General features: G+C 72.6%; 45 protein-coding genes, 4 tRNA genes and 9 pseudogenes (2 of these 58 only partly in view). 42 read left to right on the forward strand and 16 right to left on the reverse strand.

All coding sequences use genetic code 11. The features are described from left to right. Window positions 1-564, reverse strand: partial view of a potassium channel family protein gene (locus KIF24_RS02990; protein WP_230414828.1) — the 5' portion only. Its footprint begins 108 nt before the window's first position; only the first 564 of its 672 coding nucleotides appear in the window; the start codon lies at window positions 562-564; its stop codon lies beyond the left edge, outside the window. Beyond that, the gene (locus KIF24_RS02995; RefSeq protein WP_331460993.1) at window positions 554-1,888 is read right to left on the reverse strand and encodes a TrkH family potassium uptake protein; all 1,335 of its coding nucleotides are present in this window, start codon (window positions 1,886-1,888) and stop codon (window positions 554-556) included. The genes KIF24_RS02990 and KIF24_RS02995 overlap by 11 nt, the downstream gene beginning before the upstream one ends. 141 nt (window positions 1,889-2,029) lie before the next feature. On the opposite strand from KIF24_RS02995, the gene KIF24_RS03000 reads away from it, so the two are divergent. From KIF24_RS03000 to KIF24_RS03025, 6 genes and pseudogenes are all read left to right on the forward strand, one after another. Beyond that, entirely contained in the window at window positions 2,030-3,154 is a 1,125-nt protein-coding gene (locus tag KIF24_RS03000; protein WP_221082666.1) for a glycerophosphodiester phosphodiesterase, read from the forward strand. Window positions 3,155-3,570: 416 nt separating this feature from the next. Further along, a complete protein-coding gene (locus KIF24_RS03005; protein ID WP_221082667.1) occupies window positions 3,571-4,776 on the forward strand; it encodes a substrate-binding domain-containing protein in 1,206 nt (401 codons plus the stop codon). A 6-nt stretch (window positions 4,777-4,782) separates the two neighbouring features. Next, window positions 4,783-5,526, forward strand: coding sequence for an ABC transporter ATP-binding protein (locus KIF24_RS03010; protein WP_221082668.1), 744 nt, complete (start codon window positions 4,783-4,785; stop codon window positions 5,524-5,526). Beyond that, window positions 5,526-6,245, forward strand: a pseudogene (locus KIF24_RS03015) (ABC transporter ATP-binding protein); the annotation flags it as partial. The gene KIF24_RS03010 and the pseudogene KIF24_RS03015, both read left to right, overlap by 1 nt. Before the next feature lie 52 nt (window positions 6,246-6,297). Next, window positions 6,298-7,188 carry a branched-chain amino acid ABC transporter permease gene (locus KIF24_RS03020; RefSeq protein ID WP_221083148.1) on the forward strand — a complete coding sequence of 297 codons (891 nt, stop codon included), beginning with the start codon at window positions 6,298-6,300 and terminating at the stop codon, window positions 7,186-7,188. After that, window positions 7,185-8,315 carry a branched-chain amino acid ABC transporter permease gene (locus tag KIF24_RS03025; protein ID WP_221083149.1) on the forward strand — a complete coding sequence of 377 codons (1,131 nt, stop codon included), beginning with the start codon at window positions 7,185-7,187 and terminating at the stop codon, window positions 8,313-8,315. Before KIF24_RS03020 ends, KIF24_RS03025 begins: the two co-directional genes overlap by 4 nt. Before the next feature lie 54 nt (window positions 8,316-8,369). Here the strand turns inward: KIF24_RS03025 and KIF24_RS03030 are convergent, their stop codons facing one another. Next, window positions 8,370-9,164, reverse strand: a complete 795-nt coding sequence (locus KIF24_RS03030; protein WP_221082669.1) for a hypothetical protein — start codon at window positions 9,162-9,164, stop codon at window positions 8,370-8,372. Between the two features lie 153 nt (window positions 9,165-9,317). On the opposite strand from KIF24_RS03030, the pseudogene KIF24_RS03035 reads away from it, so the two are divergent. Further along, window positions 9,318-11,503 (forward strand): annotated as a pseudogene (locus KIF24_RS03035) (DEAD/DEAH box helicase). Between the two features lie 363 nt (window positions 11,504-11,866). Further along, entirely contained in the window at window positions 11,867-12,607 is a 741-nt protein-coding gene (locus KIF24_RS03040; RefSeq protein WP_230414829.1) for a hypothetical protein, read from the forward strand. Window positions 12,608-12,632: 25 nt separating this feature from the next. Here the strand turns inward: KIF24_RS03040 and KIF24_RS03045 are convergent, their stop codons facing one another. The 6 genes and pseudogenes from KIF24_RS03045 to KIF24_RS03070 all read right to left on the reverse strand — a co-directional run bounded on the left by KIF24_RS03045 (window position 12,633) and on the right by KIF24_RS03070 (window position 18,703). Beyond that, window positions 12,633-13,082: a helix-turn-helix domain-containing protein gene (locus tag KIF24_RS03045; protein WP_221082670.1), complete on the reverse strand. Its 450-nt coding sequence runs from the start codon at window positions 13,080-13,082 to the stop codon at window positions 12,633-12,635. A 119-nt stretch (window positions 13,083-13,201) separates the two neighbouring features. After that, window positions 13,202-14,370 (reverse strand): annotated as a pseudogene (locus KIF24_RS03050) (class I SAM-dependent methyltransferase). Window positions 14,371-14,683: 313 nt separating this feature from the next. Beyond that, a complete protein-coding gene (locus tag KIF24_RS03055) occupies window positions 14,684-16,516 on the reverse strand; it encodes a DEAD/DEAH box helicase (RefSeq protein ID WP_221082671.1) in 1,833 nt (610 codons plus the stop codon). 499 nt (window positions 16,517-17,015) lie between these two features. Then, window positions 17,016-17,243 carry a DUF3107 domain-containing protein gene (locus KIF24_RS03060; protein WP_221082672.1) on the reverse strand — a complete coding sequence of 76 codons (228 nt, stop codon included), beginning with the start codon at window positions 17,241-17,243 and terminating at the stop codon, window positions 17,016-17,018. Window positions 17,244-17,306: 63 nt separating this feature from the next. After that, entirely contained in the window at window positions 17,307-17,945 is a 639-nt protein-coding gene (locus tag KIF24_RS03065) for a TetR/AcrR family transcriptional regulator (protein WP_221082673.1), read from the reverse strand. 317 nt (window positions 17,946-18,262) lie between these two features. Then, on the reverse strand, window positions 18,263-18,703 hold the full coding sequence (locus tag KIF24_RS03070) for a hypothetical protein (protein ID WP_221083202.1): 441 nt from the start codon (window positions 18,701-18,703) through the stop codon (window positions 18,263-18,265). A 1,167-nt stretch (window positions 18,704-19,870) separates the two neighbouring features. Between KIF24_RS03070 and KIF24_RS34885 the strand changes: the two genes are divergently transcribed. From KIF24_RS34885 to KIF24_RS03100, 6 genes and pseudogenes are all read left to right on the forward strand, one after another. Next, window positions 19,871-21,049 (forward strand): hypothetical protein, encoded by a 1,179-nt coding sequence (locus KIF24_RS34885; protein ID WP_407939856.1) that lies wholly within the window; start codon window positions 19,871-19,873, stop codon window positions 21,047-21,049. 23 nt (window positions 21,050-21,072) lie between these two features. Beyond that, window positions 21,073-22,046: pseudogene (locus KIF24_RS03080) on the forward strand (alpha/beta fold hydrolase). A gap of 92 nt (window positions 22,047-22,138) precedes the next feature. Beyond that, on the forward strand, window positions 22,139-22,996 hold the full coding sequence (locus KIF24_RS03085) for a DUF3152 domain-containing protein (RefSeq protein WP_331460994.1): 858 nt from the start codon (window positions 22,139-22,141) through the stop codon (window positions 22,994-22,996). A gap of 170 nt (window positions 22,997-23,166) precedes the next feature. Beyond that, window positions 23,167-23,880 (forward strand): DUF3152 domain-containing protein, encoded by a 714-nt coding sequence (locus KIF24_RS03090; protein ID WP_331460995.1) that lies wholly within the window; start codon window positions 23,167-23,169, stop codon window positions 23,878-23,880. A 134-nt stretch (window positions 23,881-24,014) separates the two neighbouring features. Further along, a complete protein-coding gene (gene moeZ, locus KIF24_RS03095; protein ID WP_331460996.1) occupies window positions 24,015-25,196 on the forward strand; it encodes an adenylyltransferase/sulfurtransferase MoeZ in 1,182 nt (393 codons plus the stop codon). A 127-nt stretch (window positions 25,197-25,323) separates the two neighbouring features. Next, window positions 25,324-26,145, forward strand: coding sequence for a prenyltransferase/squalene oxidase repeat-containing protein (locus KIF24_RS03100; protein ID WP_221082676.1), 822 nt, complete (start codon window positions 25,324-25,326; stop codon window positions 26,143-26,145). A 15-nt stretch (window positions 26,146-26,160) separates the two neighbouring features. Here KIF24_RS03100 and KIF24_RS03105 read toward each other — a convergent pair whose 3' ends face one another. Together KIF24_RS03105 and proB are read right to left on the reverse strand one after the other, a co-directional pair. Beyond that, window positions 26,161-27,402, reverse strand: coding sequence for a glutamate-5-semialdehyde dehydrogenase (locus KIF24_RS03105; RefSeq protein ID WP_221082677.1), 1,242 nt, complete (start codon window positions 27,400-27,402; stop codon window positions 26,161-26,163). A gap of 61 nt (window positions 27,403-27,463) precedes the next feature. Then, window positions 27,464-28,620 (reverse strand): annotated as a pseudogene (proB, locus tag KIF24_RS03110) (glutamate 5-kinase). A 13-nt stretch (window positions 28,621-28,633) separates the two neighbouring features. On the opposite strand from proB, the gene KIF24_RS03115 reads away from it, so the two are divergent. From KIF24_RS03115 to KIF24_RS03135, 5 genes and pseudogenes are all read left to right on the forward strand, one after another. Beyond that, window positions 28,634-28,948, forward strand: a complete 315-nt coding sequence (locus KIF24_RS03115) for an MGMT family protein (protein ID WP_221082678.1) — start codon at window positions 28,634-28,636, stop codon at window positions 28,946-28,948. A 32-nt stretch (window positions 28,949-28,980) separates the two neighbouring features. Then, window positions 28,981-30,407: pseudogene (locus KIF24_RS03120) on the forward strand (MFS transporter). A 4-nt stretch (window positions 30,408-30,411) separates the two neighbouring features. Further along, on the forward strand, window positions 30,412-31,890 hold the full coding sequence (locus tag KIF24_RS03125) for a pyridoxal phosphate-dependent decarboxylase family protein (RefSeq protein ID WP_221082679.1): 1,479 nt from the start codon (window positions 30,412-30,414) through the stop codon (window positions 31,888-31,890). Window positions 31,891-31,987: 97 nt separating this feature from the next. Continuing rightward, entirely contained in the window at window positions 31,988-32,566 is a 579-nt protein-coding gene (locus tag KIF24_RS03130) for an NADH-quinone oxidoreductase subunit B (RefSeq protein WP_221082680.1), read from the forward strand. A gap of 100 nt (window positions 32,567-32,666) precedes the next feature. Next, complete coding sequence (locus tag KIF24_RS03135) at window positions 32,667-33,980, forward strand: DUF2252 domain-containing protein (protein WP_221082681.1); 1,314 nt, start codon at window positions 32,667-32,669, stop codon at window positions 33,978-33,980. Window positions 33,981-34,038: 58 nt separating this feature from the next. Here the strand turns inward: KIF24_RS03135 and KIF24_RS03140 are convergent, their stop codons facing one another. Then, the gene (locus KIF24_RS03140; protein ID WP_221082682.1) at window positions 34,039-35,085 is read right to left on the reverse strand and encodes a glucose 1-dehydrogenase; all 1,047 of its coding nucleotides are present in this window, start codon (window positions 35,083-35,085) and stop codon (window positions 34,039-34,041) included. Between the two features lie 157 nt (window positions 35,086-35,242). Here KIF24_RS03140 and KIF24_RS34890 point away from each other — a divergent pair. Continuing rightward, window positions 35,243-35,641: pseudogene (locus tag KIF24_RS34890) on the forward strand (NADH-quinone oxidoreductase subunit C); the annotation flags it as partial. Window positions 35,642-35,953: 312 nt separating this feature from the next. Then, a complete protein-coding gene (locus KIF24_RS03150) occupies window positions 35,954-36,916 on the forward strand; it encodes a complex I subunit 1/NuoH family protein (RefSeq protein ID WP_221082683.1) in 963 nt (320 codons plus the stop codon). 60 nt (window positions 36,917-36,976) lie between these two features. Here the strand turns inward: KIF24_RS03150 and KIF24_RS03155 are convergent, their stop codons facing one another. Both KIF24_RS03155 and KIF24_RS03160 read right to left on the reverse strand, forming a co-directional pair. Continuing rightward, entirely contained in the window at window positions 36,977-38,011 is a 1,035-nt protein-coding gene (locus KIF24_RS03155) for a glutathione S-transferase family protein (protein WP_221082684.1), read from the reverse strand. A gap of 90 nt (window positions 38,012-38,101) precedes the next feature. Beyond that, entirely contained in the window at window positions 38,102-38,422 is a 321-nt protein-coding gene (locus KIF24_RS03160) for a Uma2 family endonuclease (protein WP_407939858.1), read from the reverse strand. Between the two features lie 166 nt (window positions 38,423-38,588). Between KIF24_RS03160 and KIF24_RS03165 the strand changes: the two genes are divergently transcribed. The 9 genes and pseudogenes from KIF24_RS03165 to KIF24_RS34285 all read left to right on the forward strand — a co-directional run bounded on the left by KIF24_RS03165 (window position 38,589) and on the right by KIF24_RS34285 (window position 47,586). Beyond that, window positions 38,589-39,191, forward strand: coding sequence for a NuoI/complex I 23 kDa subunit family protein (locus KIF24_RS03165; protein WP_407939859.1), 603 nt, complete (start codon window positions 38,589-38,591; stop codon window positions 39,189-39,191). Beyond that, window positions 39,188-39,742, forward strand: a complete 555-nt coding sequence (locus KIF24_RS03170; RefSeq protein WP_221082686.1) for an NADH-quinone oxidoreductase subunit J family protein — start codon at window positions 39,188-39,190, stop codon at window positions 39,740-39,742. The genes KIF24_RS03165 and KIF24_RS03170 overlap by 4 nt, the downstream gene beginning before the upstream one ends. Continuing rightward, window positions 39,739-40,041 (forward strand): annotated as a pseudogene (gene nuoK / locus KIF24_RS03175) (NADH-quinone oxidoreductase subunit NuoK); the annotation flags it as partial. The gene KIF24_RS03170 and the pseudogene nuoK, both read left to right, overlap by 4 nt. A gap of 79 nt (window positions 40,042-40,120) precedes the next feature. Further along, the gene (locus tag KIF24_RS03180; RefSeq protein ID WP_221082687.1) at window positions 40,121-42,073 is read left to right on the forward strand and encodes an NADH-quinone oxidoreductase subunit 5 family protein; all 1,953 of its coding nucleotides are present in this window, start codon (window positions 40,121-40,123) and stop codon (window positions 42,071-42,073) included. 22 nt (window positions 42,074-42,095) lie between these two features. Further along, a pseudogene (locus tag KIF24_RS03185) lies at window positions 42,096-43,633 on the forward strand (complex I subunit 4 family protein). A 40-nt stretch (window positions 43,634-43,673) separates the two neighbouring features. After that, window positions 43,674-45,140 (forward strand): NADH-quinone oxidoreductase subunit N, encoded by a 1,467-nt coding sequence (locus KIF24_RS03190; protein ID WP_221082688.1) that lies wholly within the window; start codon window positions 43,674-43,676, stop codon window positions 45,138-45,140. A 159-nt stretch (window positions 45,141-45,299) separates the two neighbouring features. Then, window positions 45,300-46,175, forward strand: a complete 876-nt coding sequence (gene htpX, locus KIF24_RS03195; RefSeq protein WP_221082689.1) for a zinc metalloprotease HtpX — start codon at window positions 45,300-45,302, stop codon at window positions 46,173-46,175. Window positions 46,176-46,327: 152 nt separating this feature from the next. Then, window positions 46,328-46,888, forward strand: a complete 561-nt coding sequence (locus KIF24_RS34280) for an MFS transporter (protein WP_331460997.1) — start codon at window positions 46,328-46,330, stop codon at window positions 46,886-46,888. Further along, the gene (locus tag KIF24_RS34285) at window positions 46,885-47,586 is read left to right on the forward strand and encodes an MFS transporter (protein ID WP_331460998.1); all 702 of its coding nucleotides are present in this window, start codon (window positions 46,885-46,887) and stop codon (window positions 47,584-47,586) included. The genes KIF24_RS34280 and KIF24_RS34285 overlap by 4 nt, the downstream gene beginning before the upstream one ends. A 151-nt stretch (window positions 47,587-47,737) precedes the next feature. Here KIF24_RS34285 and KIF24_RS03205 read toward each other — a convergent pair whose 3' ends face one another. Further along, the gene (locus tag KIF24_RS03205; RefSeq protein ID WP_221082690.1) at window positions 47,738-48,400 is read right to left on the reverse strand and encodes a TetR/AcrR family transcriptional regulator; all 663 of its coding nucleotides are present in this window, start codon (window positions 48,398-48,400) and stop codon (window positions 47,738-47,740) included. A gap of 118 nt (window positions 48,401-48,518) precedes the next feature. Between KIF24_RS03205 and KIF24_RS03210 the strand changes: the two genes are divergently transcribed. Continuing rightward, the gene (locus KIF24_RS03210) at window positions 48,519-49,340 is read left to right on the forward strand and encodes an SDR family NAD(P)-dependent oxidoreductase (RefSeq protein ID WP_221082691.1); all 822 of its coding nucleotides are present in this window, start codon (window positions 48,519-48,521) and stop codon (window positions 49,338-49,340) included. A 100-nt stretch (window positions 49,341-49,440) separates the two neighbouring features. Here the strand turns inward: KIF24_RS03210 and KIF24_RS03215 are convergent, their stop codons facing one another. Continuing rightward, on the reverse strand, window positions 49,441-49,935 hold the full coding sequence (locus tag KIF24_RS03215) for a YajQ family cyclic di-GMP-binding protein (RefSeq protein WP_221082692.1): 495 nt from the start codon (window positions 49,933-49,935) through the stop codon (window positions 49,441-49,443). Window positions 49,936-50,084: 149 nt separating this feature from the next. Between KIF24_RS03215 and KIF24_RS03220 the strand changes: the two genes are divergently transcribed. From KIF24_RS03220 to secE, 11 genes are all read left to right on the forward strand, one after another. Continuing rightward, window positions 50,085-50,168, forward strand: a tRNA-Tyr gene (locus KIF24_RS03220). Between the two features lie 698 nt (window positions 50,169-50,866). Continuing rightward, on the forward strand, window positions 50,867-52,228 hold the full coding sequence (locus KIF24_RS03225) for a pentapeptide repeat-containing protein (protein ID WP_221082693.1): 1,362 nt from the start codon (window positions 50,867-50,869) through the stop codon (window positions 52,226-52,228). A 545-nt stretch (window positions 52,229-52,773) separates the two neighbouring features. Next, a complete protein-coding gene (locus tag KIF24_RS03230) occupies window positions 52,774-52,947 on the forward strand; it encodes a hypothetical protein (RefSeq protein ID WP_221082694.1) in 174 nt (57 codons plus the stop codon). Window positions 52,948-52,985: 38 nt separating this feature from the next. After that, window positions 52,986-55,511, forward strand: coding sequence for a putative bifunctional diguanylate cyclase/phosphodiesterase (locus KIF24_RS03235; protein WP_221082695.1), 2,526 nt, complete (start codon window positions 52,986-52,988; stop codon window positions 55,509-55,511). A gap of 92 nt (window positions 55,512-55,603) precedes the next feature. Then, window positions 55,604-55,676, forward strand: a tRNA-Thr gene (locus KIF24_RS03240). Window positions 55,677-55,701: 25 nt separating this feature from the next. After that, window positions 55,702-55,774 (forward strand) — tRNA-Met (locus KIF24_RS03245). Between the two features lie 134 nt (window positions 55,775-55,908). Then, the gene (gene rpmG / locus KIF24_RS03250) at window positions 55,909-56,076 is read left to right on the forward strand and encodes a 50S ribosomal protein L33 (protein WP_007073056.1); all 168 of its coding nucleotides are present in this window, start codon (window positions 55,909-55,911) and stop codon (window positions 56,074-56,076) included. Window positions 56,077-56,202: 126 nt separating this feature from the next. After that, window positions 56,203-56,649 (forward strand): MaoC family dehydratase N-terminal domain-containing protein, encoded by a 447-nt coding sequence (locus KIF24_RS03255; RefSeq protein ID WP_221082696.1) that lies wholly within the window; start codon window positions 56,203-56,205, stop codon window positions 56,647-56,649. 1 nt (window position 56,650) lies between these two features. Continuing rightward, window positions 56,651-57,043 (forward strand): MaoC family dehydratase, encoded by a 393-nt coding sequence (locus KIF24_RS03260; protein ID WP_221082697.1) that lies wholly within the window; start codon window positions 56,651-56,653, stop codon window positions 57,041-57,043. Window positions 57,044-57,171: 128 nt separating this feature from the next. After that, window positions 57,172-57,244 (forward strand) — tRNA-Trp (locus tag KIF24_RS03265). 212 nt (window positions 57,245-57,456) lie between these two features. Then, on the forward strand, window positions 57,457-57,671 hold the 5' portion of the coding sequence (gene secE, locus KIF24_RS03270) for a preprotein translocase subunit SecE (protein ID WP_221082698.1). 178 nt of this gene lie beyond the right edge of the window; 215 of the gene's 393 nt are visible here — the first part of the coding sequence; its start codon is at window positions 57,457-57,459; the stop codon falls past the right edge of the window.

Consider the following 57,671-nt stretch of genomic DNA (forward strand, 5'->3'; position numbering starts at 1 on the left):
GCCGGGTGGCCTGATCCCGATCACCCGGACGCCGTAGCGGTCCAGCAGTTCCACCTCGCTGGTGGCGTGGTCGACCAGCGCCTCGGGCACCCGGATCTTCGCCACGGCGAAGGCGTCGCCGAACTCCGCGAAGTCGAGCATCCGGCTGACGATCAGGTGCGCCAGCCGCTCGCCGGTCTCCGCCTCGGGGAAGATCACCCGGTGGGCGCCGACCGAGGACAGGATCTTCGCGTGCTGCGCCGACGTGGCCCGTGCCCAGATCTGCGGCACGCCGAGTTCCGCCAGCGCGAGCACGGTCAGCACGCTGGCCTCCACCGAGGCGCCGATGGCCACCACCACTCGCCGCAGGTCGGCCAGGCCGAGCTGGCGCAGGGCCTCCTGGTCGGTGGAGTCGGCCTGCGCCACCTGGTCGAGCGTGGCCGACCACCGCTGCACCTGCTGCGCGTTGTGGTCGACGGCCAGCACCTCGCGGCCGAGCGCGGCGAGCGAGCCGGCCAGGTGGCAGCCGAACCGGCCGAGACCGATCACGGCGATGCCGCCGCCGTCCGGATTTCTATCCGACAATGGGTTGCTCCTCTGGATAGCGGTAGAGCCGGCGCCGGGTGTTCAGGGCGATCGCCGAGCCGAAGGTGAGCGGCCCGACCCGGCCGATGTACATCAGGACCGTCAGCAGGACCTGGCCCCCGTCGGACAGCGACGAGACGACGCCGACCGAGAGCCCGGTGGTGCTGAACGCCGAGGTGACCTCGAAGAGTGCCCGGTCGAACGGGAGGTCCTTGGTCATCGCGATCAGTGCGGTGGTGCCCCCGGCCACGATGGCGACGCTGAGCAGCGCCACGGTGAGTGCCTGCCGCTGGCTGGACGTGGCGACCCGGCGTCGCCCGACGGTGACGTCCGGCTCGCCGCGGATCTCCGCCCAGATGACGAAGGCGAGCAGGAAGAAGGTGGAGACCTTGATGCCGCCGGCCGTGCTCGCGCTGCCACCGCCGATGAACATCAACCCGATCAGCAGCGGATAGCTCTCCTCGCGGAGCGCATCGGTGGGCACCACCTCGAAGCCGCCCGTGCGGGCCAGCGCGATCTGGGTGAACGAGGCGACCACCTTGCCCGGCGCGTCGTACTGGCCGACGGTCCACGGGTTGGCCCACTCGGTGCCCAGGAACACGACGGTTCCGACGCCGACCAGGGCGAGGCTGCCCCAGATGGTCAACTTGGTGGCGACCGTCCACCGGGCCGGCCGCCGCCACTCCCGGGCCGCCTCGAACAGGGCCGGGAAGCCCAGACCGCCGACGATCGCACCGAGACCCAGCGGCAGGCTGACCCACGGGTCACGGGCGAAGGCCAGCAGCCCGTCGGAGTAGAGCGAGAAGCCGGAGTTGTTGAACGCCTGCACGGAGTGGAACGCCGCCGCCCACAGCGCCTGCCAGAACGGGTAGTCGTAGGCCAGCCAGAGCCGGCCGGTCAGCACGGCGGTCATCGCCGCCTCGCAGGCGAACACCGTCGCGGCGATGTGCAGCAGCAGGCGGCGTACGTCGCCGAGCCCGTACTCCGCGGTCTCCGCCTGCACCAGCAGCCGGTTGTGCAGGCCGAGCCGCCGGGACACGGTCAGGATCACCAGCGCGGCACCGGTCAGGATGCCGAGCCCGCCGAGCTGGGTGAGGACGGTGATCAGCGTCAGGCCGGAGCCGGACCAGTAGTTGGGTGTGTCGGTGACGGTCAGGCCGGTGACCGAGACCGCCGAGGTCGCGGTGAACAACGCCGTCAGGAACGGGGTGTGCTGGTAGTCGACGGTCATCGGGCGCAGCATCAGCAGGCCGGTGCTGAGCAGAATAGTCACCAGGAAGATCAGCGGCACCAGCCGCACCGGGTGACGAAGGAACCGACGCACCAGCCAATCTTCCGGTTTCACCCGATTCGTGGGGTGTGGAATTGGAATCCCGAGGATTCACCGGGTGGTCAGATGTGGACCAACTGGCGGTCAGGGCGGCGGGGTCTGCTGGTTCGACCCCACCACCCGAAGGAGACCCCGTTGCGACGTACCCTTTCCGCCCTCGGTGTGTCGGTGGCCCTGCTCGCCACCGCCGCCGTGGTCACGCCCATGGTCGCCGCGGCGAAGCCCGCGGGCGACGCGGACCCGGCCCGGGTGGGCGACCAGCCCATCGTGATCGGCCACCGGGGCGCCAGCGGCTACCGGCCGGAGCACACCCTGGAGGCGTACCGGCTGGCGATCCGGATGGGCGCCGACTATATCGAACCGGACCTGGTCGCCACCGCCGACGGCGTGCTGGTCGCCCGGCACGAGAACGAGATCAGCGGTACGACCGACGTGGCGGCCCGGCCCGAGTTCGCCGGCCGGCGGGCGACGAAGACCATCGACGGCGGGTCGGTGACCGGCTGGTTCACCGAGGATTTCACCCTCGCCGAGCTGCGGACGCTGCGGGCCAAGGAGCGGCTGCCGCAGGTACGCGTGACCAACACCGCCTTCGACGGACAGTTCCAGGTGCCCACCTTCCAGGAGGTGATCGACCTGGCCCGGGTCGAGGGGAAGGCGCGCGGCCGGGTGATCGGTGTCTACCCGGAGACCAAGCACCCGACCTACTTCGCCTCGATCGGCCTGCCGCTGGAGGAGCCGCTGGTCGAGGTGCTGCGCCGCAACAAGATGACCAGGCGGAACGCTCCGGTGATCATCCAGTCCTTCGAGACGGCCAATCTGCGGCGGCTGGACCGGATGGTCGACGTACGGCTGGCGCAACTGCTCAACGCCGCCGGCCGTCCGTACGACTTCACCGTGGCGGGTGACACCCGCACCTACCGCGACCTGGCCACCCCCGCCGGCCTGCGATGGATTTCCCGCTATGCCGACGGCATCGGGGTGCACAAGGACCTGATCGTGCCCCGGAACTCCGCCGGTGGCCTGCTCGCCCCGACCACCCTGGTCAGGGACGCGCACCGGGAGAAGCTGGTCGTGCACGCCTGGACCTTCCGGGCCGAGAACCAGTTCCTCCCGGTCGACTTCCGCATCGGCACCGACCCGAACGCCCGCGGCGACATCCAGTCCGAGTACGAGCTGTTCTACCGCCTCGGCCTCGACGGCGTCTTCACCGACCACCCGGACACCGCCGTCGCCGCCCGCGCCGCCCTGCCCCGCCGCTGACCCACCGCCATTACCTGCACTGATCGGCCCGCCGCCCACCCCGGTCGGCGGGCCCCCCACCCCGTTACCGCTCTGCCCTGCCCCCGCAACTTCGGGGGATGTTGCTGCCTCCGCTACCGGTCGACCCAGCAATATCCGGGAAGTTGCCGACGGCCCGACATGCCGCAACCCGGCCCCGCCTGACCCGCCGCAGCGGGCCGGCCCGTGGCGGGGAGCGACACATGGTGGCCTGGCATCGTGGCAGCGGTGCCCATCGCCGCGCCGGGCCGTCACTGCGTGGTTATCGATGTTGTAACCGAGGGCCATCCCACCCCGGTTACTTGTGTGTTTCCGCCACATAGCCCGTGGGTGACGTCACTTCTAGCGTGAGCCGACACATAAGGTTTCCTCCCTCTGAGTCCTCACGTGGAGTCGCAATGACGGTCCGGACGACGCGGCGGGTGTTCCTCTCCGCCGCCACGATGATGGCCGCGGCGATCGCCGCCACGGCCTGTGGCAGCCCCCAGGACACCGCCAGCGGCGGCGGCGACAGCGCCGCGCCGGTGAAGGTTGGTCTGGTCTACTCCCAGTCGGGAGCGCTGGCCAGCTATGGAAAGCAGTACATCGAAGGGTTCAGGGCCGGCCTGGACTTCGCCACCGGCGGCACCAACAAGGTGGGCGACCGGGCGATCGAGGTCACCGAGGTCGACGACGCCGGTGACCCGGCGAAGGCGGTCTCGGCGGCCAAGGACCTGATCGGCAAGGGCAACAAGATCATCGCTGGCTCGACGGCGTCGGGCGTGGCGCTTCAGGTAGCCCCGATCGCCGCCCAGAACAAGGTCCTGTTCATCTCCGGGCCGGCCGCCACGGACGCGGTGACCGGCGCGAACAAGTACACGTTCCGCTCTGGTCGACAGTCGTACCAGGACGTGGTGACCGCGAAGTCGTTCATCGGCGACCCGGCCGGCAAGAAGGTCGTGGTCTTCGCGCAGGACGGCGCCTTCGGCGACGCCAACGAGGCGGCCGTCAAGGCCGTCATCGGCGGGGCCGGAGCGAGCGTCAGCGCCGTCCGGGCGCCGGCCAGCGCGACCGAGTTCACCCCGTTCGCCAGCCAGATCAAGTCCGCCAAGCCGGACCTGCTCTTCGTGGCCTGGGCCGGCACCACCGCCCCGGCCATGTGGCAGACCCTGGACCAGCAGGGCGTGCTCACCTCCACCACGGTCGTCACCGGCCTCGACATCCGCGCCTCCTGGCCCACCTTCGGCGCGGCCGGCAGCAAGATCTCCTTCCTATCGCACTACTTCGACGGGGCCAGCGACACCGAGGCGGCCAAGGCCGCGAAGGCGAAGATCCCCGGTGGCATGCTCGACCTGTTCCACCCGGACGGCTTCGCCGCCGCGCAGATGGTGGTCCGCGCCGTGCAGGAGGGCGGCGACGACGTCGAGAAGATGATCACCGCGCTGGAGGGCTGGAGCTTCGAGGGTGTGAAGGGCACCATGACCATCCGCGCCGAGGACCACGCCCTGCTCCAGCCGATGTATCAGGCGAACCTGACCGGCAGCGGCGACACCTTCACCGCGACCGCCCAGAAGGCGCTCACCGGTGACGAGACCGCCCCGCCGGTCCAGGCGATGAAGGGCTGACCCACGATGCTCGCCACCCGCGGTCTGACCTGGCGGATCGGTGAGGTCGCCATCGTCGACTCCGTCTACCTCGACCTGGCGCCGGGAGAGTTCCTCGGCGTCATCGGGCCCAACGGCGCCGGCAAGACCTCACTGTTCAACCTGATCACCGGTCTGCGCCGGCCCACCGAGGGCCGGGTCACGCTGGACGGGCAGGACATCTCCACCCTGCCGCCGTACCAGCGGGCCCGCCTCGGGCTGGGCCGCACCTTCCAGGCGTCCTCGGTCTTCGGCTCGCTCACCGTGCGGGAGAACGTCCGGCTCGCCGTGCAGGCGCACCGCGGGGGCTCGATGAAGCTGTGGCGGCGGGCGGCGGCCGACCGGGAGGTCGCCGCCGCCGCCGACGCGGCGCTGGACCGGGTGGGCCTGGCGCACCGGGGCGACGCGCTGGCCGGCACCCTCGCCCACGGCGAGAAACGCAAGCTGGAGATCGCCCTGCTGCTCGCCGGCGAGCCGCGGGTGATGCTGCTCGACGAGCCGATGGCCGGGGTCAGCGCCGAGGACGTGCCGGAGCTGGTTCAGGTCATCCGGTCGCTGACCGGTGACAGCGGCCGGGCCGTGCTGATGGTGGAGCACCACATGGACGTGATCCTGGAACTGGCCGACCGGATCGCCGTGATGCACCACGGCGCGCTGCTGGCCTGTGACACCCCGGAGACGGTGATGGCCAACCCGACCGTGCAAGAGGCATACCTCGGGGAGTCGCTCTGATGGAGCCGATCTTGAGTGTGGAGGATCTGTCGGTCCGGATCGCCGGGCTGCACATCCTCCAAGGAGTGTCGTTCACGGTGGCCCCGACCGGCGTCACCGTGCTGCTCGGCCGCAACGGCGTCGGCAAGACCACCACGCTGCGCGCCGTCGTCGGGCTGACGCCCCGCAACGGCGAGGCGCGCGGCACCGTCCGGATGGGGGCACAGACCCTGCTGTCCCAGCAGACCCACCGGCTGGTCCGCGGCGGGCTCGGCTACGTGCCGGAGGACCGGTGCGTCTTCGCCGGGCTCACCGTCGCGGAGAACCTGCGGCTCGCCGAGCGGCGCGGCACCACCCCGGCGTACGACCGGGTGTTCGCGCTCTTCCCGGAGCTGGATCGGCGCTCCCGGCAACGGGCCGGGTCACTGTCCGGCGGGCAGCAGCAGATGCTCGCCATCGGGCGGGTGCTGCTCAACGACAACCGGCTGCTGCTGGTCGACGAGCCGACCAAGGGGTTGGCGCCGAAGGTGGTGACCGAGGTGGCCGAGGTGCTGGAGCGGGTGGCGGAATCCGTACCGGTGCTGCTGGTGGAGCAGAACCTGGCCGTGGTGCGGCGGCTGGCCCGCGACGCGGTGGTGCTGGCCGCCGGCAAGGTCGCCTGGACCGGTGACGCCAGGGAGTTGCTGCTGGAGACCGCGCTGACCAAGTCGTTGCTGGGCGTCGGCTCCGCGGACGGGCACCACCCGCGGCACGGCCGGCCGCGCCGGGCGTGGCCGGGAAGGGTGGCCGGTGATGGACGCGGTCATCCTGTTGACGTTGACCGGGCTCGGTCTGGCGGCGCTCTACTTCCTGGTCGCCTCCGGCCTGTCGCTGGTCTTCGGCCTGGCCGACGTGCTCAACTTCGCGCACGGCCTCTTCCTCGGCGTCGGGGCGTACGCCACCTGGTGGGCGGCGGGGAACCTGCCCGGCGCCGGAGCGGACGGCTTCGGGTTCGTGGTCGCGGTCGCCTTCGGGGTGGCCGCCGGCACCCTGGTGGCGGTGCTGGTCGAGCTGGTGCTGATCCGCCCGCTCTACTCCCGCACCATCGAGCAGGTGCTGGTCACCGTCGGCCTCTCGCTGGCCGGGGTGGCTCTGTTGCAGGCCACCTGGGGTGCGGACGCCCGACCCTTCCCGCGCCCGGAGTGGACCCGTCAGGTGACGTCGATCCTCGGTGCGCAGGTGCCCAACGGGGGGCTCCTGCTCATCGTCGCCGCGACGCTGGTGCTCGGCGCGATCCTCGCCTTCCTGCGCTGGACCCGTTACGGCCTGATCATCCGGGCCGGGGTGGAGAACCGGGAGATGGTCACCGCGCTCGGCATCGACGTACGCAAGGCGTTCACCCTGGTCTTCGCCATCGGCGGTGCCGCGGCGGCGTTGGCCGGCGCGCTGGGCAGCGTCTACTTCGGCACCGTCTCTCCCCAGCAGGGCGGCTCGCTGCTGATCTTCGCGTTCATCGTGGTGGTCATCGGCGGCATGGGTTCGGTCGTCGGGTCCGCGTACGCGGCGGTCGCGGTCGGGCTGCTGCAACAGTTCGTGAACTACTACGGCACCTCCGGGCTGGGCGACATCTGCGTGGTGGCGCTGCTGGCCGTGGTGCTGCTGCTGCGCCCGCAGGGCATCGCCGGAAAGGTGGCTACGGCATGACCGAGGTCAAGTCCCCCGAGGTTCCGGCGCCGTCCGCGGCGGTGCCGTCGGAACTGACACCCGAGCCGAACCGGTGGTCCCGGGTGCGCCCGTTCCTGCCGCTGGCCGTGCTGGCGGTGGCGCTGATCCTGCCGTACTCGACGCTGCACCTGCCGGGCATCTTCGAAGGGGCGCTGAACTCGCCCGGCACCCTGCAACTGCTCGCCGTCTGCCTGGTCTTCGGCGGCCTGGCGGCCGGGTACGACCTGCTGTTCGGGCGGACCGGGATGCTCTCCTTCGGGCATGCCCTCTACTTCGCCGCCGGTGTCTACGGCACCGACATCCTGATCACCCGGGCCGGGTTGCCACTGTGGCAGGCCGCGCCGCTGGCCATCGTCGGCGGGGCGATCCTCGCCGGTCTGCTCGGCGCGGTGGCGCTGCGTACGGTCGGCATCGCCTTCGCCATGGTGACGTTGGCCTTCGCCCAGGTCGGAGCGATCCTGGTGGCACGTGACTTCGGTGGGCTCACCGGCGGTGAGGAGGGACTGCCGCTGGACGTCGCCGGGCTGCCGGACGCGCTGGTCGGGGTCACCAACACGGTCAACCTGTACTGGCTGGCGCTGGCGTACCTGGTCGTGGTGGTCTTCGTGGTGCACCGGGTCAGCGGCTCGCCGACCGGGCGGGTCCTGGCCGGGCTGCGCGACGACGAGCGGCGCATCGGCGTGCTCGGGCTGGATCCGTACCGCTTCAAGCTGGTCGCCTTCACCCTGGCCGGCGGCCTGGCGGCGGCCGGCGGAGCGGTCTACTGCCTGATCGTCGGCGGTGCCTCGCCGCACATCACCAGCAGTGAGCTGACCCTGTCGCTGCTGGTGATGGTGGTGCTCGGCGGGCCCGGCACGCGCTGGGGCCCGGTGCTCGGCGGCATCCTCTACATGTACCTGGACCACCGCCTGGTCTCCTTCGGCAGCTCCGACGCGGTGGACGCGCTGCCGGCGTTCCTGAGCCGGCCGCTGTCCCAGCCGCTGTTCGTCCTCGGCACCGTCTTCATCCTGGCCGTCTACTTCTTCCCCGGCGGCCTGGCCAGCCTCGCCCCCCGCCTCGCTCTGCTCCGCAACTCGGTGCGCCCGGGCACCCGGCGAGAACGCTGACCGGGAAGTGGCCACCCCCACCCTTCTTGATCAACGGGGGTGGGGGTGTGGCGGTCAGCCGTTGAGCAGGTCGTAGGCCGCGGCGGGGGCCTGCTGTGCCGTGTCGCCGGTGAACGCGACGACCTCGGGTGCGCTGCCGAAGTCGAAGTACTCGACGACGTACTCGGATGCCTTCTGCTTGCCGGCCGCCGGGATCTCCAGCGTCAGCGAGGTGAGGTTGCCGTCCGCGCCGACGACGGCGGTGAGCGGGAGCTGCCCGGCGGCGTCGTCGAGGGCGGCCAGGCCCTCCAGGATGTCGGCCAGCTCCGGCACGGCGGAGAGATCGACCGCACCGGCGTACGTCCCGGGCTCGCCGGTCTGGACCTCCGTGGCAGCCTGGATGATCGCTTCGGCGTTGCCCGGGTCGGTGCCCTCGTAGGCGGGCAACGAGTCCGGCCCCTCGACCTTCGTCGGATCCAGTTCCATCCACTTGGTGGGCAGCTTCATCAGCTTCTGGATGTCCTTGGCGCCCTTGAAGTTCACCCTCATCCAGGTGCGCGTCTCGACCATCCGGAAGGACATCTCCAGGGTGAAGTCCTTGTCCTTGGTGACGGTGTCGATGTCCATGCCCTGGTTCGCCGGGTCGACCACGCCGGAGACGTCCCCCGCGGCGTCGCTGGTGGTGAACCGGAAGGCCGGGTCCTGCTCGTCCGGCACGGCCGCCAGCAGTTCCTGCTTCGGGTCGGGCGGTGGCGCCGCCTCGGGAGTGGCCTTGTCGTCACAGCCGGCCACCAGGGTCGCGGCCAGCAGGGCGACGGCCGTGGCCGCGATACGCCGGGTCGTGGCGGTGGTGCCGGTTCGCTGAGTCATCTCGTCTCTCTCTCGCGGATCGAACGGAATCGTATGCCAGAGTGGCTGCCGCCGCGGTACGGCTCGGCTGCGGCCGGGCCGCCGGCTGCCGGTCGGGTGCCGGCCCGGACCGCCGGGCGCTGGCAGCACGGCGGGCGCTGGTAGAAAGACCCGATGAGCCAGGAACGGACGGCGGTACGGGAGCGGGCCGAGGCGGTGCTGCGGCGGCTGGCCGGCGCGGACGCCAGCCTCCGTGTCGACCAGTGGCGCGCGATCGAGGCGCTGGTGGTCGACCGACGGCGGGTGCTCTGTGTGCAGCGCACCGGGTGGGGCAAGTCGGCGGTCTACTTCGTGGCCACCGCGTTGCTGCGCGAACGCCCCGAGCCCGGCCCGCCGGTCGCGGGCGGCGGCGGCCCGGCCGGCCCGACGGTTATCGTCTCGCCCCTGCTGGCGTTGATGCGCAACCAGGTCGACTCGGCGGCACGGGCCGGGATCCGGGCCCGCACCATCAACTCGGCCAACCTCGACGAGTGGGACGAGATCACCGCCGAGATCCACGCCGGCACGGTCGACGTGCTGCTGATCAGCCCGGAACGGCTGAACAACCCGGATTTCCGCGACGGCGTGCTGCCGAAGCTGGCCGCCACCACCGGCCTGCTGGTGGTCGACGAGGCACACTGCGTCTCCGACTGGGGGCACGACTTCCGGCCGGACTACCGCCGGCTGCGCACCTTCCTCGGCAAGCTGCCCGAGCGCACGCCGGTGCTCGCCACGACCGCCACCGCCAACGCCCGGGTGACCCGGGACGTGGCCGAGCAGTTGGGCACCGAGTTGGCCGCCGCGTCCGCGCAGCGACCGGACGTGCTGGTGCTGCGCGGCAGCCTCGACCGGGAGTCGCTGCGGCTGGGGGTCCTCGACCTGCCGAGTCCGGCGCACCGGCTCGGCTGGCTCGCCGACCACCTGGACCGGCTCCCCGGTTCGGGCATCATCTACACGCTGACCGTGGCCTCGGCGACCGAGACCGCCGAGTTCCTCCGTTCCCGCGGCTGGTCCGTGGCCGCGTACACCGGGCAGGCCGAGGACGCCGACCGCCGCGCGGCCGAGCAGGACCTGCTCGACAACAAGATCAAGGCGCTGGTGGCCACCAGCGCGCTCGGGATGGGCTTCGACAAGCCGGATCTCGGTTTCGTGGTGCACCTCGGTGCACCGCCGTCGCCGATCGCGTACTACCAGCAGGTCGGCCGGGCCGGGCGCGCGGTGGAGCATGCCGAGGTGTTGCTGCTGCCGGGCGCCGAGGACGCGGCCATCTGGCGGTACTTCGCCTCACTGGCCTTCCCGCCCGAGGCGCAGGTCCGTGCGGTGCTCGCCGCCCTGCACACCGACCGGCCGCTGTCGACCCAGGCCCTGGAGCCCCTGGTCGACCTGCGCCGGGCCCGACTGGAGCTGATGCTCAAGGTGCTCGACGTCGACGGTGCGGTGCGTCGGGTGCGGGGCGGCTGGCTCGCCACCGGCGAGCGCTGGGAATATGACGAGGCCCGGTTGCGCCGCGTCGCCGCCGCCCGCGCCGCCGAGCAGCAAGCCATGATCGAGTACGCGGCGACGACCGGCTGCCGGATGCGCTACCTGCGCGAATGCCTGGACGACGCGGAAGCCGTCGACTGCGGCCGGTGTGACCGTTGCGCCGAGGCGCTGTTCACACCGCAGGTGACGCCGGCCGCGCTGACCGCCGCGCAGACCTTCCTCGGCCGCCCCGGCATCCAGGTCGCAACGAAGAAGCTCTGGCCGACCGGGCTGGAGTCGGTCGGCGTACCCCTCAAGGGACGCATCGCAGCGGGGGAGCAGGCACTGCCGGGCCGGGCCGTCGGCCGGCTGTCGGATCTCGGTTGGGGCGGCCGGCTGCGCGGTCTGGTCGGGCCCGGCACACCGGACGGCGAGGTTCCCGAGGACGTGGCCGCCGCCGTCATCGAGGTACTCAAGGCGTGGGCGCACGGTGCCGACCAGTGGCCGAGCCGCCCGGTCGGCGTGGTCGCGGTCGACTCCCGTACCCACCCGGTGCTGGTCGGCTCGCTGGCCGAGCGGATCGCCAGTGTCGGTCGGCTGCCGCTGCTGGGCCGGGTGGCCTCGGCCGGGTCGGCGGCTGCCGACGGTCCGCGCGGCAACAGCGCCCAGCGGGTCCGCGCCCTGCACGGCGCCCTGACCGTGCCGGCGGAGCTGGCCGGTGCCCTCGCCGATTTGACCGGCCCGGTGCTGCTGGTCGACGACCTGGTCGACTCGGGCTGGACCATGACGTTGGCCGCCCGCGAACTCCGCCGGGCCGGCGCCCCCGGCGTCCTTCCCTGGCCCTCGCCGTCGCCGGCTGAGCCGGCGCGGCGCGGTTCCCGGGCCGGCCGCGGATGCGACCCGAGCCACGGCCGGGCAGACCCGCCGGGCGACCGATCAGGCCGGCGGTACGGTGGGCGCATGGCTGACCAGGAACCCGATGCGCCTGCGCTCGGGTCGGTGCGGGTCGCCGAGCGGCCGTCGGCGGGGACCGGTGCGGGCCCCGGCCTGGTCTCGGCGGCGCCGGACCGGGCCACGCTGCGGTTGGCCCTGGTGGTCGGTGGGCTCGTGCTGGCCGTGCTGCTCGGGTTCGGCCTCGGCCGGATCGGCGACGCCGGCACCGCGACGGCGACGGGCGGGTCGGACAGCGCGCTGGCCGACCACCCCATGCCCCCGGCGTCGGCGTGCACTCGCACGGCACCGACCAGGCCGCCGCGGCCGAGGCCGGCGGCCTCGCGGTCAGCCGCGACGGCTACACCCTGGTCCCGCTGTCCGCGGAGTTCACCGCCGGGCACTCCGGTGAGCTGCGGTTCCGGATCCGCGACGGGCAGGGCGCGACGATCACCCGGTTCGCGATCGTGCACGACAAGCCGTTGCACCTGATCGTGGTACGCCGGGACCTGAGCGGCTACCAGCATCTGCATCCGACCATGGCGACCGACGGCACCTGGTCGGTGCCGCTGACACTGCCCCGGCCCGGTGTCTGGCGGGCGTACGCCGACTTCACGGCCCTCGCCGACGATGGCCGGCAGACGGCGACGACGCTCGGCGTGGACCTGGTCGCCCCCGGCGACTACCGGCCCCGTGCCCTGCCCGCCCCGGCGACCACGACCACGGTCGACGGGTTCACCGTCGGCTACCAGGGCGACCCGCAGCCCACCCTGACCGTGCCGCTGAGCTTTCGGATCACCGGCCCGGACGGCGCCCGCCCGGTGCTGGAGCGCTACCTCGGCGCGTACGGCCACCTCGTCGCGCTGCGCGAGGGCGACCTCGGCTACCTGCACGTGCATCCGGAGGCCGAGCTGGTCGACGGCGCGGTGCAGTTCTGGCTGACCACTCCCGGGCCCGGGCGGTACCGCCTCTATCTCGACTTCGCCACCGGCGGCGAGGTACGCACGGCCGAGTTCACGGTGTCCGTGTCCTAGGGCACCCACGGCACTGCCGGGCGGGTCAGCCCGTCCGGCGGATCTGCGCGGACCCGGGGTCGGCCGGTCGGCGGATCGGCCGGCGGGCGAGGTAGCGCAGCAGGTCCCGGATGTGATGCTTCTCCTCGGCCGGCACGGCCGGATCCGCCAGCCGTTGCAGGATCACCCGTACGTCGGCCTCGACGGGGCCGTCGTCCCCGCGTCGCCATGGTCCGGGGCCGGCGTCGGGCAGACCGAGTGCGCGGAAGGCCGCCGCCACCGGCAGATCCAGCGCGGCGCAGAAGCCGCGCACCTTGGCCAGCTCGGGGTAGTCCTGCCAGTCGCCGGCGAGCCAGCGGAAGACGGTCGAGCGACCGACGCCGGTGTGTGCGGCCAGGTCGGTGACCGTCCACCCGCGCTCCTCCCGGGCATCGTCGATGGCCCGGCGCACGAAGCGCGCGAAGGCCATCTGCGGCGAAACCTCTGCCGAACCCATCCGGTGGGTCTTCCCTCCCGACCGGCACCCGACGGTGCGTTCTTCGAGAGTAGTACGGGAAGGGCGGCAAACAATTGACTGATCGACCAGACGATGCCGGTGGCGGCGCCCGTGTCCGGCTACCCGGCTGGTGGTGTGGGTGCGAGCAGGGTTTCCAGCCGGGGTGTGATCCGCCACTGCGCCACCAACTCCCGATACTCCGTACGCTGTGCGGCGCTCGGGCCGGCATCCGTGCGCCGGGCCCGGATGAGCAGGTTGCGCGGGGTGTGCGCCGAGTCGACGAATTCGACCACCTCGGTCCGGTAGCCGTGCAGCCGGAGCAGCCCGGCCCGCAGCGCGTCGGTGAGGACGTCGGCGAATCGTTCCCGCAGGATGCCCTGCCGGGTCAGCAACTCGTACGGTGCCGGAGCCGGCCGGTGACGCAGCTGTGCCGCCACGTCGTGATGGCAGCAGGGCGCGGCGAGCACCCAGCGGGCCTCCCAACGTACCGCTCGGGCCAGCGCCTCGTCGGTGGCGGTGTCGCAGGCGTGCAGGGCGAGCACCAGGTCGGGAGTCGGTTCGACGACGGCGTCGGCGATGGTGCCGGCGACGAAGCGGACCCGGTCGGCCCAGCCGAGCCGTTCGGCCAGTTCGGTGTTGCGGCGGCGCTGGTCGTCCCGCACGTCCACGCCGACCAACTCGACGTCGAGGCCGAGCCGGGACAGGTAGCGGTAGGCGGCGAAGGTCAGATAGGCGTTGCCGCAGCCCAGGTCGACCACGCGCAGCGGGCCGTTCAGCTCCTCGGCCAGCCCACCGGGCAGCGTGGCGGCAAGCGCCCGCAGGAACGCGTCCACCTGCCGCCGCTTGGCCGCCGAGCCCCCGATCTCGGCGAAGATCGGGTCGCCGGGGTCGAGCAGATACTCCTTGGCCCGGTCGTGGCCGGGTGCCGCGACGGCGGGCCGGGTTCCCGCGCTGCGATGCACCTGCGCCTCACCCGACTTGGTGACCCGCAGTTGCAGGATGGTGTCGGCGGTCTCCACATGCCAGTTGCCGAACGGCTCGGCCAGCAGCGCCGCCACCGCCGCGTCCGCCTCCGGCCCCGGCGCCACGTTGCGGGTGTAGGGCCGGGCGCCGTCGGAGGTGGAGATCTGCAGCCGCTGGCCGGTCTTGAGAGCGACGGGCCGCAGCTCGGCCCGGACCACTGAGGGCGCCGACCGCGCTGCCGTCCAGCCGCCACGGCCCGGCTCAACGCCGGACCGAGCAGCAGCGAGCGGACCTCGGCCAGGGCAGCGTCCAACGGTTCGGGCATCGTTCAATCTTCCAGGGACGGCCGGACTGGTTCGCCCGGCATCGGACAGCGGTGGTGAACCGTGACGCGGGCGCGACCGACACCGACCGGTGCGGCGGTGGGCGGTGCGGCCGGCGTCGGCGGGTTCCTGCTCTGCGACTCCTTTGCTCTGCTTCAACGGACGCAACGGTTCCGGCCGGAAAGCATTGCGTGGATTGAAGCAGAGCAAAGGAGCCGAACAAGGGGTCGCCGCCCGGGGCGGCGCGGGTCAACCCGGGCGGCGCGGGTCAACCCGGAAGGGCCGCCCGCCCACCCGCCGCCGGGCGGGCGGTGGTCAGTCGGTGGAGGCTTCGGCGGGCGTACCGCTGGCGGAGCCGGTACCGCGACGACGTCGGCGGCGGCGAGGACGCGGCCCGGCCTCACCCGTGGTGTTGTCCCCGCCGGCTGCGGTCGCCTCGGCGGAGCCGCCGGCGGTGCCAGCGCCCGCTCCGGCCTCGCCGGCAACCTCGCCCGCCACGACCTCGCCCGCCACGACCTCGCCGGCCCGGCGTCGCCGACGGCGACGGGCGGTACGTGCCGCATCGTCGGCGGCAGAATCGGTGCCTTCCGCCACGACCTCGCCGCGCTGCCCGCGACCGGTACCGCCACGGCCCCGACCGCCGTCGCCCCGACCGCCGTCGCCCCGACCGCCGTCGCTCCGACCGCCGTCGCTCCGACCGCCGTCGCTCCGACCGCCGTCGCTCCGACCGCCGTCGCTCCGACCGCCGTCGCTCCGACCGCCGTCGCTCCGACCGCCGTCGCTCCGACCGCGGCGACGGGTGCCGCGCGGCTCGCCCCGGCGGGGCCGGCCGCCGCCCAGGTCCTCCTCGACCTCCGCGGACAGTCCGGCGCGGGTGCGCTCGGCGGTCGGCAGGGTGCCGGTCATCTCCGTGGAGATGTGCAGGTCGGTGTAGAGGTGCGGGGAGGTGTGGTAGGTCTCCGGCGGCTCGGGCATGTCGAGCCCGAGCGTCTTGTCGATGATCCGCCAGCGGGGCATGTCGTCCCAGTCGACGAAGGTCACCGCGACGCCGGTCGCGCCGGCCCGGCCGGTGCGACCGATCCGGTGGGTGTAGGTGTCCTGGTCTTCCGGGCAGTCATAGTTGATCACGTGGGTGACGCCGCTGACGTCGATACCGCGGGCGGCCACGTCGGTGGCGACCAGGGTGTCGATCTTCCCGGCCCGGAACGCCCGCAGGGCCCGCTCGCGGGCCCCCTGGCCGAGGTCACCGTGCACCGCTGCGACCGCGAAGCCACGGAAGTCGAGGTCCTCGGCGACCCGGTCCGCGGCGCGCTTGGTGCGGGTGAAGATCATGGTCAGGCCGCGGCTCTCGGCCTGGAGGATCCGGGCGACGATCTCGATCTTGTTCATCGAGTGGGTGCGGTAGACCAGCTGCTCCGTCTGCGGAGAGGGGCCGGTCTCGGCGGTGTGCCCGGCGTGGATCGTGATCGGGTGGCGCAGGAACCGCCGGGACAGCGTCACGATCGGGTCCGGCATGGTCGCGGAGAACAACATGGTCTGCCGGTCCTCCGGCAGCATCGCCAGGATCCGCTCGACATCGTCGAGGAAACCCAGGTCGAGCATGCGGTCGGCCTCGTCCAGCACCAGTGCGCGCACCCCGTGCAGGCGCAGGTGCTTCTGCTTGGCGAGGTCCAGCAGGCGGCCCGGCGTGCCGACGAGGATCTCCACGCCCTTGCGCAGCGCCTCGATCTGCGGCTCGTACGCGATGCCGCCGTAGATCGGCAGGACGCGCACACCACGGGTGCGGCCGGCGGCGGCGATGTCCTTGGCGACCTGGATGCCCAGCTCGCGGGTTGGCACGACGACCAGGGCCTGCGGCAGCCCGTCGCCGCCCTCGTCGGGGGCGAAGACCCGTTCCAGCAGCGGTACGCCGAAGCCGAGGGTCTTGCCGGTGCCGGTCGGGGCCTGACCGATCAGGTCGGCGCCGCGCAACGCGATCGGCAGCGCGTACTCCTGGATGGCGAAGGCGCGGAGGATGCCGGAGGCGGCCAGTGCGTCAACGGTCTCGGCGCGTGCGCCGAGCTCGGCGAAGGTCGGTGCCTCCGGCCGGACCGGGGCGGTCGGGGCCAGTTCCTGGCCGTCTGTGAGGTCTTGAATCGGCTCACTCATATGGATTTGGGGGTGCCCTCTCGTGGGTGCGCCCCGCCATGTCCTCAGGGCGCGTTCGGTTTGGCGCGGGCCACACGGTCGGCGGCAGAAAGCCGAGCGGACCGGGCCGCACGCGCGCCGCGGGTCGGAGTTCGACCGGATCGGAGGTGACTCCGGCCGGGATCGGCCCCTACGGCAACTCGTCCATGCTACCTGAACCGGCCGGACGTCGTCCCGATTCCGAGTGGGCAAGCGCGACCGGGAGGGTTTTAATGTGACTCGTATCACGCCTGTCCGGCATGTTGGACCGTTGCAGGCATGCCCAGGTTGGCCGGTTGGCTGTCGACGTGGGTGCGGCGGCTGATCGGCGCGGCCCTGGCTCGAGCGGGGCGGGTCGCCGGCCCCGGGACGCCGCACCGCTCTGATCGCTCAGGGGGACAGCCGGACGTGGGGGGATTGTTCCGGCGGCTGACCGCCGCGCACCGCGCGGATGGCCGCCGCCGGACTCAACAACCGACCGTCAGCGGACGGTGAAACCGACCGACCGGGGTGACGCCTCGGCGATCTCGACGTAGGCGACCTTGTCGACCGGGACGATGATCCGCCGACCCTTCTCGTCGGTAAGCGAAAGCGTGCCCTCGCCCCTGGCGACGGCGTCGGTCACGATCCGCTCGATCTCGGCCGGCGACTGCGCGCTCTCCAGGACCAGCTCGCGCGGGGCGTACTGCACGCCGATCTTGACCTCCACTGTGCCTCCTCCGTCGGGCGAGATAGCCGCCGTGCGAAGGCTATCCGATCACAAGGTCGAAGTTCAGGCTGACTCACCTTGCAGCGGAAAGCTGGCGATACCCCGCCAGGACAGCGCGGCCACCAGCGCCTCCGCCTCGGCCTTGGGCACCTGGCGACCGCCGGCCAGCCAGAACTGCGCGGCGGTCTCGGCCGCGCCCACCAGGCCCGAGGCGAGCAACTCGGCGTGCGCCCGGCTGATCCCGGTGTCGGAGATGATCGTGTCGGTGATCGCCGCGATGCAGCCCTGCGCGACCCGCTCGACGCGCTGCCGTACGGCCGGCTCGTTGCGCAGGTCCGACTCGAAGACCAGGCGGAAGGCTTCGCTCTCGTGGTCGACGAAGTCGAAGTAGGCCCGCACCGACGCGCTGACCCGTTCCTTGTTGTCGTTGGTGCTCGCCATCGCATCGTGGACCTTGGCGACGATCGCGTCACAGTGCGTGTCGAGCAGGGCGAGATAGAGCTCCATCTTCCCGGGGAAGTGCTGGTACAGCACGGGCTTGGAAACGCCGGCCCGCTCGGCGATGTCGTCCATGGCCGCAGCGTGGTAACCCTGCGCCACGAACACCTCCTGAGCAGCGGCGAGCAGCTGCTTGCGGCGCGCCGAACGGGGCAGGCGCGTGGGTCGACCGGCGGTTTGGGCGCCGTTCCCCACAGCGGTCATGGGAACCTCCGAGGTTGTCGTACGGGCCGGCATTCCACGCGAACCGGTCGGGGCCCCTCGGCCCCTCGCGGAATTGGCCCGCCGCTGTAACTTATCGCCACTGTCGCCACACGGTAGCCTCAGCGTGGGCGACCAAGGAGCGCGCGGTGAGTGAAACAGGTCAACCCGGTGCCGCCACCCCGGGAGAGCACGGTGACGGGACGGGTCAGCACGATGACCTGGCCCGTTCCGGCAACGGGTGGGCTCCGCGGGCGGCCGACTGGTCCTGGGATGCGGATGCTTCTCGGGGCTCCGGCGCCCCCTGGTCCCGGTCCGAGTCACCCGCAGCCTGGTCCACCGCTTCGTCCCGCCACGGCGATCTGCCCGCCCCGCCCGGCGCGCAGCCGGAGCCCGAGTTGCCCACCCGGGTCAACGGCAACCACGTGAACGGCAACCACGTCAACGGGACGCCCACCGGCGAGGAGCCGCCGGCCGGCCGGCACGCCCCGGTGAGCGCCCCACCCGGCGTACGAGGGCCGGGCCAGGCTCCGGGTGGTGACCGCCTCGTCGTGCCGGCTCCCCGCCCCGTGCCGTCCGGCGAGCAGCCGGTCGCTCCCATGGTCGGTCTGCCGACCTCCGTGCCCCCGGCGATGCAGGTGCCGCCCGTCGGCACCGCCGCCTCCGGCTTTGAGATGCCGCCCGGCGTGCACGCACCCACCGCCGAGCGGGCCGCGGACGATCCACCGGCGAGCGGCCGGCCGCACGGATGGGACGGACATTTTCCCCCGGCGCCGAATACCGAGATCCGCCCGGCACCCCCCGCGACGGACCAGGCTGCCGGGCAGGCGGACCGGCCACCGGCGCCCGGCGCTGACCAGTCCACCGGTTGGCCGGCGGGATCGGGTGGCGGCCAGTTCTCAAGTTGGCCGGGCGGGTCGGGTGACGACGAGTCCGGAGGTTGGCCGGTGGGGTCAGCTGCCGACCAGTCCGGAGGTTGGCCACCCGCCGAGCGCCCGGCGGCCGATCCGGGCCGCCCGAGCTGGGCCCGGCCCGGCCCGGCCACTGACTGGGCCCCGTCGTGGGCCCGCGAAGAGGGCGAGCCCGCCGGCCGTGGGTCGCCGGAGCCGCCGGCCCCGAACTGGGCCAGCGAGCCGAGCCGCCCGTACGAGCCGCCCCGGCCGAAGACCGATCCAGCCGCGGAGCCGCAGACCGATCCAGCCGCGGAGCAGCGGCCGGTCGAGCCCGACCCCGTGGACCAGCCGGCCTGGGCGGCGGCTCCGGCCAGCGCCCCACCGGCCGACGAACGTCCCTCCTGGTTGCGTGCCGCGGCCAGCGGGCCGCCCGGCGAGGAACGTCCCTCCTGGGCACGTGGCAGCGGGCAGCCGGCTGAGGAGCGCCCGTCGTGGGCCACCCCCGGTAAGTGGCGCCCCCGCCGGCGAGGCCCCGCCCTGGGGTGCCCGGGCCGAAGAGGGCCTGCCCTGGGATGCGCGGACCGGCGCCCGGCCGGCCGAGGAGCGCCTGCCGTGGGCTCTCCGCCCCGCCAGCAGCCCGCCGGCCAGTGCCCCGCCGGTCAGCGCCCCGCCGGTCGGCGGTCGGCCCGCCAGCGGTCCACCGGCCGGCGCCCCGCCGACGAGCGACCTACCGGTCAGCGCGGCGCCGAGCGTCCCGCCGGGCGGCGCCGCACCGACGAGCGCCCCGCCGGCCCCGCGTGAGACGCCTCCCGAAGCCGGTTCGCCACCCCGGGCGCTGCCGGAGCGGCCACCGAGGTGCCCGGCTATCGACCGTTCCGGCTCCGGCCGGTCGCCGCTGAGCCGTCGTCCGCAATGCCTGCGCCGGCTTCCGCCACATCCGGTTCGACCTCGACCCCACCGGCCAGTGACCTGGCGGCCGGTGGGATCTCCGGTGGGCCCGGCCGCCGTGAACGCATTCCCTCTGCGCCCGTCCCGGTGAGCGCGGCCCCCTACGCGGCACGCCGATCCGCGCCCGATCCGGTCCCGCCGACGGAGCCGGCCGGCGAGTGGTCGCCGGACAGCACCCCGGCGGTGTTGCCGCAGCGCGTCCCCGCCGAACCGGACGTGCCCGTCGTGCCGGAGCCGCCAGCCGTGGAGCCACCCGCCGAAACCCCGGAACTCGCCCGGATCGCCACCCATCTCCGTCGCGACGACGAGCCGGCGCCGTTGCGTGAACGGCCCGAGGGGTTCGACGTCAACGCGATCCTTGCCGCCGTGCGGGGGGTCGCCGGCGTGCGCGACGCCGCCCTGCGCCGTACCCCTGCCGGCGCACACAGCCTGCGCCTCGACCTCGCCGACGGTGCCGACCCGGCGGAGGTGAGCCGGCAGGTCGCCCGCCTGCTGCAGGAGCGGATGGGGCTGGCCGCCGCGCCGAGCGGCATGACCGGAGTCCCTGCCGTACCCATGCGGCGCCGGTCCACCGAGTCCCGGCGCGGCGAGGGCGGTGAGGCCCGCCCGTCCGCGGAGCCCAGACGTCCATCGGCCCGACCCGCCGGCGCCCGGACGGAGGCCCAGCCGAGCCGGACGGAGGGTGCACCGGAGACCTCGCGACGGCGACGGCAGGCGCCCGTCCCGCACCGGGGCCGGGCCATCGTGGAGGACGCGGGTGCACCGGGCAGTCCGGCGACGCTCGGCGCCTCCTACTCCGGCGGGCAGCTCACCACGACCGAGTCGGCACCGTCCCGGCCGCTGGACACGGGCGGAGTGCCGGGCCCCCGGGTGGTGCTCGACCACGTCCAGGTGAGCACGTTCGGGCTCGATGCCACCGTCGAGGTTCGGCTGCTCGCCGGCGCGCAGAGCGCCGCCGGGTACGCCACCGGGCCCGCCGTCGACGGCTACGTGCTGCGGCTCTGCGCGGTGGCGGCCGCGGCGGCGATCGACGAACTGTTGCGCGCCGCCAACACCACGGCGGAGCGCGGACGCTGCTTCGTGGAGCATGCCGCTGTGGTGCCCTTCGGGAACTGTGAGGTGGCCACCGTCGTCGTGCTGCTGGTCTGCGACGGGTGGGTCGAGCAGTTGGCCGGTTCCGCGTTGGTGGCCGGCGACCCCCGGCAGGCGGTGGTGCGGGCCACCCTCGCCGCGGTCAATCGTCGGCTGGAGGCGCTGCTGGCCTGAGCGGGTCGGGGCAGACTGGAACGGTGAAGCCTGCGACCCTCTGGCCAGATCGCCTGCTGCCCGCCCACTCGGTCCCGCCGCCCTGGCCGGGCCGCGAGGTCCGCCTCGACGGGGCGGTCACCTACGTCCGGGAAACGCCGGCCACCGGCCCGGCCGCCGAGCCGGCGCTCTACGTGCACGGACTGGGCGGCTCGTCGCAGAACTGGACCGACCTGGCCGGTCTGCTCGCCGACCGGCTGGACGGCCAGGCGATCGACCTGCCGGGCTTCGGCCGCAGCGAGCCGGGTCGGCGGTACACCGTTCCGGTCTTCGCCGAGCGGGTGATCCGCTGGATCGAACACTCGGCTCGGGGGCCGGTGCACCTGTTCGGCAACTCGCTGGGCGGGGCGATCTCGGTGCGGGTGGCCGCCGTCCGGCCGGACCTGGTCCGGACGCTGACCCTGGTGTCGCCGGCCCTGCCGTTCCTTGACTTCCGCCGGTCGTTGCAGGGCCGGATGCTGCCGCTGCTGGCGATCCCCGGGGCGAGCGGCTGGCCGCCTGGCGGCTGGCCCAGGTGGCGCCGGAGGTGATGGCCCAGCAGGTGATGGAGGCGTGCGTGGCTGACCTCAGCCGGATCTGCGACCAGCGCCGGCGGGAGGCACTGGAGGAGATCCGGATCCGGTACGAGGCGGAGCACTACGCGGCGGCCTACGTCCGGACGTTCCGTGGGCTGGTCTCCAGCTTCGTGCGGTCGTACCTGCCGGGTTCGGAGTCGTTGTGGCGGTTGGCTCGTACGGTGAGCGCGCCGACGCTGGTCATCGGGGGCCGGCAGGACCGGCTCGTCGACGTGCGCGTGGCGCCGCAGACCGCCCGGGTGATTCCGGACAGCCGGCTGCTGATGATCGACGGCGTCGGTCACGTGGCGCAGCTGGAGGTACCCCGCCTGGTCGCCCGGGCCGTGGTGGGGCTGCTCACCGAGACGGGGGAGCCCGCTCGCCGGGCTGACCTGGCAGGATGACCGGCGTGCGCAGCCCTGGTAGCCGTTCTTGGCCGGCTCGTTCCCTAGGGCGGCATGCCGCCGGGCGGAGGCCGGAACGCGACGCCCCGTCCGTGGATTCGGCGGCGACCGCCGAGGTTCGGAAGCGGCCGTGGCCGCGCCGGCCGGGATCGGTCGTCCGGGTTGCCGTGCTGGTGGCGGCGGTCGGTGCCGCCGTCGCGGTGGTCGCCGGGGGCACCGGCGCTCCGTCGGGCACTGCCGGCGAGCTGGCGCCGGCGGCGTCCCCGCTGGTGGTGACGCCGCCGATCCTGCGGACCCCGTCGCCGTCGCCGAGCCGGCTGCCTCCGTCGCCCGAGCCGCCGGTTCTGCAGGAGCCGGGGCGGGTGCCGTCGATCGGGCCGGGCCGCTTCGACTACGACGACCGGGCCGGGCCGGTGCTGGGTACGGCCGGTGGCATCCAGCGTTACCGGGTCGCGGTGGAGTCCGGATCCGGCGCGGATGCGGGCGAGTTCGCCTTGGCGGTGCGGGCCGCGTTGACCGGTCCGGGGAGTTGGGTCGACAGCGGGCGGCTCCGGTTGCGGCAGGTGGACGTGGCCTCGCGGTACGACTTCACCGTCTACCTGGCCACGGCCGGGACGGCGGGCCGGATGTGTGCCGCCGGAGGCGTCGATATCCGCGTCGGTGGGCGGCCGTACACCTCCTGCCGGGCGTCGGGCAAGGTGATCGTCAACCTGGACCGCTGGCGGCTGTCGGTGCCGCATTTCGTGACGGCCGGGGTGCCGCTCTCGGTGTACCGGACGTATGTGATCAACCACGAGGTCGGGCATCAGTTGGGCAACCGGCACGAGCGCTGTCCGGGGCGTGGCGAGCCGGCTCCGGTGATGATGCAGCAGACGCTGTTCCTGAAGGGGTGCGTCGCGAATCCCTGGCCGTACCTGGACGGCCGGCGTCACGCCGGTCCGCCGCTCTGAGCGGCCGGAGCGCCGGGGCGGAGCGCCTTCATCGCGCAGGATTGCGCTGATATGCCTGCAATGGGTGCGACGATGTTTTCATGCCGTCTTCACCCCTTTGTTGCGGCCCTGCGGAGCCGGACCTACCACTGGGGCCCCGGCCCACGGCCAGCCGGCGGTGCCGGCTCGCCGTGACCCTCGGCATGGTGCTGGCGCTCGCGGCCACCGCCTCGGTGCTGCTGGCCCGGGCCGGCGACCGGGCGGCCGGGCCGGAGCCGGGCGCTCGCAGCCGCATCGCGTACGGGGCGGGGGCCGACGAGCAGGCCCGGCCCGGCGGGTACCCGAGGGCGGGTGCCGGCAGCTTCGCGGTGGCCGGTGCGGGCTCTCCCGTGCGGGGCGAGGACGGGCCGGTAGCCCGCTACCGGGTGGCCGTCGAGCAGGACACCGGCCAGGATCCGGCCGCCTTCGCCGCCGACGTCGACGCCGTGCTGGCGGACCCGCGCAGCTGGATCGGCTCCGGCGAACTGCGCGTGCAGCGGGTCGACGCGGTGACCGCCGACTTCACCGTCTACCTGGCCACCCCGCTCACTTCCGAGGCGATGTGCGCCGAGGGTGGGCTGAGTACGGAGGGCTACACGTCGTGCCGGCTACCCGGAAAGGTGATCATAAATCTGGCCCGCTGGCTGGAGGCGGTGCCGGACTACGGGGCGTCGCTGGAGGTCTACCGGGCGTATGTGATCAACCATGAGGTCGGGCACGAGTTCGGGGAGGGGCACGAGGCGTGCCCGGCACCCGGGCGTCCGGCGCCGGTCATGCAGCAGCAGACGTACGGGCTGGAGGGCTGTGTGGCGAACGCCTGGCCGATCCTCGACGGCCACCGCTACGCCGGCGACCTCATCGGCTGACGCCGGGCCAGCCCACCCGGCCGGCTATTCCCGCTCCCGCATGGCGGGCGACGTGTCCCTGCTCATGGTCGGCGGGTGCCTCGGCGAGCGACAATGGCTCGGTCGTCCGCCACATCGATCCCGGGGAGTCCACCGTGTCGCTGCCCCCGCTCGTCGAACCCGCCGCCGAGCTCACCGTTGACGAGATCCGCCGTTACTCGCGCCACCTGATCATCCCCGATGTCGGGGTCACCGGGCAGAAGCGGCTGAAGAACGCCCGGGTGCTCTGTGTCGGCGCCGGTGGCCTCGGTTCCCCCGCGCTGATGTACCTGGCCGCCGCCGGGGTAGGCACTCTCGGCATCATCGACTTCGACACCGTCGACGAGTCAAACCTCCAGCGCCAGATCATTCACGGCGTCTCCGACGTCGGCCGGTCCAAGGCCGAATCCGCCGCGGCGAGCATCCGCGAGATCAACCCGCTGGTCAACGTCGAGATCCACAACACCGCGCTGGATCGGGACAACGTCCGCGACATCTTCGCCCGGTACGACCTGATCGTCGACGGCACGGACAATTTCGCCACCCGCTACATGGTCAACGACGCGGCGGTGCTGCTCGGCAAGCCGTACGTCTGGGGGTCGATCTACCGGTTCGACGGCCAGGCCTCGGTGTTCTGGGCCGAGCACGGTCCCTGCTACCGCTGCCTCTACCCGGAGCCGCCGCCGCCCGGCATGGTTCCCTCCTGCGCGGAGGGCGGCGTCCTCGGCGTGCTCTGCGCGTCGATCGGCTCGATCCAGGTCAACGAGGCGATCAAGCTGCTCGCCGGGATCGGTGATCCGTTGGTCGGTCGGTTGATGGTCTACGACGCCCTGGAGATGAGCTACCGCAAGATCAAGGTGCGCAAGGACCCGAACTGCGTGCTCTGTGGCGAGAACCCGACCCTCACCGACCTGCTGGAGGACTACGAGGACTTCTGCGGCGCGGTGTCGGTGGAGGCCCAGGAGGCGGTGGTCGACGCGACCATCACCGCGGCCGAGCTGAAGGAGTGGCAGGACGCCGGCAAGGACATCTTCCTCGTCGACGTGCGGGAGCCGGCCGAGTACGAGATCGTCCGCATCCCCGGCGCGACCCTGATCCCCAAGGGCGAGATCCTCTCCGGCGATGCGCTGGCCAAGTTCCCGCAGGACCGGCAGGTCGTGCTGCACTGCAAGTCCGGCGTCCGCTCCGCCGAGGCGCTGGCCGCGCTGAAGGCGGCCGGGTTCCGGGACGCCGTGCACGTGCAGGGCGGCGTGCTCTCCTGGATCAAGCAGATCGATCCGTCGCTGCCCGCGTACTGAGATGTGCGGCGGGGCCCCTTCCGGTGCCTCCGGTGGCGGAGGGGGCCCGCAAACACCCGGCCGTCGGCCGGTCCCACCTGCCCGTCCTACCGAGGCGGGATCGCGTTTCCGCCGGTAGCGTGGCGCCGTGGTCGACATCGATGCCGCGATCGGGTTCGTGGTGGCGCACGGGGACGCGGTCGAGCGTGCCCGTCTTTCCTGGTTGCGCACGGGTACGCCGCCTCCGCCGGAGGTGGTGGACAGCGCCGAGGTCGGCCAGACACTTGGCGGCGGCTGGCCGGCGTCCTGGGGCGACGAGGTCGCCTCGGTCGACGCGACCTGTTTCCGTCTCGCCGAACTGGATGACCTGGGCGCGCTGGGCCGACCCTCCGCCCGCCGCGCGCTGGACTGGCTCGCCACCTCCCAGCAGCGCGACGGTTGCTGGGAGGAGGACCAGGCGCTGGCCGACAGCGCCCCCGAGTGGGCCAGGCCGGGCGACCCGGAGGCACGGCTCTTCCTGACCGCCAACGCCGCCTTCTGGCTCACCGTGGCCGGCCTGGACGCCCGGGCGGCCGGGCCGCTCGACCACCGGGTCGGCGGGGCGTACGCGGGCGTGGTGCAGGCCGCCGGCCAGGCGCTCGCCGCCCGGTTGCGCCCCGACGGCAGTTGGCCGTCCTTCCTGGCCGCCGGCTGGCTGAGCGCGGCGGTCCTGCACCGGCAGCAGATGTTCTACGAATCGGCGCAGATCAAGGCCGTGCTCGCCGAGCGGATCCCGCAGGCGTCACCGGCCGACGCCGCCTGGCTCGCCTCGACGCTGCGTCGCGTCGGCGTCGACGAGCAGGAGTGGACCCTGGTGGCGGCCCGCCGCCGGCTCACCGAGACGCAGCGCAGTGACGGCGGCTGGAGCAGCGACGACGGCCACCAGTTCGACGTGCACGCCACCCTGGCCGTGATCCGCGCCTTCCGCTGACGGGTCCCGTCCGGGTCAGCGGAGGTGGCCGGTGCCGGTGACCACGTACTTGGTGCTGGTCAGCTCGGGTAGTCCCATCGGGCCGCGGGCGTGCAGCTTCTGGGTGGAGATGCCGATCTCGGCGCCGAAGCCGAACTCACCGCCGTCGGTGAACCGGGTCGAGGCGTTGACCATGACGGCCGCCGCGTCGACCCGGGCCACGAACTCCCGGGCGGCCGGCTGCGAGTCGGTGACGATCGCCTCGGTGTGGCCGCTGCCGTACCGCCGGATGTGCGCGACCGCCGCGTCGAGCGAGTCGACGACGGCGGCGGAGATGTCCGCGGACAGGTATTCGGTGGCGAAGTCCTCGTCGGTGGCGGCGACCACCGCGTCGGAGTACCGGGCCACCCGCGGGTCGCCGTGCACGGTCACCCCGGCCTCGGCGAGTGCGGCCAGCGCCGGTGGCAGGAAGGCGTCGGCGACGTCGGCGTGCACCAGCAGCGACTCGGCGGTGTTGCAGGTGGACAGCCGCTGGGTCTTCGCGTTCAGGGTGATCGCGACGGCCCTGGCGACGTCGGCCGCCGCGTCCACGTAGACGTGGCAGTTGCCCACGCCGGTCTCGATCACCGGCACGGTCGACTCCTCGACCACCGTCCGGATCAGCGACGCGCCGCCCCGCGGGATCAGCACGTCGACCAGGCCCCGGGCCCGCATCAGCTCCTTGACCGAGTCGCGCGAGCTGGCGTCCAGCAACTGCACCGAGTCGGCCGGCAGGCCGGCGGCGTCGACCGCGTCGCGCAGCACCGCCACCAGCGCCGCGTTGGAGTGCGCGGCCGACGAGGAGCCGCGCAGCAGCGCCGCGTTGCCGGCCTTGAGGCAGATGCCGGCGGCGTCCACGGTGACGTTCGGCCGGCCCTCGTAGACGATGCCGACCACCCCGAACGGCACCCGGATCTGCCGCAGCTCCAGCCCGTTGGGCAGGGTCGAGCCGCGGACCACCTCGCCCACCGGGTCGGGCAGCGCGGCCATCTGGCGCAGCGCGTCGGCGATCCCGGCCACCCGGCCGGCGTCGAGGGCGAGCCGGTCCAGCACGGCCGCGCTCAGCCCGGCCTCCCGCCCGGCCGCCAGGTCCGCCTCGTTCGCGCTGAGGATCTCGGGGGTACGCGCCACCAGCGCGTCGGCCATCGTGTGCAGCGCGGTGTCCTTGGCGGTACGCGTCGTCACGGCCAGCGTCTCCGCCGCCGTGCGTGCCCGGTGGGCCTGCTCGCTCACGCTCATTCCACACTCCTCAGGTGTCCGTGGCCCCTGCCGCCGCAGGCGTCGGCACGGAGCCCGTTGCTCACAGCAGTACCAGGTCGTCGCGGTGGACGACCTCACGTTCGTAGGCCGGGCCGAGCGCTGCGGCGAGGTCGGCGGTGGAGCGCCCCAGCAGGCCGGGAAGTTCGATCGCGTCGTAGTTGACCAGCCCGCGGGCGACCGGTGCGCCGGAGGTGTCGACCAGGTCGACCGGGTCGCCGGCGGTGAACATCCCGTCCACCGCGGTGATCCCCGCCGGCAGCAGCGACTTGCGCCGGCCGACCACCGCGGCGACCGCGCCGGGGTCGAGGTGCAGCCGGCCCCGGGCGCGGTGGCGTGGGCGAGCCAGAACAGCCGGGCGGCGGGGCGCCTCGGGCTGGGATGGAAGAAGGTGCCGACCGACTCTCCGGCCAGCGCCGCGACGGCCTGGTCGGCGGAGGTGAGGACCACCGGGATGCCGAATCCGGTGGCGATCCGTGCCGCCTCGACCTTGGTGACCATGCCGCCGGTGCCGACCCCCGCGCGGCCGGTGCCGCCGATGTCGACGCCGGTGAGGCCCGCCTCGTCGTGCACCTCGGCGATGCGGCGGGAGCCGGGGCGCGACGGATGGCCGGTCCAGAGCGCGTCGACATCGGAGAGGAGCACCAGCAGGTCGGCGTCGACCAGCGCGGCCACCAGCGCGGCCAGCCGGTCGTTGTCGCCGAACCGGATCTCCTCGGTGGCGACCGTGTCGTTCTCGTTGACGATCGGCACCGCCCGCAGGTCGAGCAGCTTGCGCAGGGTGCGGTACGCGTTGCGGTAGTGCGCCCGCCGGGTCACGTCGTCGACGGTGAGCAGCACCTGCCCGACGGTGCGGCCGTGCCGGGCGAAGGCTGCGGCGTACCGCCCGATCAGCAGGCCCTGGCCGACACTGGCGGCGGCCTGCTGGGTGGCCAGGTCGCGCGGCCGGCGGGGCAGGCCGAGCGGGGCGAGGCCGGCGGCGATCGCGCCGGAGGAGACCAGCACCACCTCGCGTCCGTCGGCCGTCCGCGTGCCGAGGGCGTCGACCAGCGCGTCGACCCGCCCGTCGTCCAGCCCGCCGGTCGCGGTGGTCAACGAGGAGGATCCGATCTTGACGACGATCCGCCGGGCCGCCGTGACTGCGTCGCGCACCCGCCCATTCTGCGCCGTCGCCGCCGCGGGGCCAGTCGCCGTTCCCATAGTCTGGCCGCTTGTGACACCTGACGAGTATGTCGAGGCGGTGCTGGAGGTCGTCGACCTGATCCCACCCGGCCGGGTGATGTCGTACGGAGCGCTGGCCGACGCGCTGGCCGAGCGCTCCGGGCGGGCATCGGCCCGGCTGGTCGGGGCGATCATGGCGCGGCACGGCGGTGGCACTGCCTGGCACCGGGTGGTCAACGCCTCCGGTGGCCTGCCGCCCCGGCTCGCGGCCGAGGCCCGGGTTCGGTGGCTGGCCGAGGGTACGCCGCTGCGCCAGGACCGGGTGGACATGCGGGCGGCCAGCTGGCGGCCCGGTGAGGGGATGTGATCGGCCGGATAACGTGAGTAATATTCGGCGCCATGAACGCGCCGCCGGGTGGATCCGGCCCACCACCCGCCGCCGTCCCGGCCCTCGCCGGACCAGCCGGGGCCCGCCCGGTCTGCCGCGCGGGGTGCACGCCGGCTACGCGCTCGGCTCGCTGGCCACCGGGGCGTTCGGCACGGTGCCCGGCCTGTTGCTGCTGCCGTACCTCACCGACACGCTCGGCGTGACCGCCGGGGTGGCGGCCCTGCTGGTGCTGCTACCGAAGGCGTGGGACGTGCTGATCAACCCGGTGGCCGGGCGGATCTCCGACCGCACCCGGTCCCGCTGGGGTGCCCGCCGGCCGTACCTGCTGTTCGGCGGGCTGGCACTGGCCGCGCTCTTCGGTGCCATCTTCGCCGCGCCGTTCGGCGCCGGTCCCGCGGCCGGGGCGTACGTCGCCGTCGCCTTCCTGGCCACCGCGACCGCGTTCGCCTTCTTCCAGGTGCCGTACGTGGCGATGCCGGCCGAGTTGACCAGCGACTACGCCGAACGTACCCGGATGATGACCTGGCGGATCGCGGTGCTGGCGCTGGCCATCCTGGTGGCCGGTGCGGTGGCCCCGCTGGTGCGCGACGCGGCCGGCGGAGGTGTGCCGGGGCACCGCTGGATGGGTGTCTTCGTGGCGGTGCTGATCGCGCTGGGTGCGGTCGGCGCCTTCCTGGGCACCCGGTCCGCCCCGCTGGGTGCGGTCGCGGAGAGTGAACCGACCCTGCGCGCCCAGCTCGGCGTCGCCGGCCGCAACCGGCCCTTCCGGGCGCTGCTGCTCTGCTTCGTGGTGCAGTCCGCCGGGGTGGCGACGATCCTCGCGGGTGTCCAGTACTTCGCCGACCAGATCCTGCGCGACCCGGCGACCGGCCCGACCGTCCTGTTCGTCTGCTTCGTCGGGCCGGCGCTGGTGGTGATGCCGCTCTGGTCGCGGGTGGGTGCGCGGGTGGGCAAGCTCGCCGCCCTGGTGGCCGCGTCGCTGATCCTGTCGTTCGGCGGGTTGGCGCTGGTCGCCGCGCCGGTGCTGCCGGCCGCCGTGATCTACCTGCTGGTCGCGTTGATCGGCGTGGGGTACGCCGGGCAGCAGGTGTTCGCCCTGGCCATGCTCCCGGACTGCATCGCCTACGACACCGCGCGGACCGGCCGCCGGCAGGCCGGCGTCTTCACCGGCCTGTGGACCGCCGGCGAGACCTTCGGCCTGGCCCTGGGCCCCGGCATCTACGGCCTGGTGCTCGCCGTCTCCGGCTACGTCTCCTCCTCCACCGGAACGGCCGCGCCCCAGTCGGACAGCGCCCGCCTCGGCATCCTGCTCGGCTTCACCCTGCTCCCCGCCCTCCTGATCGCCCTACCCACCCTCCTCCTCCACCCCCACCCCTCGCCGATCATGGAGTTGTGGCAGGGACAAAAGCCGCCGAGCAGCACGGAAAGGGCACCATAACTCCATGATCGACGAAAGTGGTTCGGCGCTGCCCGAGCACGGGGTACCGGCCGAGCAGGTGCTGGCGGAGATCCGGCAGCTGCGGGCGATGGACCGGCCGACGCATGGTGGGCGGCTGTTCGCCTACGTCTACGACCCCGCCGTGCCGGGGCTGGACGAACTCGCCACCGCCGCGTACGCGCTCAGCGCCCACGTCAACGGGCTCGACCCGACCGCCTTCCCGTCCCTGCTCGCCATGGAGAACGCGCTGGTGGGCGCCGCCGCGCGGCTGCTCGGCGGCGGGCCCGGCACGAGCGCGCCGGACGCGGTCGGCAGCGTCACCAGCGGCGGCACCGAGTCGCTCATCCTGGCCGTGAAGGCCGCCCGGGACGCCCGGCCGGACGTGGCGGCGCCCCGGCTCGTGGTGCCCGCCAGCGCCCACGCCGCGTTCGCCAAGGCGGCCCACTACCTGCGGGTGGAACTCGACACGGTGCCCCTCGACCCGGTGACCCTGCGGCCGGCGGTCACCGAGGTGGCCGCCGCCATCCGACCCGAGACGGTGCTGGTGGCCTGCTCCGCCCCCGCGTACGCGCACGGCGTCGTCGACCCGGTCGAGCAGATCGCCGAGGTGGCCGCCGCCGCCGGGGTGCGCTGCCACGTGGACGCCTGCTTCGGTGGCTGGACCCTGCCCTACCTGCGCCGCCTCGGCGCGCCGGTGCCCGCGTTCGACCTCGCCGTGCCCGGGGTCACCTCGATCTCCGTCGACCTGCACAAGTACGCGTACGCGCCGAAGGGCGTCTCGGTGCTGCTGCACCGGGATCCGGAGCTGCGCGCCCCGCAGTACTTCGGGTACGCCGACTGGCCCGGGTACACGATGATCAACCCGGTGATCTCGTCCACCCGCTCCGGCGGGCCGATCGCCGCCGCGTACGCGACCCTGCGGTACCTCGGCGACGACGGCTACCTCGAACTGGCTCGCCGGACCAGCGAGGCGGTGCGGGAACTGGCCGGGGCGGTACGCGGCGTCGACGGGCTGCGACTGGTCGCCGAGCCGGAGTCGACAGTGGTCTGCTTCACCGCAACCGACCCCGGGCTCGACCTGTTCGTGCTGGTCGACGAGCTGGCCGCGGCTGGCTGGCACACCCAGCCCCAGCTGACGTACGCCGGCCTGCCGCGCAGCGTGCACCTGACGGTGACCGCCGCGGTGGCGCCCCGGGCGGCCGAGTTCGGCACCGACCTGGCCGAGGCGGTCACCGCCGCCCGGGTGGCCGGCCCGGTCGTGCTGCCGCCCGAACTGCTCGCCCTGGCCGGCTCCCTGGCCCCGGAGGCCCTCACCGGAGACCTGGTCGCCGGGCTGGCCGCCGGGCTGGGCCTCGGCGGCGGCGGTGCCGCGCTGCCGGACCGGATGGCGCCGGTGAACACGCTGCTGGACGCGGCTCCGCCCGCGCTGCGGGAACGGCTGCTGGTGGAGTTCGTCAGCCTGCTGCAACGCCCGGCCTACTGAGTCGACCGCCTGCACCGGGCCGGTCGGGCCGCGAACACCCTCCGATCGGCCGGCGGGGCCTGTGGTTGACTGTCCGGGGGACGGGAAGGGGGCGGTCGTGCAACTGCCGGCGGTGCTCGGCGAGCCGATCCGGTTCGTGCTCAACTGGGGCCGGCGTTACTCGCTCTGGGTCTTCAACTTCGGCCTGGCCTGCTGTGCCATCGAGTTCATCGCGACCAGCATGTCCCGGCACGACTTCATCCGGCTCGGCGTGATCCCGTTCGCGCATGGCCCCCGGCAGGCCGACCTGATGGTGGTCTCCGGCACGGTCACCGACAAGATGGCCCCGGCGATCAAGCGGCTGTACGACCAGATGCCCGAGCCGAAGTACGTCATCTCGTTCGGCGCCTGCTCCAACTGCGGCGGCCCGTACTGGGACTCGTACTCGGTGACCAAGGGTGTCGACCAGCTCATCCCGGTCGACGTCTACGTGCCGGGCTGCCCGCCCCGACCGGAGGCGCTGTTGCACGGCATCCTCCGCCTCCAGGAGAAGATCGCCGCCGAGCAGTCCGGCATCGGCGGGGTGCCCCGCCCCGACCCGCTCGCCCCGCCGGTCGACGCACCGCCCAGCGACGGCGCACCGCCACGTTCCGCGGCGTCCCTCACCGCACCGTCGGTCCGCCCGCCAACCCCCTGAGATCACCCGTCCGGGCCGGTTCCCGGCGGTCCGTACGGCCGGTCGGGACGGGTCACTCGGCTGGGCGGCGGGCTGGTGAGGCTTCGCTAGCGTACGGTCCATGACCGACGTTGAGCAGCGTTCCGCCTTCATCATCCGGGTCCTGACCGAGGAGTTCGGCACCCTGATGGCGCTCGACCCGGGCGCCTTCCGGCGCAAGTTCCGCAAGATGGCCGCCTCACCGTTCGCCTTCTACCGGGGCAGCGCCAGCCTCTTCTACGCCGACCAGCGCGGCGACTTCGTCGACGACCGTTTCCTCGACGGGCAGACCAGCCGGGTGTGGATCCACGGCGACCTGCACGCGGAGAACTTCGGCACCTACATGAACGGCTCCGGCCAGCTCGTCTTCAACGTCAACGACTTCGACGAGGCGTACGTCGGCCCGTTCACCTGGGACCTGCGGCGGTTCGTCGCCAGCGTGGCGCTGATCGGCTACACCAAGGCGCTCTCCGACCGGGTGATCAGCGATCTGGTGACCGGCTTCGCCGAGAGCTACCTGACCGAGTTGCGGGCCATCGCCGACGGCGGGGACGACGCGATCGGTTCGATCACGCTGGACAACGCCGACGGTGTGCTGCGCCGGGTGCTCCACCAGGCGCGGCTCAACACCCGGGTCGACCTGCTGCACACCCAGACCACCATCGACAACTACGAGCGGCGCTTCTCCGTCGGTGACGGGGTGTACGAGATCGACGGCGACACCCGGGCGCGGGTCTGCGCCGCCTTCGAGGACTACCTCGGCACGTTGCCGGCCGCCACCGCCCAGGCCCGTCCGGTGTCGTCGCACATCAAGGACGTGGTGCAGCGCAAGGGCGTCGGCATCGGCTCGGCCGGGCTGCCGTCGTACAACCTCCTCCTGGAGGGGCACACCCAGGCGCTGGAGAACGATGTCGTGATCTACATGAAGCAGGCGCAGGTGCCGGCGGTGGCCCGCTACGTCGACGACGAGCGGGTCCGCGGCTACTTCCGGCACCAGGGACACCGCACCGCCGAGTCGCAGCGGGCCCTCCAGGCGCACGCCGACCCGTGGGTGGGCTTCACCGAGCTGGACGGGGTCGGCCAGCTCGTCGCCGAGGTCTCACCGTACGCGGCCGACCTGGACTGGGCGGACGTCAACGAGCCCGAGGAACTGGCCGGGGTGCTGGCCGACCTGGGCCACGCGGTGGCCCGCATGCACTCGGTGGCCGACGACGAATCCAGCCACGACCTGGTCGACTACTCCACCGAGGAGGCGATCGTCGCCACCGTCGACGCGGATCCCGCCGGCTTCGTCGCGCACCTGGTCGACTTCGCCCACGCGTACGGCGTACGTGCCCGGCGGGACCACCAGCTCTTCGTCGACCTGTTCCGCAACGGCCGGCTGCCCGGGATCTGAGCCCCGGCTCCGGTGGCCGGTCGAGTTCGGCCCGGCCCAGCCCGCTCCGCCGGCGGAGTCATGTGGTGAAGTCGAGCACCACCTTGATGTCCTGCGGGCCGGGGGAGTACGCGGCGGTGTATTCCGGCAGCGGTACCCGGCGGGTGATCAGCGAACCGAGCCAGGCGTGATCCGCCTTGGACAGCGCCTCGGCGGCGCCGTCCCAGTGCCGCCGGTTGGCGTTCACCGAGCCGAAGACCACGTTGTTCTCCAGGACCAGCGTCCGGTTGAGTGCTCCGGCGTCGAAGTCGATCCTCCGGCCGCCGCTGGAGACCCCGGCCAGGCAGACGATCCCGTTGGGGCCGACCTTGCACATGGCCTCCAGGACGACCACCGGCGCGCCGGTGCACTCGACGATGACGTCCGGTTCGAGGTCGAGCTGGTCGAGCGGCCCGGAGTGGTAGGTCGCGCCGAGCGCGCCGGCCAGCGCGGGCTTCGGGCCCTCGGTTGCCAGGTCGAGCACGTGCACGGAGAGCCCACGCTGGCTGGCCAGCAACGCGGCCAGCAGGCCGATCGGTCCGGCACCGGTGATCAACGCCGTGCGCGGCTGCCACTCCGCCCGGCGGCCGATCCGGTCGATGTGGTCCCACGCCTTGATCATCACGCTTGTCGGTTCGAGCAGCATGCCGACCTCGGCCAGAGCCGGATCCAGTCCCACGGCGAACGGGGGCTGTAGCCGCCATCGCTGGCGGGCGAAGCCCGGCAGGCCCTTGATGCCGTGCTCGGTGAACATGCCGTTGCGGCACATGTCCCACTCGCCGACGGCGCAGTTCGGGCAGGGCAGCGGATCCGGATGGCGGACGATCCCGGCCACCAGGTCACCGGGTTGCAGCGTGCCGGTCGGGTCCTCCAGCACCCGGCCCAGCGACTCGTGTCCGAGCACCAGATGGTCGCTGCCGGGCGGAGCCTCGCCGTACTGCCCTTCGATGATCTCGATGTCGGTCCCACAGACGCCCACCGAGAGCGCCTCGACCAGGATCGGGCCCTCCTCGTTGGCCGGCTCCGGATAGTCGTCGAGCATCCGCAGCGATCCGGGCACTCCGGGAATGACGGTCACAGCGCGCACCAGCCCATCGTGGCGGCGACCGGCGAGCCGCCGCCGGCAAAGCGCGGATCGTCACCCTGCCGCGTACACCCATCCGGTGGGCGGATCAGCGGGCCCGACGCACGAGGAGACGGGCGGGCCGACGCGCGCCGCGGCCGGCGCCCATAGGATCAGCGTCATGACACCGGAAGAGGTCGGCCGGCGGCTCGTCGCGCTGCTCGCGCCCGTCGAGGCCACCGCCACGGTCTCCGGCGGTCAGGTTCACTCCCGGGCCACCGTCGACGTACCCGCGCACGCCTGGCGGGCGGCACTGCTGGCCGCTCGGGACGACGCCGCGCTGAGCTGCGACTACTTCGACTGGCTCTCCGCCGTCGACGAGCTGTCCGACGGCTTCGACGTGGTGACCCACCTGTGGTCCACCACGCTGCGGCACGGCGTGCTGCTGCGCGCCCGGATCCCCCGTGACACACCGACGGTCGATTCCGTGGTGGCGGTCTACCCGGGTGCCGCCTGGCACGAGCGGGAGACCCACGAGATGTTCGGCATCGAGTTCGCCGGGCACGCCGACCTGCGGCCACTGCTGCTCCCGCCGGAGTTCGAGGGGCACCCGCTGCGCAAGGAGTTCGTGCTCGCCTCGCGGGTGGCCAAGCCCTGGCCGGGGGCGAAGGAGCCGGGCGAGTCGGAGGCGGGCGGGGGCCGACGGCCGATCCGGCCTCCCGGCGTACCCGCGCCGGGGAGTGGGGACGATCCCGACGCCGGCCGGAGCCGGCGGCGTCGAGGAGGGGCCGCGCGGTGGCACCCCGGCCCGCCCGGGCCGCGAGCGACCCGCCCGCCCGGCACCGGGAGCGCGGGCCCGGCGCGTGGAGCCCGACGAGGGGGGTACGGCCTGATGCCACTCTGGCTGGAACTGGTGATCCGGATCGGCGGGGTGCTGGCGGCCTTCCTCCTCCTGCCGCTGCTGGTCGGCCAGGCGGAGCACAAGGTGATGGCGCACATGCAGGGCCGGCTCGGGCCGATGTACGCCGGCGGGTTCCACGGCTGGGCGCAGCTGATCGCCGACGGGGTGAAGTTCGTGCAGAAGGAGGACGTCACCCCCCGGGCGGCGGACCGGCCGGTGTTCCGGCTGGCACCGGCGGTGGCGCTGGTGCCGTACCTGCTGGCCCTGCTGGTGATTCCGCTCGGCCCGAACGACCTGGTCGGGCAGCCGCTGGACATCGGCTTGTTCTTCGTGCTGGCGGTGGTCGGCGTGGGCGTGCTGGCCGTGCTCATGTCGGCCTGGGCCTCGGCCAGCAAGTACAGCCTGCTCGGCGGGTTGCGCGGTGCGGCGCAGCTGCTCGGCTACGAGTTGCCGCTGGTGCTGGCCGCCGCGTCGGTGGCGATGGCCGCCGGCACGTTGAGCCTGTCCGGCATCGTCGAGGCGTGGCAGCCCTGGTGGCTGATCTGGCAGGCACCGGCGATGGTGGTCTTCTTCCTGGCCGGCCTGGCCGAGATCCGCCGGCCGCCGTTCGACATGCCGGTGGCCGACTCCGAGCTGGTCTTCGGCTACCTGACCGAGTACACGGGCCTGCGCTTCGCGTTCCTGCTGCTGGCCGAGTACGTCGGCATCGTGGTGATCGCCGCGCTCACCACCGTGCTCTTTCTCGGTGGCTGGCAGGGCCCGTTCGCCGACGCGCAGCTCGGCTGGCTCTGGACCCTGCTCAAGGTCGCCGCCGTCAGCTTCGTGATCATCTGGCTGCGGGTGTCCTACCCACGCCTGCGCGAGGACCAGCTGCAACGCCTCTGCTGGCTGGTCCTCGTCCCGGCCGCCCTCGCCCAGCTCGTCCTCACCGCCGCCGTCCGCCTGGCGCTCTGATCCCCACCGAGCCGGCCGGGCGAGGACCGTCTTCGATCAGCCCGGCGGGTGGGTTGGCTGTCAGGGCAGCGGGGTGTGGGTGGGGTCGACCCGTTCGGCCGCCGGGGGCGGTGGAGGTGGGGTGCCGTCGCCGAACGGGCGGCCACCGAGGGCCGCACGGTCGTGCGGGGTGAGCCAGTCCGACAGGTCGGGGCCGAGCGGCACGATGCCGGTCGGGTTGATGTCCCGATGCACCTCGTAGTAGTGCCGCTTGATGTGGTCGAAGTCGACCGTGTCACCGAAACCGGGAGTCTGGAACAGGTCCCGGGCGTACGCCCACAGCACCGGCATCTCGCTCAGCTTCTGCCGGTTGCACTTGAAGTGGCCGTGGTAGACCGGATCGAAGCGGACCAGCGTGGTGAACAGCCGCACATCGGCCTCGGTGATGGTGTCGCCGACCAGGTAGCGCTGCCCGGCCAGCCGCTCGCCGAGCCAGTCGAGCCGGTCGAACAGCCGGTGGTACGCCCTCTCGTACGCCCGCTGGCTCCCGGCGAAGCCGCACCGGTAGACGCCGTTGTTCACGTCGGCGAAGACCACCGCGTTGACCTCGTCGATCTCGGCGCGCAGGTGCTCCGGGTACAGCTGTGGAGCACCGGTGCGGTGGTCCGCGGCCCACTCGGTGGACAGGTCCAGGCTCATCTGGGCGTAGTCGTTCGTCACCACCTGGCCGGTCGGCACGTCGACGATGGCGGGCACGGTGATGCCGCGCGGATAGTCCGGGAATCGGGCGAAGTAGGCCTGCTGGAGGCGCTCGATGCCGAGCACCGGGTCCCGCCCGTCGGGGTCGAGGTCGAAGGTCCAGCTCCGCGCGTCGTGCGTCGGCCCGGCGACGGCCATCGAGATCGCGTCCTCCAGGCCGAGCAGCCGACGCACGATGATCAGGCGGTTGGCCCAGGGGCAGGCCCGGCTGACCGCCAACCGGTACCGGCCGGGTTCGACCGGGTAGCCGTCGCGCCCGTCGACGGTGATCCTGGTGGTGATGTAGTTCTGGTCCCGGTTGAAATCGCCGGCCGGCTCGACGTACTTGCCGCCGGTGCTCTTGTCGCCCTCGCCCATGTCGCCCCCAGATGTGCCGAGTCGTCCTCGGTCCCATCATGGCGGATCTTCATCCGGTCGGCCCGGTGGGCCGGCGAAACCGCATAGGCCTCAGCGGGAGCGGGGGGCGACCCGGTCGAGCGGGATGTCCGCCTCGGCGTAGAGCGCCGGCTTGAGCACCCGGTCGATGCTGCGCGAGCCCTCCGAGACGATCTCGACCACCAGCATGACCTCGTTCGGGCGGTAGTACGAGGGGTTGCGGGACGCGGCGTCCAGCTCGGTGACCAGCACGTCGGGAGTGAAGGCTCGATTGCGGGACAGCCGCACCTCCACGCCGTGGGTGACGTCGAGATCGGTGGGGCAGGTCTCTTCCAGAGCGGCCATGAGGCGGCCGGCGATGGATTGGTGGAGTCGCGTGGGGGAGGGCGACACGATCAGGTTTCCGTCCAGGAGTTCGCGACGGCGGATCGTCGTCGGGCAGCGCGGCGGTCATTGACGGGTCCTTTCCGATGCGCCGTTCTCCCCTGTGGCCACCGTACTACCACCTACCCCCGGGTGGTGGTCGCGCGCGACGTGGGCACAGGGCAGGATGGTCGTCATGAGTGAGCGGGAGCGAGGCGAGGCGACCGGGTTGCCCGGCAGCGGCCTGGTGAAGGGACTCGCCGTCACGTTGAAGACGATGACGAAGCGTGCCTCCACGGCGCAGTACCCGGACGTCGCCCCCGAGCTGCCGCCCCGCTCGCGCGGGGTGATCGCGCTGCTGGAGGAGAACTGCACGGTCTGCATGCTCTGTGCCCGCGAGTGTCCGGACTGGTGCATCTACATCGACTCGCACAAGGAGGAGGTGGCGGTGCCCGGTGCCGCCCGTCCTCGCCAGCGCAACGTGCTCGACCGGTTCGACATCGACTTCTCGCTCTGCATGTACTGCGGCATCTGCATCGAGGTCTGCCCCTTCGACGCGCTCCACTGGTCGCCCGAGTTCGAGTACGCCGAGTACGACATCAAGGACCTGCTGCACGACAAGGATCACCTGGGCGAGTGGATGGCGACCGTGCCGCCGCCGCCCGCGCACGACCCGAACGGCGAGCCGGCCAAGGAGGAGACCGCCGCCGCGCGCAAGGCCGCGGTCCCCGCCGCGCCCGCCGACCGCCCGGCCGCCGACCGCCCGGCCGCCGGCGACGGCGAAGGTACGCCCGCGTGACCGGGGTGGACGCGCTGCTGCTCGGCCTCGGTGCGGTGGCGGTCGGTTCGGCGGTGCTGGTGGTGGCGACCAGGCACCTGGTCCGCGCCGGGCTCTACCTGGTGGTCTGCCTCGGCGCACTGGCCGGCATGTACCTCGTCCTCGCCGCCGAGCTGGTCGCCTGGGTGCAGGTGCTGATCTACGTCGGCGCGGTGGTGGTGCTGCTGCTGTTCGCCGTGATGCTGACCCGGGCGCCGATCGGCGCATCGGACGATCTGGACCGTCCCGGATGGCCGGCCGCGCTGATCGGCGGCGGGGTGGGGCTCGGGCTGGCGGCGCTGCTGGTCGACGCGTACCACTGGACGAGGGTGGAACTGCCCGAGGCGGGCAGCGCCGAGCGCCTCGGCGAGCAGCTCTTCAGCAGCTGGGTGCTGCCCTTCGAGCTGCTCTCGGTGCTGCTGCTCGCGGCGTTGGTCGGCGCCATCGTGCTGTCCCGGCCCGACATCGGATCCGCCGCCGACCGGAGCGCCGCCGCCGACCGGCCGGCCGGCGAACGGGGGCGCTCGCGGTGAGACCCGTCATCCCGTACGTCACCGCCGCGCTGCTCTTCGGCCTCGGCGTGTACGGCGTGTTGCGGCGGCGCAACGCGGTGCTGGTGCTGATGGCCGTCGAGTTGATGCTCAACGCCGTGAACCTGATCCTGGTCACCGCCGACACCACGGCGAAGGCGGTGCTGCCGCACGGCGGGCAGGTCTTCGCGCTCTTCGTGATCGTGCTGGCCGCCGCCGAGATCGGCGTGGGGCTGGCGATCGTGCTTCAGCTCTACCGGATGCGGGCCAGCGTCGCCGTCGACGAGATTCCGCTCGCCGAGCGCACCACCGGCGAGCCCGTGCCGGTCGCCGCCGGGCCGGCCACTGCCGCCCCGCCGGTGCCGAGCCGGAGGGTCGACGGTGAGCACCGGGACGCTGCTCGGCGCGTTGCTGCCGGTCGTACCGCTGGCCGCCGGCCTGACCGGCCTGCTGCTGCCGCCGTCGCCCCGCGGCGCGACCACCGACCAGGACACCGCCCGCCGGGTGGCCGTCGTGCTCGGGGTGGCCGGCGCGGCCGGCTCCCTCGCCCTGGCGGTGGCCCTGCTGGTCAGCCTGGACGCCCCGATCGAGTCCTCGACCACCTGGATCGACCTGGGCGGGTTCACCGTGAGCCTCGGGGTACGACTCGACGGGGCCGCCGCCCTGGTCGCCGTCGCGGTCACCGCGGTCGCCCTGGCCGTGCAGGTCTACTCCACCGGATACCTCAAGCGGGGGCCGCACGACGACGTCGACGTCGACCACCGCTACCCGCCGTACGCCGCTCAGGTGAGTCTCTTCACCGCCGCCATGCTGCTGGTGGTGGTCTCCGGGGACCTGATCCTGCTGCTGGTCGGCTGGGAGGTGATGGGGCTCTGCTCGTACCTGCTCATCGCGCACGACCGGCGACTGCCGGCGGCGCCGGCCGCCGCGATGAAGGCGTTCCTGGTGACCCGGGTCGGCGACGTCGGCTTCCTGCTCGGCATCGCGCTGCTCGGCGTCTCGGCGGGCAGCTTCCGGATCGCCGACGTACTCGCCCACGACCACGGCACCGGCACGCTCACCGCCGCCTGCCTGCTGCTGCTCGCCGGGGTGGCCGGCAAGAGCGCCCAGTTTCCGCTGCACACCTGGCTGCCCGACGCGATGGCCGGTCCCACCCCGATCTCCGCGCTGATCCACGCCGCGACCATGGTCGCCGCCGGCGTGTACGCGGTCACCCGGCTGTGGCCGCTGTTCGAGGCCACCCCCGTCGCGCTGGCCGTGCTCGGGGTGATGGCCTCGATCACCCTGCTGCTCGGCGCGCTGGCCGCCACCGCGCAGGACGACATCAAGCGGGTGCTCGCCTGGTCGACCGTCTCCCAGATCGGCTACATGACCGGCGCGCTGGCGGTCGGATCGCCGCCGGCCGCGCTGTTCCACCTGCTCACCCACGCCGCGTTCAAGGCGCTGCTGTTCCTCGCCGCCGGTGCGGTGATCCACACGGTGGGCACCACGCTGATGTCCCGGATGGGTGGGCTGCGGCGGGCCATGCCGGTGACCTTCTGGTGCACGCTGATCGGCCTCGGCGCGCTGGCCGGCGTACCGCCGCTGGCCGGCTTCTGGAGCAAGGAGGGCGTGCTCGCCGCCGCCGAGAGCGCCGGCCGGCACGGCGGCGGGCCGGCACCGGCCTGGGTGGGCTGGCTGGTCTGGCTCGCCGGGCTGGTCGGCGTGGCCCTCACCGCGTGGTACGCCACCCGGCTGCTGCTGCGCACCTTCTTCGGCACGACCCGGAATCCGCTGGCCCGCCCGCACGACCCGCCCGCGGTGCTCCGCTGGCCGGTGCTGGCGCTGGCCGTCCCGGCGGCCCTGCTCGGCCTCGCCGGTTTCCCGGGCTGGTTCTCCACCCAGTTGCAACGCTCGCTGCCGGCCGACCCCGACGCCGTGTCGGACCTGATGCCGCCGGACGGACTGATCCACCTTGCGCCGACCGTGCTGCTGCCGCTGGCGCTGCTGGTCATCGGAGCGGGGCTGGCCTGGGCGGGCTGGCGGCGGGACGACACCGCCGACCCGGCGGCGGCGCTGGGCCCGCTGCGGCCGGTCCTCGCCCGCGCGTTCCGGCTCGACGACGTCCAGCACACCCTGGTCGTACGCCCGACGACCGCGCTGGGCCGGGTGGCCCGGGCCGTCGACGAGCGGGTGGTTGACGGGGCGGTCACCGGCACCGGACGCGCCGCCCGTGCCCTCGGCGGCGGGCTGGGCCTCCTGCACCGGGCGGCGCTGCCCCGGGCCGCCGCCGCGGTGCTCGCCGGCGCGCTGCTGATCGGCCTGGCCGCCGCCCTGATCGGAGTGGCGGCATGAGCGAGCGCAGCGGAGTGACGGCATGAGATTCGGGGATTTCCTGCTGGTGGCGGTGCTCGCGGTGCCGGCGCTCGGTGCCCTCGCGGTGGCGGCCACCCCCGGGACCGGGCGGCCCGGATGGTGGGCACCGGGGCCGCCGCGCTGACCCTGATCGCGGCGGTGTCGCTGGTCGCCGGCCGGAAGGCCGGCTGGTCGGCGTACCCGCCGGAGGAGACCGCCGGGCCGCTGCGTCCCTGGCACTCGGTCGACCTGCCCTGGGTGCCGGGTCTGGACCTGCGCTTCCACCTCGGCGTGGACGGCATCTCCTGGCCGCTGGTGGTGCTGACCGCCCTGCTCACGCTGCTCTGCTGCGGTTACAGTCTCTGGCGGGTGCCGGGCGGCGGCCGCGGCCGGTCCCTGGTGGCGCTGCTGCTGGTGGTCGAGGTCGGCATCCTCGGCACCTTCCTCGCCCTCGACCTCGTGCTGTTCTTCCTCTTCTTCGAGGTCGTCCTGCTGCCGATGTACGCGATCATCGTCGGCTGGGGCGGTGACGGCGCAGACCTGGCGGCGGTCGGGGCGCGGCAGCGGGCGGCGCGGAAGTTCGCCCTGTACACCCTGTTCGGCTCGGTGCTGCTGCTGGTCGGCGTGTACGTCGTGGTCGCCGGCGCGGGCACCGCCGACATCGTCGCGCTCACCGGCGGCGCCGAGCTGACCCGGGGCACCCAACTGGCCGCCTTCACCCTGCTGGCGACGGCCTTCGCGGTGAAGAGCCCGCTGTGGCCGCTGCACTCCTGGCTGCCCGACGCGCACACCCAGGCCCCGACGGTCGGCAGCGTGCTGCTCGCCGGGGTGCTGCTCAAGATGGGCACGTACGGCCTGATCCGGGTCGCCGTCGGGGTGACCCCGGAGGGTGCCCGCTGGGCGGCACCGGTGCTCGGCGTGCTGGCCGTCGCGGCGATCCTGGTCGGCTCGCTGGTCTGCCTGGCGCAGACCGAGCTGAAGCGGCTGATCGCGTACTCCAGTGTGGGGCACATGGGCTTCGTGCTGCTCGGGGTCGCCACGCTGACCGCCACCGGCATCCAGGCGGCGCTGATCGGCAACGTCGCGCACGGCATCATCACCGGCCTGCTGTTCTTCCTGGCCGGGGCGATCAAGGACCGCACCCGCACCGGTGCCCTCCGCGAGCTGTCCGGGCTGCGGGAGACCGCACCACGCCTGTCCGGAATGCTCGCGTTCGCAGCGGTCGCCTCGCTGGGGCTGCCGGGCCTGGCCGGCTTCTGGGGTGAGGCTTTCGCCGTCGTCGCGGCGATCGAGGTGGGCGGTGGGCTGTGGATCACGCTGGCGGTGTTGGCCGCGGCCGGTGGGGCGTTGACGGCGGCGTACCTGCTCCGGTTGCTGCGGCAGGTGACCCATGGCCGGCCCAGTCCCGCCGTCGCCGTGCTCAAGCCCCGGCTGGCCGGTGCCGAGCTGGCCGCCTGGATTCCACTGGTGCTGCTCACGCTGGCCGTCGGGCTGGCTCCGACGCTGGTGCTGGGCGTCGCCGAAGCTCCGGTCGAGGCCCTGGTCGGGGTGTTGCGATGACGAGGCCGACCGCGCCGCGCGGCGCCGACCGGAGGCAGGCGTGAGCATGGTGCAGAGTGTCGACAACGTGGCGCTGCTGCCGGCGTACCTGGCCGCCGGGACGGCGGTGCTGGTGCTCCTGGTGGACCTGCTGGTGGTCCGTCCGGTGGCCACCGTGACCACGGCGGCCGTCGGGGCGGTCGCCACCGCGGTCGGTGCGGCGGCGGTCGGTGCCGGTCCCGAGCGGCGTACGTTCTGCGTCGGCACCGACTGCTCGTACGTCTTCGGCGGCCGGGCGGCCCTGGTCGCCGCCCTGGTGGCGCTGCTCGTCCTCGGGGTGCTGGCGTTGTCCGGGCCGCTGCTGCGGGCCGGGCGGACCCCGGTGGGGGAGTTCTGCTTCCTGCTCGCCTGCTCGATGACCGGTGGCGTGGTGCTCGGCGCGGCCGGCGACCTGATCACGCTGATCGTGGCGGTGGAGGTGCTCACCCTGCCGCTGTACGTCCTGGTCGGGCTGCGCCGGGGCAGCCTGGCCAGCGCCGAGGCGGCGGTGACGTTCTTCGTGGTCAGCGTGGTGGCCACCACGCTGACCCTGCTCGGTGCGGCGCTGCTCTACGCGGTCACCGGCGGGCTGCACCTGGAGCGGCTGGGCACCCTGCTCGCCGGCCGGCCGGACCTGCTCGACCTGCCGCTGACCACGGTGGCGGTGGCGCTGGTGGTGGCGGGGCTGGCGTTCAAGGTGGCGGCGGTGCCGTTCCACGCCTGGGCTCCGGCCACGTACGACGGGGCGCCGCTCCCGGTGGCCGCGTACCTGTCGACGGCGTCGAAGCTCGGCGGGGTGGTCGCCCTGCTGGCCGTCGGGCAGCACGCGCTGCCGCACCAGGTGATCGGTCCGGTGCTGGCCGTGGTCGCGGCGCTGACCATGACCGTGGGTAACCTGGTGGCGCTGCGCCAACGGCGGACCGTGCGGCTGCTCGCCTGGTCCTCGGTGGCGCAGGCCGGCTACATCCTCGCCCCGCTCGGCGCGCTGGCCCTGGCCGCCGACGCCGCTGCCCGCAACGCCGCGTACGCGGCAGCCCTCGCGTACGCCGTCTTCTTCGTGCTGCTGGAGTTGGCGGCCTTCGCCGGCGTGGTGGCCCTGCGTCCGGCGGGAGCGGACGGCGGCAGCCTGGACGACCTGCGGGGTGCCGCCCACCGGCACCCGTGGCTCGGTGCCGGTCTCGCGTTCGCGCTGGTCGGGTTGGCCGGCCTGCCGCCGGGCCTGGCCGGGCTGTTCGCCAAGGTGACGGTGGTCCGGTCGCTGCTCGGCAGCGACGCGACCTGGCTCGCCCTGGTGGTCGCGCTGAACGCGGTCATCGGCCTGGCCTACTACCTGCGGGTCGCCGCGCTGCTCTACGCCCCGGCCGGGAACGCCGTGACGCCCGCGGTCCGGCCGGCCCGCGCGGTGGCCGCCGCGCTGGCCGTGGTGACCGTGGTCGCCCTGATCGTCGGGTTCGCGCCGCAGGCCGTGCTGGACCTCGCCGGGAGCTGAACCGCGCACTCGCCGGCGGCGGAACCCCGCCGGTCCGGGGGCCATTCCCGCTCGTGACCGTCATTCAGGTAACTCTCAGTCATGAGACGGATGGTTGACGGGTACCAGCTTGTTGTACCGGTCAGCGGATCCACGCATCCGTGCACCGAAGGAGTGATCGTGCACCACAACCGTCTGAAGACCGCCGCGCTGCTCGGCCTGCTCACCTCACTGATCCTGGCGGTGGGCTACTGGTTCGGCGGCAGTGGCGGCCTGGTCGTCGCAGTTGCCGTGTCGCTGGTGATGAACGGCGTCACCTACTTCTACTCGGACAAGTTGGCACTGCGCTCGATGCGGGCGCAACCGGTCACCGAGGCGCAGTTCCCGGAGCTGTACCGCATGGTGCGGGAGTTGGCCACCGAGGCCCGGCAGCCGATGCCTCGGCTGTACGTGAGTCCGACCGCCCAGCCCAACGCGTTCGCCACGGGGCGCAACCCGCAGCACGCGGCGGTCTGCGTCACCCAGGGAATCGTCGAGATCCTCGACTACCGCGAGCTGCGGGGCGTCATCGGGCACGAGCTGTCGCACGTCTACAACCGGGACATCCTCATTTCCAGCGTGGCGGCCGGTCTGGCCGGCATCATCACCCTGCTGGCGAACCTCGCCCTGTTCATCCCGCTGGGCGGCAACAGTGACGAGGACGGGCCGAACCCGCTCGTACTGCTGCTCACCATCATCCTGGGACCGATCGCCGCGACCGTCATCCAGTTGGCGATCAGCCGGAGCCGGGAGTTCCAGGCGGACGCCTCCGGCGCCGAACTCACCCGGGACCCGCTCGCACTGGCCAGCGCCCTGCGGAAGATCCACATGGGTGCCCAGCGCCGGCCGTTGCCGGCCGAGGGCCAGCTCACCAGCACGGCACACCTGATGATCGCCAACCCCTTCAAGGGGGGCGGGGTGGCCGCGCTCTTCGCCACCCACCCGAAGATGGAGGAGCGCGTCGCCCGGCTGGAGCGGATGGCCAGCCAGCTGGGCCCGGTCCGGCACCAGCGCTGACCCGACCAACCCCTGCGCCGCCCGCGCCCGGTCCGCCCGGCGCGGGCGGTGCTCGTCCAGCCAGGTGTGAGCGCGCTAACCGTACTGCCGGCCGGGTCCCGGGCGTTAGGGTCTAAACGACTCTCGCTCATTACATCTCCTGGAGGTCTCCCGTGCTCGGGCTGCGCCGATACCTGGATGTCTGGCAGGTCCCGGGCGCACCTACGCTGCTGATCACCGGCATCATCGGCCGGCTCGGGATCGGCATGACTCCGCTGGCGCTGCTGCTCGTCGTGGAAGAGGTCACCGGCCGGTACTCGCTGGCCGCCCTGGCCGGCGGCTGCTATGCCCTCTCCGGTGCCGCGCTGAGCCCGGTGGCGGGGCGGATCGCCGACCGGATCGGCCCGACCCCGGTGCTGCTCGGCACCGGGGTCGCCCACCCGTTGGCCCTGATCGGGCTGCTCTGGTCGGCCCGCTCCGACGCCGTGCCCTTCACGCTGGTCCTGCTCGCCGCCGCGCTGGCCGGCGCGACATACCCACCGATGACCGCCGCGATCCGCGGCGCCTGGAACGACCTGACCAGTGTCGACACCGGCCGGTACCACCTGCGCAACACGGCGCTCGCCGCGGAGACCACCCTGTTCGAGGTCGTCTTCGTGCTCGGTCCCCTGCTGGTGGCCGGGTTCGTGCTGGCCGCCGACGCGGGGCGGCGCTCGTCGGCGCGGCGGTGGTGACCCTGGGCGGCACCGTGGCGGTGGCGCTCGGCCAGACGATGCGCGGCTGGCGACCGCATGCCCGGGAGCACCACGCCCGAGGGCTCGGCCCGCTGCGGGTGGCCGGCTTTCCGGCGCTGCTGCTCTGCGTGGCCAGCCTCGGCATCGCCTTCGGGGCGGCGGGCGTGACCGTCCCGGCCTTCGCCACCCGGTACACGCCGGACGACCCGGACAGTCTCGCCGGCGTGCTGCTGGCCGTCTGGGGGATCGGCAGCGCGATCGGTGGACTCTGGTTCGGCGTCCGCCGGCCCGCGCGCAACATGACCCGCCTGTTCGCCTGGCTGCTCGCCGGGGTCGCCGGCAGCTTCGCCGTCTTCGCCGTGATGCCCACGCCGGGTGCGCTGGGCCTCGCCCTGCTGATCGGCGGGGCCACCATCGCGCCGGCCCTGACCCTGGAGAACACGCTGGTCGGGCGGATCTCGCCGAACGGGATGCTGAACGAGGCGTACACCTGGGTGGTGACCATGTCGGTCGGGGCGAGCGCGCTGGGCGGCGCCGTGTCCGGACTGATCGTCGACCACGCCGGCGGCGTCGGTTGGGCCTTCCTGTTCGCCGGGGCGGCGGTGGCCGCCGGTGCCGGGGTCGCCGCCCTGCCCGCCGGCCCCATCGCCCGAGCGGAAGCCGCCACGGTACGCCTGGACGCCCCGGCCACCGTCTGACCGGGCCACCGGTGGGTATGCCGTCGGCGTGTTCGCCTACTTCTCGAACCGGCTGGGCTGTCTGGGCTCGATCCTGGTCAGCGCGATCCTGACCGTGGTGCTGCTGCTGGTCTTCGGCCGCTGACCCTGGCTCGGTCGCTGACCTTCCCGGTCAGGGCCGCAGCGCGCGGAGCACGTGGTCGACGAGCGCGTCGGCGTACGCGGGGGTGAGTGGCGCGGAGCGCAGCAGCCAGCGCTGGTACAGCGGCGCGTAGAGGAGTTCGAGGGCCAGGTCCAGGTCGGCGTCACCGCGGATCTGCCCGGCCCGCTGCGCGCTGCGCAGCCGCTCCTTCTTGGCTTCGTCCACCGGGGCCGCCAGCCGCTCCCGGTACTGCGCCGCCAACCCGGGATCGGCCACGATCTCCAGGTTGAGTGCCCGGATCGGCGCCTCGAAGGCAGGATCGGCGAACTCCGCGACGGTGGCCCGCAGCACACTCCTCAGGTCGGCCTCGATGTCGCCCGTGTCGGGCAGCGTCACGCCGCCGGTTCCCTCGCTCAACGCCAGGAACGCGTCGAAGACCACGGCACCCTTGGACCGCCACCATCGGTAGATCGTCTGCTTGCCCACCCCGGCCCGCGCCGCGATCGCCTCGATGGTCAGCTTGGGGTAGCCGACCTCGGAGACCAGTTCGCGGGTGGCCCGCAGGACGGCCGCTCGGCTCCGCTCGCTACGCCGCGCCGGATCGGGTCGCCGGCCCGGTGGCGCGTCGCGCTCGGGCCGCGCCGCCTCGCCGGGCCGGCCTGCCTCGCCGGGTCGCTTCGGGGTGGAGGGCATGCGCAGAGCCTATCCGAATCGAGACGAGACGGTCCGTCTTGACGATCTACCAGGGATGGCGCAGACTGGACAATGCGAGACGGTCCGTCTCGTCTCGTAAGCGAAGGTGGTGGGGACGATGACAGAACCTCGGGTGTGGTTCATCACCGGCGCGACGCGCGGCCTGGGCCGGGCGGTCGCCGAGGCGGCGCTGGCCACGGGCGATCGGGTCATCGGTGCGGCGCGCGACATCGGCCCGCTGGCGGAACTGGCCGGGCGCTACCCGGACAACCTGGTCAGCCTGCCGCTCGACGTGGCCGACCGGCCCGCGGTCGGTCAGGCGGTCGACCGGGCGGCGGCCACCTTCGGCCGGCTCGACGTGGTGGTCAACAACGCCGGCGGCCTGCTGCTCGGCATGCTGGAGGAGACAACCGAGGAGCAGATCCGGCGGCACTTCGACGTCAACTTCTTCGGCGCCGTCTGGGTCACCCAGGCGGTCATCCCGCACCTGCGCGCCCAGGGCTCCGGCCGTCTGCTTCAGGTCACCTCGATGGGCAGCGGTGGCGGGGTGGCCTCGGTCGGTCCGTACGCGGCCGGCAAGGCGGCGCTCGACGCGCTCAGCCAATCCGTCGCGATGGAACTCGAACCCTTCGGCATCAGGGTGACCATCGTGCAACCGGGCGGCTACGACACCGGCCTCTACACGGTGGGAACGACGGCGACGACGCCCGACCCGGCGTACGAACCACTACGGCAGAAGCTGGCCGAACTCTGGGGCGACGACGCCGGCCCCGCCCCCGGGACCGCCGCGCCCGTCATCATGGCGCTGGTGGGCCTGCCGGATCCGCCGCTGCGCCTGATCGTCGGCAGCCGCTCGTACGACCTCGTGCAGCAGATGGAACAGGCCAGGGTTGCGGAGTACCGCTCCTGGGAGCAGTTGAGCCGTCAGGCACCCGGCTGAGCGCCCTCGCCGGCCAGGCGCCTGCCGCCCGCCCGGCCCGCCGCCAGCCGCCGCCGGAGATGCCGGACGTGCTGGCGGCGCGGGCCGGTTCCGGGACGCCTCAGCGGTAGTTGTCGAACTGGAGGGCGACGCCGAAGTCCTCGCCCTTCAGCAGGGTGATGACGGCCTGCAGGTCGTCCTTCTTCTTGCCGGTGACGCGCAGTTGGTCACCCTGGATCTGGGCCTGGACCCCCTTGGGGCCCTCGTCCCGGATCTTCTTGCTGATTGCCTTGGCCTTGTCCTGGTCGATCCCCTGGATCACCTTGGCGTCGATCTTGAAAACCTTGCCCGAGGAACGCGGATCGCCCGCGTCCAGCGACTTGAGCGAGATGTTGCGCTTGATCAGCTTCTCCTTGAAGACGTCCAACGCGGCGCGTACGCGCTCCTCGGTCTCTGCCTGGAGGCTGATCGCCTCCTCGCCCGACCAGGAGATCTCCGCGCCGGTGCCCCGGAAGTCGAACCGCGTCCCGAGCTCCTTCACCGCCTGACGGACGGCGTTGTCGACCTCCTGGCGATCGACCTTGCTCACGATGTCGAACGACGGGTTCGCTGCCATACTCATACTCCTGCTGTCCGGCCGGTCTGGGATCTTTTGGCCCCTGTTGCCCAGGGGTGTGACCCCCTGACGGTACCCGCTTGCGGACCCGGCGGGTCGAGCCGCTATCCTTGCTTCCGCCGCCGCGCCACGGTGCGGTGGTATGCCCTGGCGGGTTGCCCGAGCGGCCAATGGGAGCGGACTGTAAATCCGTCGCGAAAGCTACAGAGGTTCGAATCCTCTACCCGCCACCAGGTGCAGACACGGCCCCTGACCAGCAGAGATGCTGATCGGGGGCCGTTCTCGTTGGGCTAGCCCGGTCCGGGGCGAGTTCAGCTCGTTGCGACTCGCCGCGCTGCTGGAGGCGGTGAGATCTCTCGGTGAACGCGCCGACAAGGGCACCGCCTTCCTCGGCTGCCGCTACTACGCGGGAATGCGTCCCCGCCGGGGCCGCCGACCTCCGTCGCGAGGACGGCGCCCTGGCCGGCCGGTGTACCGACGGTGGCACCGATGTGGTCCCCGCGGGCACATCGCCGCGGGCCGGCTCGCGCTGGACCGACGACGGCGGCTCCCACGAGCGGCGCGGCCTGAAACACCGGAGGGGGGCCGCGACCCGCACGGCCCCGATCCCGCCTCGTCGAGCTGCTCTGCGTACACGTCGACGACAACGTGGTTGCTCCGGATGGTCGCTTCGCCGCTGGCCCGCCGACCGCACGACCTCCACCACAGGGCAGCCTCGCTCTGGCTGACGGCGTCCCGCCCACCGAGGTAGCCCGCCTCCTGGGCCACGGTGTAGCCGTCCTGCTCCGCGTCTGCGCCAACTGTGTCGACGGCGGCGACGACACCATGAACGACAAGATCGGCGACGCCCTCGGATGACGTTGCAACCGACACGGCGATCTTCGCCGGCGCCTGCTGTGTGGATGTGGACGAGATGCGCTAGAAGGAGGGAGTGGAGTTGCCAGCGTCGCAGGACTCGACCCGGCCCGAGGTCCACGTCGCGGTTGGTCCCATTTCAGCCGCTGATAGCCGGGTGCCAGAGTTGCGGCTCTGGGGCATCCGCCGGTCAATCGCACTGGCTGTTGCGGCAGGGCTGTTACTGGTCGGAGGCCTGATCGCTGCGGCACTCTGGTACGCCGGTTGGCCTAGCCTTCAGCGGGATGGAACGGTCACGGCAGCGGCGCTGTTCGACCTCTTGAAGCTTGTCTTCGCTGTTGTGGCGGGAATCGGCGGTGTCGCAGCGCTGGTGGTCGCCTACCGGCGGCAGCGGGTAGCGGAGCACACAAACAGGCTTGCGGAATTCGCCCATCAGCTGGCGCATGCTGCTGATCTGCGTGCCGAAGTCTCCAAGGCTCTCGCCGAGGCGGCCGACGAGCGGGCCAAGATCGAGGCTGATCGAAACGGTGTTCGGCTGTTCAACGAACGCTTCGCCAAGGCATCCGAGCAGATGGGGTCGGAGAAGGCTGCCGTACGCCTAGCGGGTGCCTACGCCATGGCCGGTCTTGCTGATGACTGGCTGGAAGGGCGGCAGACCTGCATAGACGTCCTTTGTGCCTACCTCCGCATGCCCTATGCACCGCCCCCGGATGCTTCGAACGAAGCGCCGGCGCCGGCCGACGACCAGGCGTTGATCGTGGACGCGAAGACGGTCTGGGCAGCTCGCGAGGAGCGGGAGGTGCGCCATACCGTTGTACGCCTCATCGGCATGCACCTACGTCCTACCGAAGACGGCGCGACCTCATGGTGCGGCTACGACTTCGACTTCACCGGCGCGGTCTTCGACGGTGGCGACTTCTCAGGCGCAACTTTCAGCGGTGGTCTGGTTTCCTTCCACGGGGCGACTTTCAGCAGCGGCCTGATGGCCTTCGGCAGAGCGACGTTCAGCGGTGGGCGGGTGTCCTTCATGCAATCGACATTCGGTGGCGGGATGGTGACCTTCGCCGAGGCGACGTTCAGTGGCGGGACTGTGGCCTTCGCTGGGGCGAAGTTCACCGGTGGGCGGCTGTCCTTCAACGAGGCCACATTCAGTGGCGGGATGATGTCGTTCGTCGAGGCGACCTTCAGCGGCGGGAAGGTGTCGTTCTATGGGGTGACGTTCAGCGACGGGGAGGTGCTGTTCCCTTGGTCGACGTTCAGCGGCGGAGCGGTGTCGTTCTACGAGGCGACGTTCGGTGGCGGGACGGTGTCGTTCAACAAGGCGGCGTTCAGAGGCGGGACGGTGTCCTTCGAGCGCGCAACATTTGAAGTACCGCCCACGTTCGACGTATGGCCGGCTGGGCGGGCTCCGGACGGTCTGGTCCTGCCCGGGGCGTGAGCATCAGCGGGCGCGGCAGTGTAGATGGTGGGCGACAGGCCGGCGGCCACCGTGGTCGGTCATCTATGGACTGGTGTCGATCGGCCCGGTTGCGGACATCGCCGTCAGTGCTTGACGGGCCTTGTTCTGCTCCTTGCGCTGCCCTGCTGATCGAGCGGGTCGGCCTGGCGCCGGGTAGTCCGAGATCTTCTCTGTCGCCCTCCCTGTCGTGTGTCCGCCACTCTCGTGGGTGTTTGACCGTTGACCCACCGGCGTGAAGCGGCAAGAGTGGTAGAGCGGCGTGTGGATGGCCTGCCGGGTTCGCGGGCTTCTGGCTCAATGCTGGCAAATCGCATGCCTTGTCGTTTTGGGCATCCCTCAGATGCTCGGCGGGGATGTGACTGGCCCTGACGATCGGCCGACGAGGGCGGGTCGCACGTACGGGGACCGGGGTTGCCCGTTCACCCGCTTTTCCGGCTGCTCGGGCTGTGGCACGATCGGGCGTACCCGTCGCTACACCCCCGAAGGCAGGAGTGCTCCCGATGTCTCGTCGAATGAGTGGTCGTGTGTTTGCCGCAATCGCGGCGACCGCCATGCTCGCTGCGGTGGGTGCTGCCGTGGTCAGTCTCGGCGAGGTGCAACTCGTCGGTATCGGTTCGGACACCGCCCCCCTGACCGCCAACGGCGTCGAGTGGGGCGCTCCCGCGCCGAACGGTGTGGTCGCGTCAGACGCCCGCTGACCAGGGGGCACTCGGGGAACCGGTGAGGGGATCTTCGCGTGCCGGCTAGAGAGGCACCACGTCGTCCAATCGCAACCGCCTGGCTGATCACCACACCCCTCGCGGTACTGGCCGTGGCCAGTACCGCCATCCTGGCCTTCACCGCGGAATTCGGCGAGCGGGATCTGTTCCTGGCCGCGCTTCTGCTGGTCGTGATGGTCGTGGCGGGCATCCCCACCCTGAGCTTGGTCGTCCGGCGGCAGGCCGTCGTCATTACCCTCACCGAGATACCGCTGGTCCTCGCGTTCTACAGCCTCAGCCCGCTGCTGGTCGTGGTGATCGTCACCTTGGCGGCGATCATCACGCAGACGTACCGCCGCTATCCGCCGCCGAAGCTGTGGTTCAACGTGGCGAGGGACGCCGCCGGCGTCTCGGTCGCCGGGCTTGTCGTTGCCGTGGCCCTGCCGTTCGACGGGGTCGGCCTCGGCACCTGGGCAGTCCTGTTTGCCGCGATCACGGCGAACAGCCTGATCAGCCTGGCCGCGGTGGTTGGCGTGATCACGCTGTTGCAGGGCTGGCAGGGTTCCCGGGAGACGGCGGGTACGGCCGCCCAGGTCTTCCTGACCCTTGCGCTGAACGTCGTGGTCGGCCTGCTCATCCTGATCACCCTGGCCAGCACCCTGTGGTCGATCCTGTTGCTGGGCGCGATCACCATCGCGGGCGCACTGCTCTACCGGTCCTACTCGCGTTTCCTCCGGCAGCACCGCACCCTCGGCGACATGTACGAGCTGACCCGTGCGATGGCCAGTGCCGGCGCGGAGGGGAACCTCGCGGACGCCCTGCTGGGCCGGATCCGCGCCCTGATGCAGGCCGAGTATGCCACCCTGTGGCTGCCGGCCCAGGGCCGCCATCCAGAGGTGCTGCTCACTGCCCGGCTGGACGATCGCGGCCTGCTCGACGTGGCGCAGACGCCCGTGGTGGTCCGTCAGCGCACGCTGGAAACCGGCCAGACGCTGGCCGCCGGGCGCCTGCTCGGCGGTGACCCGGAACTGCGCCGTGAGCTGACCCGGCGGCAGGTCAAGGACGTCATCGCCATTCCGTTGCGCTCCGGCCAGGTGGTCATCGGGACGGTCGAGGTGGTGAACCGGCTCAGCGACGTGGGGCACTTCGCGCCGGCCGACGTGCCGATCCTCGAGACCGTCGCCGCGCACGCCGCCGTCGCGCTGGAGAACTCCCGGCTGGTGGACCGGCTGCGGCACGACGCCTACCACGACGGTCTCACGAAGCTGCCCAACCGGCGCCGGATCCTCGGCGCGCTGGCCGAGGCGGTCCGGATCCGGGCTCCCGGTGAGGTGGTCGCGCTGCTGCTCTTCGACGTCGACCGGCTGCGCCAGGTGAACGAGGCCCTCGGCCACGCCGCCGGGGACAAGGTCCTGGTCGAGGTCGCCGACCGGCTGCTCGGCTGCGTTCCCTCGGCCGCGCTGGTCGGGCGGGCCGGTGGCGACGAGTTCCTGGTGACCCTGCGTCTGGAGAGCGCCGAGGCGGCCGTCGAGCTTGCCGGCCAGTTACGGGAACAGATCCGCGACGAGATGGTCTTCGACGCCCTCACGCTGGACGTGGACACCGCGGTCGGGGTGGTCGTACACCCGGATCACGGCAGCGACCCGGCCACCCTGTTGCAACGGGTGGACGTGGCCGCGACCGCGGCCAAGGCGGTCCCGGGGAGTGTGCAGTTGTACACGCCGGTCCTGGAGTCGCGGGCGCTGCACCGGCTCGGGCTCGCCGGTGACCTGCGCAGTGCCCTCGACAACGATGAGCTGGAGGTCTACTACCAGCCGAAGGTGACGCTGCGGGACCGCCGGCTCGTCGGGGTCGAGTGCCTGGCCCGCTGGGAGCACCCGACGCACGGCGCGGTCGCTCCGGAGGATTTCGTCGCGGTGGCCGAGCACACCGGGCAGCTCGGCCGGCTCACCGAGTTCGTGCTCCGGGAAGGGCTGCGGCGCAGCCGTGACTGGGCGCACGGCGGCCAGTCACTCGCCGTCGCCGTCAACCTCTCCGCGCGTACGCTCACCGACCAGCACTTCCCGGAGCGGGTGGGTGAGCTGTTGGGCGAGTACGACGTACCGGCGCAGTTGCTGACCCTGGAGGTGCCGGAGGCCGGCGTGCTCGACGGCACCGAGCGTCCGATCCCGACCCTGCGACGGCTGCGCGACCTGGGCGTACGGTTGTCGGTGGACGACTTCGGCACCGGGAACTCGTCGCTGGCCCACCTGCGCCGGCTGCCGGTGCACGAGGTGAAGGTCGACCACTCCTTCGTGCAGGGCATGGCGACCGACCCGGGGGATCTGGCGATCGTCAATGCCGTGGTCACCCTCTCTCAGCAGTTCGGCCTCACCGTGGTGGCCGAAGGAGTGGAGAGCGAGTTGACCCTGGAACTGCTCCAGGACATCGGCTGCGAGATCGGTCAGGGGTTCCTGTTCAGCCGGCCGCTGCCGTACGAGCGGCTGGAGGCGTGGTTCGGGGCCCAGATCGACCCGGAGTCGATCTCCAACAGCGAGCTTCCGCGCCTACGTGCGGTGCCTTGAACAGCGCGTACGTCAGCACCGGGGATCCGATTTCACCAGCACGACGGTGCCGTGTACTCTTACCTCTGCGCGGCCACCGAGTGATCGTGCAGGCCCCCTTAGCTCAGTCGGCAGAGCGTCTCCATGGTAAGGAGAAGGTCTACGGTTCGATTCCGTAAGGGGGCTCAGAGGGTCCGGCTGGGCCCACCGCGGCGGTGTAGCTCAGATGGCAGAGCAAGCGGCTCATAATCGCTGTGTCGCCGGTTCAAGTCCGGCCACCGCTACTCTCGTCCGCCCCGGAGGATCTCCGGTGGTCGGTGGGGACGGGCGCCGCAGGCGCCCGCTTTGCATGTCTGACCAGGCGGCGCGTAGGCTGTTGCGCTGTAGTTGTATCCGTTAGCGAGGAAGGCACTCCGCCGTGGCGAAGGCGACCGATGTCCGGCCGAAGATCACTTTGGCGTGTGTGGAGTGCAAGGAGCGCAACTACATCACGCGCAAGAACCGCCGTAACGACCCGGACCGCATCGAGCTGAAGAAGTTCTGCCCCCGGGACGGTCGGCACACCGTTCACCGCGAGACGCGCTGAATCTGGCCGGGCCGATTCGGTCCGGATCCACCCGTGTCGCGATCGCCGATCCGGACGAGTGGCGCGGCCCTGGGCCGCCGCTGGCCGTCCGGGTCGGCGATCGCGCTTTGCGTGTAGGTTCGCCGCATGTCCCTGGACCACTCCTTCGTCGGCCGGACCTACCCGCCGACTGCCCCCTACCAGGTGGGCCGCGAGAAGATCCGTGAGTTCGCGACGGCGATCGGCGCTTCCGATCCCGCCCACCACGACCCGGAGGCCGCCCGCGCGCTGGGTCACCCGGACGTGGTCGCGCCGCCGACCTTCCCGGTGGTGCTCACCATGGCCGCCAGCCGGCAACTGATCGAGGATCCGGCCCTCGGCGTCGACTACAGCCGGGTCGTCCACGGTGACCAGCGGTTCGCGTACACGCGGCCGGTGGTGGCCGGCGACGAGTTGGTCTGCGTCAACACCGTCGAGGACATCACCAGCCGCGGCGGCCACGAGTTCCTGACCACCCGGACCGACGTCAGCACGACCGCCGGCGAGCCGGTGGTCGCCGTCTGGTCCAAACTCGTCGTACGCGGGGAGGCCTGACGTGGAACTGCCCACCCAGACGTTCCGGGTGACCCGGGCGGACCTGGTCCGCTACGCCGGTGCCTCGGGCGACTTCAACCCGATCCACTGGAGTGACCGGTTCGCCACCAAGGTCGGCCTGCCCGGGGTGATCGCCCATGGCATGTTCACCATGGCGCTCGTGGGCCGGGCGGTGACCGCCTGGGCCGGCTCGCCCGACGCGGTGGTCGAGTACGGCGTGCGGTTCACCCGCCCGGTGGTGGTTCCCGACGACGACGCCGGCACCGAGATCGTGGTGACCGCCGTGGTACGCGAGGTGACCGACGACGGTCTGACCAAGCTCGACGTGACCGCCACCTGCCTCGACGAGAAGGTGTTGTCGCAGGCGCGAGCGACCGTGCGGACGATCGGCTGAGCGGTGCCGGGTGGCGCGACCGGGGTGTGCCGGTTGGGAAAGTCGGGTGGGTACCCGTACACTGGTCCGCCGTGGGGCAAGTGACCCCTGCCTGGTCGTGTGACCTGGTGGGGCGAGGGTTGCCGCACAGGGGTGTAGCTCAATTGGCAGAGCAGCGGTCTCCAAAACCGCAGGCTGCAGGTTCAAGTCCTGTCACCCCTGCGCCTCAGGCCTGACCGTTCCGTGGGTCGCGCCACCTTCTGGTGGCGCCCGGCCCGTGGTGGTGGCATCGGCGGGGAGGTTCCGAGGCATCGGGCCCTTCCGGTCGATCCGCCGGCCGCGGCCCGTCCCGGGACGGTTGGGTCCGGCTGGCGTGACCAAGCGCCGCGCACGTGCACCGCGTGCGACACCGACATCCCGCGACGGAGGGCGAAGTGGCCGACAACAAGCGGCGCGGCGAGGACGCCGACGACGACCGCCTGAACGACGACGCCGTCGTCGACGACGGTGCCGAGGACGATGCCACCGACGCGGACGAGCCGGTTTCCCGGGGCGGCACCGCCACCCGTTCGCGGGCCAGGGCGGATTCCGCGGACAGTCGTAAGACGCGTACCGACGGCGACAAGGTGGGTCTCTTCGGCCGCCTCGC

Origin of the sequence: Micromonospora tarapacensis, from assembly GCF_019697375.1 — a bacterium.
Taxonomy (GTDB): Bacteria; Actinomycetota; Actinomycetes; order Mycobacteriales; family Micromonosporaceae; genus Micromonospora; species Micromonospora tarapacensis.

Coding starts and splice junctions, on each gene's coding strand:
- KIF24_RS03005 (WP_221082667.1), top strand. CDS start 3,571: ATGACGGTCCGGACGACGCGGCGGGTGTTCCTCTCCGCCGCCACGATG.
- KIF24_RS03010 (WP_221082668.1), top strand. CDS start 4,783: ATGCTCGCCACCCGCGGTCTGACCTGGCGGATCGGTGAGGTCGCCATC.
- KIF24_RS03020 (WP_221083148.1), top strand. CDS start 6,298: ATGGACGCGGTCATCCTGTTGACGTTGACCGGGCTCGGTCTGGCGGCG.
- KIF24_RS03025 (WP_221083149.1), top strand. CDS start 7,185: ATGACCGAGGTCAAGTCCCCCGAGGTTCCGGCGCCGTCCGCGGCGGTG.
- KIF24_RS03030 (WP_221082669.1), bottom strand. CDS start 9,164: ATGACTCAGCGAACCGGCACCACCGCCACGACCCGGCGTATCGCGGCC.
- KIF24_RS03045 (WP_221082670.1), bottom strand. CDS start 13,082: ATGGGTTCGGCAGAGGTTTCGCCGCAGATGGCCTTCGCGCGCTTCGTG.
- KIF24_RS03055 (WP_221082671.1), bottom strand. CDS start 16,516: ATGAGTGAGCCGATTCAAGACCTCACAGACGGCCAGGAACTGGCCCCG.
- KIF24_RS03065 (WP_221082673.1), bottom strand. CDS start 17,945: ATGACCGCTGTGGGGAACGGCGCCCAAACCGCCGGTCGACCCACGCGC.
- KIF24_RS03070 (WP_221083202.1), bottom strand. CDS start 18,703: ATGTCCGTCCCATCCGTGCGGCCGGCCGCTCGCCGGTGGATCGTCCGC.
- KIF24_RS03105 (WP_221082677.1), bottom strand. CDS start 27,402: ATGAGCGTGAGCGAGCAGGCCCACCGGGCACGCACGGCGGCGGAGACG.
- KIF24_RS03125 (WP_221082679.1), top strand. CDS start 30,412: ATGATCGACGAAAGTGGTTCGGCGCTGCCCGAGCACGGGGTACCGGCC.
- KIF24_RS03135 (WP_221082681.1), top strand. CDS start 32,667: ATGACCGACGTTGAGCAGCGTTCCGCCTTCATCATCCGGGTCCTGACC.
- KIF24_RS03150 (WP_221082683.1), top strand. CDS start 35,954: ATGCCACTCTGGCTGGAACTGGTGATCCGGATCGGCGGGGTGCTGGCG.
- KIF24_RS03155 (WP_221082684.1), bottom strand. CDS start 38,011: ATGGGCGAGGGCGACAAGAGCACCGGCGGCAAGTACGTCGAGCCGGCC.
- KIF24_RS03165 (WP_407939859.1), top strand. CDS start 38,589: ATGAGTGAGCGGGAGCGAGGCGAGGCGACCGGGTTGCCCGGCAGCGGC.
- KIF24_RS03205 (WP_221082690.1), bottom strand. CDS start 48,400: ATGCCCTCCACCCCGAAGCGACCCGGCGAGGCAGGCCGGCCCGGCGAG.
- KIF24_RS03210 (WP_221082691.1), top strand. CDS start 48,519: ATGACAGAACCTCGGGTGTGGTTCATCACCGGCGCGACGCGCGGCCTG.
- KIF24_RS03215 (WP_221082692.1), bottom strand. CDS start 49,935: ATGGCAGCGAACCCGTCGTTCGACATCGTGAGCAAGGTCGATCGCCAG.
- KIF24_RS03255 (WP_221082696.1), top strand. CDS start 56,203: ATGTCCCTGGACCACTCCTTCGTCGGCCGGACCTACCCGCCGACTGCC.